Annotated in this window: 76 protein-coding genes, 2 tRNA genes and 2 pseudogenes (2 of these 80 only partly in view); 17 read left to right on the forward strand and 63 right to left on the reverse strand. The window is 38.2% G+C overall.

The annotated features are described in order from the left end of the window. The 19 genes and pseudogenes from BQ5338_RS10250 to BQ5338_RS10335 form a co-directional block, all read right to left on the reverse strand. Window positions 1–5: the 5' portion of a DUF6706 family protein gene (locus BQ5338_RS10250; protein ID WP_071146683.1), read on the reverse strand. The gene continues 298 nt to the left of window position 1, outside the view; the window shows 5 of its 303 coding nt (coding positions 1–5); the start codon lies at window positions 3–5; its stop codon lies off the left edge, out of view. Further along, window positions 2–1,084 carry a major capsid protein gene (locus BQ5338_RS10255; RefSeq protein WP_071146684.1) on the reverse strand — a complete coding sequence of 361 codons (1,083 nt, stop codon included), beginning with the start codon at window positions 1,082–1,084 and terminating at the stop codon, window positions 2–4. Before BQ5338_RS10255 ends, BQ5338_RS10250 begins: the two co-directional genes overlap by 4 nt. 13 nt (window positions 1,085–1,097) lie before the next feature. Continuing rightward, window positions 1,098–1,691, reverse strand: coding sequence for a head fiber protein (locus tag BQ5338_RS10260; protein WP_071146685.1), 594 nt, complete (start codon window positions 1,689–1,691; stop codon window positions 1,098–1,100). A gap of 3 nt (window positions 1,692–1,694) precedes the next feature. Beyond that, entirely contained in the window at window positions 1,695–2,336 is a 642-nt protein-coding gene (locus tag BQ5338_RS10265) for a hypothetical protein (RefSeq protein ID WP_071146686.1), read from the reverse strand. Window positions 2,337–2,505: 169 nt separating this feature from the next. Next, entirely contained in the window at window positions 2,506–3,495 is a 990-nt protein-coding gene (locus BQ5338_RS10270) for a DUF4062 domain-containing protein (protein ID WP_071146687.1), read from the reverse strand. A 21-nt stretch (window positions 3,496–3,516) separates the two neighbouring features. Beyond that, entirely contained in the window at window positions 3,517–3,882 is a 366-nt protein-coding gene (locus BQ5338_RS10275; protein WP_071146688.1) for a helix-turn-helix domain-containing protein, read from the reverse strand. Between the two features lie 10 nt (window positions 3,883–3,892). Then, window positions 3,893–4,186 (reverse strand): type II toxin-antitoxin system HigB family toxin, encoded by a 294-nt coding sequence (locus BQ5338_RS10280; RefSeq protein ID WP_071146689.1) that lies wholly within the window; start codon window positions 4,184–4,186, stop codon window positions 3,893–3,895. A 202-nt stretch (window positions 4,187–4,388) separates the two neighbouring features. Beyond that, window positions 4,389–4,691, reverse strand: coding sequence for a helix-turn-helix domain-containing protein (locus tag BQ5338_RS10285; protein ID WP_071146690.1), 303 nt, complete (start codon window positions 4,689–4,691; stop codon window positions 4,389–4,391). Next, window positions 4,663–5,004, reverse strand: coding sequence for a type II toxin-antitoxin system RelE/ParE family toxin (locus tag BQ5338_RS10290; RefSeq protein ID WP_071146691.1), 342 nt, complete (start codon window positions 5,002–5,004; stop codon window positions 4,663–4,665). Before BQ5338_RS10290 ends, BQ5338_RS10285 begins: the two co-directional genes overlap by 29 nt. Window positions 5,005–5,146: 142 nt before the next feature. Further along, window positions 5,147–5,314 (reverse strand): annotated as a pseudogene (locus BQ5338_RS16725) (phage portal protein); the annotation flags it as partial. After that, entirely contained in the window at window positions 5,310–5,987 is a 678-nt protein-coding gene (locus BQ5338_RS16925; protein ID WP_078063447.1) for a hypothetical protein, read from the reverse strand. The pseudogene BQ5338_RS16725 and the gene BQ5338_RS16925, both read right to left, overlap by 5 nt. Before the next feature lie 135 nt (window positions 5,988–6,122). After that, window positions 6,123–7,625: a phage portal protein gene (locus BQ5338_RS10300; protein ID WP_071146692.1), complete on the reverse strand. Its 1,503-nt coding sequence runs from the start codon at window positions 7,623–7,625 to the stop codon at window positions 6,123–6,125. Between the two features lie 11 nt (window positions 7,626–7,636). Further along, window positions 7,637–8,917, reverse strand: coding sequence for a PBSX family phage terminase large subunit (locus BQ5338_RS10305; protein ID WP_071146693.1), 1,281 nt, complete (start codon window positions 8,915–8,917; stop codon window positions 7,637–7,639). Next, the gene (locus BQ5338_RS10310) at window positions 8,914–9,462 is read right to left on the reverse strand and encodes a hypothetical protein (protein WP_071146694.1); all 549 of its coding nucleotides are present in this window, start codon (window positions 9,460–9,462) and stop codon (window positions 8,914–8,916) included. The genes BQ5338_RS10305 and BQ5338_RS10310 overlap by 4 nt, the downstream gene beginning before the upstream one ends. Before the next feature lies 1 nt (window position 9,463). Continuing rightward, on the reverse strand, window positions 9,464–10,204 hold the full coding sequence (locus tag BQ5338_RS10315) for a ParB N-terminal domain-containing protein (protein ID WP_071146695.1): 741 nt from the start codon (window positions 10,202–10,204) through the stop codon (window positions 9,464–9,466). Next, the gene (locus tag BQ5338_RS10320; protein ID WP_071146696.1) at window positions 10,191–10,859 is read right to left on the reverse strand and encodes a phosphoadenosine phosphosulfate reductase domain-containing protein; all 669 of its coding nucleotides are present in this window, start codon (window positions 10,857–10,859) and stop codon (window positions 10,191–10,193) included. The genes BQ5338_RS10315 and BQ5338_RS10320 overlap by 14 nt, the downstream gene beginning before the upstream one ends. 170 nt (window positions 10,860–11,029) lie before the next feature. After that, window positions 11,030–11,392 carry a hypothetical protein gene (locus tag BQ5338_RS10325; protein WP_071146697.1) on the reverse strand — a complete coding sequence of 121 codons (363 nt, stop codon included), beginning with the start codon at window positions 11,390–11,392 and terminating at the stop codon, window positions 11,030–11,032. A gap of 25 nt (window positions 11,393–11,417) precedes the next feature. After that, window positions 11,418–11,491 (reverse strand) — tRNA-Asn (locus BQ5338_RS10330). A gap of 175 nt (window positions 11,492–11,666) precedes the next feature. Then, window positions 11,667–11,906, reverse strand: a complete 240-nt coding sequence (locus BQ5338_RS10335) for a hypothetical protein (RefSeq protein ID WP_071146698.1) — start codon at window positions 11,904–11,906, stop codon at window positions 11,667–11,669. Between the two features lie 183 nt (window positions 11,907–12,089). Here BQ5338_RS10335 and BQ5338_RS10340 point away from each other — a divergent pair, with 183 nt between their 5' ends. Next, window positions 12,090–12,383 (forward strand): helix-turn-helix domain-containing protein, encoded by a 294-nt coding sequence (locus BQ5338_RS10340; protein ID WP_071146699.1) that lies wholly within the window; start codon window positions 12,090–12,092, stop codon window positions 12,381–12,383. Between the two features lie 21 nt (window positions 12,384–12,404). Next, complete coding sequence (locus BQ5338_RS10345) at window positions 12,405–13,004, forward strand: hypothetical protein (RefSeq protein WP_071146700.1); 600 nt, start codon at window positions 12,405–12,407, stop codon at window positions 13,002–13,004. A 56-nt stretch (window positions 13,005–13,060) separates the two neighbouring features. On the opposite strand, the gene BQ5338_RS10350 is transcribed toward BQ5338_RS10345, so the two are convergent. Continuing rightward, window positions 13,061–13,498: a hypothetical protein gene (locus BQ5338_RS10350; protein ID WP_071146701.1), complete on the reverse strand. Its 438-nt coding sequence runs from the start codon at window positions 13,496–13,498 to the stop codon at window positions 13,061–13,063. 294 nt (window positions 13,499–13,792) lie between these two features. Between BQ5338_RS10350 and BQ5338_RS10355 the strand changes: the two genes are divergently transcribed. Continuing rightward, window positions 13,793–14,500, forward strand: coding sequence for a hypothetical protein (locus BQ5338_RS10355; protein WP_071146702.1), 708 nt, complete (start codon window positions 13,793–13,795; stop codon window positions 14,498–14,500). Window positions 14,501–14,627: 127 nt separating this feature from the next. Here BQ5338_RS10355 and BQ5338_RS16950 read toward each other — a convergent pair whose 3' ends face one another. From BQ5338_RS16950 to BQ5338_RS16930, 3 genes and pseudogenes are all read right to left on the reverse strand, one after another. Further along, window positions 14,628–14,777: a hypothetical protein gene (locus BQ5338_RS16950; protein WP_162841097.1), complete on the reverse strand. Its 150-nt coding sequence runs from the start codon at window positions 14,775–14,777 to the stop codon at window positions 14,628–14,630. A gap of 30 nt (window positions 14,778–14,807) precedes the next feature. After that, window positions 14,808–14,960: pseudogene (locus tag BQ5338_RS17045) on the reverse strand (PcfJ domain-containing protein); the annotation flags it as partial. Beyond that, a complete protein-coding gene (locus BQ5338_RS16930) occupies window positions 14,959–15,144 on the reverse strand; it encodes a hypothetical protein (protein WP_162493556.1) in 186 nt (61 codons plus the stop codon). The gene BQ5338_RS16930 and the pseudogene BQ5338_RS17045, both read right to left, overlap by 2 nt. Before the next feature lie 60 nt (window positions 15,145–15,204). Between BQ5338_RS16930 and BQ5338_RS10360 the strand changes: the two genes are divergently transcribed. Then, entirely contained in the window at window positions 15,205–15,831 is a 627-nt protein-coding gene (locus BQ5338_RS10360) for a hypothetical protein (protein WP_071146703.1), read from the forward strand. Between the two features lie 142 nt (window positions 15,832–15,973). Here BQ5338_RS10360 and BQ5338_RS10365 read toward each other — a convergent pair whose 3' ends face one another. The 21 genes from BQ5338_RS10365 to BQ5338_RS10455 form a co-directional block, all read right to left on the reverse strand. Beyond that, entirely contained in the window at window positions 15,974–16,399 is a 426-nt protein-coding gene (locus BQ5338_RS10365; protein WP_071146704.1) for a hypothetical protein, read from the reverse strand. Window positions 16,400–16,770: 371 nt separating this feature from the next. Beyond that, window positions 16,771–17,565, reverse strand: coding sequence for a phosphoadenosine phosphosulfate reductase domain-containing protein (locus BQ5338_RS10370; RefSeq protein ID WP_071146705.1), 795 nt, complete (start codon window positions 17,563–17,565; stop codon window positions 16,771–16,773). A gap of 534 nt (window positions 17,566–18,099) precedes the next feature. Further along, window positions 18,100–18,456: a hypothetical protein gene (locus BQ5338_RS10375; RefSeq protein WP_071146706.1), complete on the reverse strand. Its 357-nt coding sequence runs from the start codon at window positions 18,454–18,456 to the stop codon at window positions 18,100–18,102. Next, entirely contained in the window at window positions 18,453–18,635 is a 183-nt protein-coding gene (locus tag BQ5338_RS10380) for a hypothetical protein (RefSeq protein ID WP_071146707.1), read from the reverse strand. Before BQ5338_RS10380 ends, BQ5338_RS10375 begins: the two co-directional genes overlap by 4 nt. Further along, entirely contained in the window at window positions 18,632–19,213 is a 582-nt protein-coding gene (locus BQ5338_RS10385) for a DUF6633 family protein (RefSeq protein ID WP_071146708.1), read from the reverse strand. Before BQ5338_RS10385 ends, BQ5338_RS10380 begins: the two co-directional genes overlap by 4 nt. Then, the gene (locus BQ5338_RS10390) at window positions 19,179–20,066 is read right to left on the reverse strand and encodes a hypothetical protein (protein ID WP_071146709.1); all 888 of its coding nucleotides are present in this window, start codon (window positions 20,064–20,066) and stop codon (window positions 19,179–19,181) included. Before BQ5338_RS10390 ends, BQ5338_RS10385 begins: the two co-directional genes overlap by 35 nt. Window positions 20,067–20,090: 24 nt before the next feature. Beyond that, the gene (locus BQ5338_RS10395; RefSeq protein WP_071146710.1) at window positions 20,091–21,260 is read right to left on the reverse strand and encodes a DEAD/DEAH box helicase; all 1,170 of its coding nucleotides are present in this window, start codon (window positions 21,258–21,260) and stop codon (window positions 20,091–20,093) included. Further along, complete coding sequence (locus BQ5338_RS10400; RefSeq protein ID WP_071146711.1) at window positions 21,253–21,462, reverse strand: putative quorum-sensing-regulated virulence factor; 210 nt, start codon at window positions 21,460–21,462, stop codon at window positions 21,253–21,255. Before BQ5338_RS10400 ends, BQ5338_RS10395 begins: the two co-directional genes overlap by 8 nt. Next, a complete protein-coding gene (locus tag BQ5338_RS10405) occupies window positions 21,459–21,926 on the reverse strand; it encodes a recombination protein NinG (RefSeq protein WP_071146712.1) in 468 nt (155 codons plus the stop codon). The genes BQ5338_RS10400 and BQ5338_RS10405 overlap by 4 nt, the downstream gene beginning before the upstream one ends. Window positions 21,927–22,176: 250 nt before the next feature. Further along, on the reverse strand, window positions 22,177–22,914 hold the full coding sequence (locus BQ5338_RS10410; RefSeq protein WP_071146713.1) for a hypothetical protein: 738 nt from the start codon (window positions 22,912–22,914) through the stop codon (window positions 22,177–22,179). Further along, window positions 22,911–23,342, reverse strand: a complete 432-nt coding sequence (locus BQ5338_RS10415; RefSeq protein WP_071146714.1) for a hypothetical protein — start codon at window positions 23,340–23,342, stop codon at window positions 22,911–22,913. The genes BQ5338_RS10410 and BQ5338_RS10415 overlap by 4 nt, the downstream gene beginning before the upstream one ends. A gap of 11 nt (window positions 23,343–23,353) precedes the next feature. Continuing rightward, the gene (locus BQ5338_RS10420; RefSeq protein ID WP_071146715.1) at window positions 23,354–23,791 is read right to left on the reverse strand and encodes a NinB/YbcN family protein; all 438 of its coding nucleotides are present in this window, start codon (window positions 23,789–23,791) and stop codon (window positions 23,354–23,356) included. Then, a complete protein-coding gene (locus tag BQ5338_RS10425) occupies window positions 23,788–24,609 on the reverse strand; it encodes an HNH endonuclease (RefSeq protein ID WP_071146716.1) in 822 nt (273 codons plus the stop codon). The genes BQ5338_RS10420 and BQ5338_RS10425 overlap by 4 nt, the downstream gene beginning before the upstream one ends. After that, window positions 24,606–25,436, reverse strand: coding sequence for a DUF1351 domain-containing protein (locus BQ5338_RS10430; protein ID WP_071146717.1), 831 nt, complete (start codon window positions 25,434–25,436; stop codon window positions 24,606–24,608). The genes BQ5338_RS10425 and BQ5338_RS10430 overlap by 4 nt, the downstream gene beginning before the upstream one ends. Further along, window positions 25,433–26,383, reverse strand: a complete 951-nt coding sequence (locus BQ5338_RS10435; RefSeq protein ID WP_071146889.1) for an ATP-binding protein — start codon at window positions 26,381–26,383, stop codon at window positions 25,433–25,435. The genes BQ5338_RS10430 and BQ5338_RS10435 overlap by 4 nt, the downstream gene beginning before the upstream one ends. 19 nt (window positions 26,384–26,402) lie before the next feature. Then, entirely contained in the window at window positions 26,403–26,699 is a 297-nt protein-coding gene (locus BQ5338_RS10440) for a hypothetical protein (RefSeq protein WP_235816402.1), read from the reverse strand. Beyond that, window positions 26,696–26,938 (reverse strand): hypothetical protein, encoded by a 243-nt coding sequence (locus tag BQ5338_RS10445; RefSeq protein ID WP_071146718.1) that lies wholly within the window; start codon window positions 26,936–26,938, stop codon window positions 26,696–26,698. Before BQ5338_RS10445 ends, BQ5338_RS10440 begins: the two co-directional genes overlap by 4 nt. Before the next feature lie 83 nt (window positions 26,939–27,021). Next, window positions 27,022–27,171, reverse strand: a complete 150-nt coding sequence (locus BQ5338_RS16865) for a hypothetical protein (RefSeq protein WP_159431324.1) — start codon at window positions 27,169–27,171, stop codon at window positions 27,022–27,024. Window positions 27,172–27,270: 99 nt separating this feature from the next. After that, complete coding sequence (locus tag BQ5338_RS10450) at window positions 27,271–27,495, reverse strand: hypothetical protein (protein ID WP_071146719.1); 225 nt, start codon at window positions 27,493–27,495, stop codon at window positions 27,271–27,273. Further along, on the reverse strand, window positions 27,479–27,667 hold the full coding sequence (locus BQ5338_RS16730) for a hypothetical protein (protein ID WP_139265224.1): 189 nt from the start codon (window positions 27,665–27,667) through the stop codon (window positions 27,479–27,481). Before BQ5338_RS16730 ends, BQ5338_RS10450 begins: the two co-directional genes overlap by 17 nt. Window positions 27,668–27,997: 330 nt before the next feature. Continuing rightward, window positions 27,998–28,318, reverse strand: coding sequence for an SH3 beta-barrel fold-containing protein (locus tag BQ5338_RS10455; protein WP_071146720.1), 321 nt, complete (start codon window positions 28,316–28,318; stop codon window positions 27,998–28,000). Between the two features lie 198 nt (window positions 28,319–28,516). Between BQ5338_RS10455 and BQ5338_RS10460 the strand changes: the two genes are divergently transcribed. Further along, window positions 28,517–28,921: a hypothetical protein gene (locus tag BQ5338_RS10460; protein WP_071146721.1), complete on the forward strand. Its 405-nt coding sequence runs from the start codon at window positions 28,517–28,519 to the stop codon at window positions 28,919–28,921. A gap of 6 nt (window positions 28,922–28,927) precedes the next feature. Here BQ5338_RS10460 and BQ5338_RS16870 read toward each other — a convergent pair whose 3' ends face one another. Next, window positions 28,928–29,068, reverse strand: coding sequence for a hypothetical protein (locus BQ5338_RS16870; RefSeq protein WP_159431325.1), 141 nt, complete (start codon window positions 29,066–29,068; stop codon window positions 28,928–28,930). 126 nt (window positions 29,069–29,194) lie between these two features. On the opposite strand from BQ5338_RS16870, the gene BQ5338_RS10465 reads away from it, so the two are divergent. The 8 genes from BQ5338_RS10465 (at window position 29,195) to BQ5338_RS16875 (ending at window position 33,697) form a co-directional block, all read left to right on the forward strand. Continuing rightward, complete coding sequence (locus BQ5338_RS10465; RefSeq protein WP_071146722.1) at window positions 29,195–29,905, forward strand: S24 family peptidase; 711 nt, start codon at window positions 29,195–29,197, stop codon at window positions 29,903–29,905. Window positions 29,906–29,929: 24 nt separating this feature from the next. Further along, complete coding sequence (locus BQ5338_RS10470) at window positions 29,930–30,499, forward strand: DUF4468 domain-containing protein (RefSeq protein WP_071146723.1); 570 nt, start codon at window positions 29,930–29,932, stop codon at window positions 30,497–30,499. Between the two features lie 175 nt (window positions 30,500–30,674). Continuing rightward, window positions 30,675–31,148, forward strand: coding sequence for a hypothetical protein (locus BQ5338_RS10475; RefSeq protein ID WP_139265225.1), 474 nt, complete (start codon window positions 30,675–30,677; stop codon window positions 31,146–31,148). Window positions 31,149–31,280: 132 nt separating this feature from the next. Beyond that, the gene (locus BQ5338_RS10480) at window positions 31,281–31,484 is read left to right on the forward strand and encodes a hypothetical protein (RefSeq protein WP_071146725.1); all 204 of its coding nucleotides are present in this window, start codon (window positions 31,281–31,283) and stop codon (window positions 31,482–31,484) included. Between the two features lie 57 nt (window positions 31,485–31,541). Next, window positions 31,542–31,988 (forward strand): DUF3761 domain-containing protein, encoded by a 447-nt coding sequence (locus BQ5338_RS16535; protein ID WP_078063449.1) that lies wholly within the window; start codon window positions 31,542–31,544, stop codon window positions 31,986–31,988. Window positions 31,989–32,006: 18 nt separating this feature from the next. Beyond that, window positions 32,007–32,477: a hypothetical protein gene (locus tag BQ5338_RS10485; protein ID WP_071146726.1), complete on the forward strand. Its 471-nt coding sequence runs from the start codon at window positions 32,007–32,009 to the stop codon at window positions 32,475–32,477. 4 nt (window positions 32,478–32,481) lie between these two features. Next, window positions 32,482–33,543: a serine/threonine-protein kinase gene (locus BQ5338_RS10490; protein ID WP_071146727.1), complete on the forward strand. Its 1,062-nt coding sequence runs from the start codon at window positions 32,482–32,484 to the stop codon at window positions 33,541–33,543. Then, window positions 33,536–33,697, forward strand: a complete 162-nt coding sequence (locus BQ5338_RS16875) for a hypothetical protein (RefSeq protein WP_159431326.1) — start codon at window positions 33,536–33,538, stop codon at window positions 33,695–33,697. Before BQ5338_RS10490 ends, BQ5338_RS16875 begins: the two co-directional genes overlap by 8 nt. Before the next feature lie 9 nt (window positions 33,698–33,706). On the opposite strand, the gene BQ5338_RS10495 is transcribed toward BQ5338_RS16875, so the two are convergent. Together BQ5338_RS10495 and BQ5338_RS10500 are read right to left on the reverse strand one after the other, a co-directional pair. Then, the gene (locus tag BQ5338_RS10495; protein ID WP_071146728.1) at window positions 33,707–34,987 is read right to left on the reverse strand and encodes a site-specific integrase; all 1,281 of its coding nucleotides are present in this window, start codon (window positions 34,985–34,987) and stop codon (window positions 33,707–33,709) included. A 185-nt stretch (window positions 34,988–35,172) separates the two neighbouring features. Then, window positions 35,173–35,248: transfer RNA gene (locus tag BQ5338_RS10500), tRNA-Gly, on the reverse strand. 116 nt (window positions 35,249–35,364) lie between these two features. Between BQ5338_RS10500 and cobU the strand changes: the two genes are divergently transcribed. Genes cobU through cobC form a run of 4 tightly spaced genes read left to right on the forward strand, consistent with a single transcriptional unit; the run spans window position 35,365 to window position 38,241 of the window. Then, window positions 35,365–35,877 (forward strand): bifunctional adenosylcobinamide kinase/adenosylcobinamide-phosphate guanylyltransferase, encoded by a 513-nt coding sequence (gene cobU / locus BQ5338_RS10505; protein ID WP_071146891.1) that lies wholly within the window; start codon window positions 35,365–35,367, stop codon window positions 35,875–35,877. 26 nt (window positions 35,878–35,903) lie between these two features. Beyond that, a complete protein-coding gene (gene cobT, locus BQ5338_RS10510; protein ID WP_071146729.1) occupies window positions 35,904–36,941 on the forward strand; it encodes a nicotinate-nucleotide--dimethylbenzimidazole phosphoribosyltransferase in 1,038 nt (345 codons plus the stop codon). A gap of 1 nt (window position 36,942) precedes the next feature. Then, window positions 36,943–37,707, forward strand: coding sequence for an adenosylcobinamide-GDP ribazoletransferase (gene cobS, locus BQ5338_RS10515; protein ID WP_071146730.1), 765 nt, complete (start codon window positions 36,943–36,945; stop codon window positions 37,705–37,707). A 6-nt stretch (window positions 37,708–37,713) separates the two neighbouring features. After that, window positions 37,714–38,241 carry an alpha-ribazole phosphatase gene (gene cobC, locus BQ5338_RS10520; protein WP_071146731.1) on the forward strand — a complete coding sequence of 176 codons (528 nt, stop codon included), beginning with the start codon at window positions 37,714–37,716 and terminating at the stop codon, window positions 38,239–38,241. Between the two features lie 9 nt (window positions 38,242–38,250). Here the strand turns inward: cobC and BQ5338_RS10525 are convergent, their stop codons facing one another. The 16 genes from BQ5338_RS10525 to BQ5338_RS10600 form a co-directional block, all read right to left on the reverse strand. Beyond that, window positions 38,251–38,658: a NifB/NifX family molybdenum-iron cluster-binding protein gene (locus tag BQ5338_RS10525; RefSeq protein WP_071146732.1), complete on the reverse strand. Its 408-nt coding sequence runs from the start codon at window positions 38,656–38,658 to the stop codon at window positions 38,251–38,253. After that, a complete protein-coding gene (locus tag BQ5338_RS10530; protein WP_235816403.1) occupies window positions 38,627–39,307 on the reverse strand; it encodes an ABC transporter ATP-binding protein in 681 nt (226 codons plus the stop codon). The genes BQ5338_RS10525 and BQ5338_RS10530 overlap by 32 nt, the downstream gene beginning before the upstream one ends. Before the next feature lie 3 nt (window positions 39,308–39,310). Further along, window positions 39,311–39,976, reverse strand: a complete 666-nt coding sequence (gene modB, locus BQ5338_RS10535) for a molybdate ABC transporter permease subunit (protein ID WP_071146733.1) — start codon at window positions 39,974–39,976, stop codon at window positions 39,311–39,313. 43 nt (window positions 39,977–40,019) lie between these two features. Further along, complete coding sequence (locus BQ5338_RS10540; protein ID WP_071146734.1) at window positions 40,020–41,144, reverse strand: homocitrate synthase/isopropylmalate synthase family protein; 1,125 nt, start codon at window positions 41,142–41,144, stop codon at window positions 40,020–40,022. Continuing rightward, window positions 41,141–41,449: a (2Fe-2S) ferredoxin domain-containing protein gene (locus tag BQ5338_RS10545; protein ID WP_071146735.1), complete on the reverse strand. Its 309-nt coding sequence runs from the start codon at window positions 41,447–41,449 to the stop codon at window positions 41,141–41,143. Before BQ5338_RS10545 ends, BQ5338_RS10540 begins: the two co-directional genes overlap by 4 nt. Window positions 41,450–41,504: 55 nt before the next feature. Next, window positions 41,505–42,788, reverse strand: a complete 1,284-nt coding sequence (gene nifB, locus BQ5338_RS10550; RefSeq protein WP_235816404.1) for a nitrogenase cofactor biosynthesis protein NifB — start codon at window positions 42,786–42,788, stop codon at window positions 41,505–41,507. A 26-nt stretch (window positions 42,789–42,814) separates the two neighbouring features. Next, window positions 42,815–44,230, reverse strand: coding sequence for a nitrogenase component 1 (locus BQ5338_RS10555; protein ID WP_071146736.1), 1,416 nt, complete (start codon window positions 44,228–44,230; stop codon window positions 42,815–42,817). 12 nt (window positions 44,231–44,242) lie between these two features. Continuing rightward, window positions 44,243–45,568 carry a nitrogenase iron-molybdenum cofactor biosynthesis protein NifE gene (gene nifE, locus BQ5338_RS10560; RefSeq protein ID WP_071146737.1) on the reverse strand — a complete coding sequence of 442 codons (1,326 nt, stop codon included), beginning with the start codon at window positions 45,566–45,568 and terminating at the stop codon, window positions 44,243–44,245. A gap of 152 nt (window positions 45,569–45,720) precedes the next feature. Then, window positions 45,721–47,100: a nitrogenase component 1 gene (locus BQ5338_RS10565; RefSeq protein ID WP_071146738.1), complete on the reverse strand. Its 1,380-nt coding sequence runs from the start codon at window positions 47,098–47,100 to the stop codon at window positions 45,721–45,723. Between the two features lie 29 nt (window positions 47,101–47,129). Further along, window positions 47,130–48,758, reverse strand: a complete 1,629-nt coding sequence (locus BQ5338_RS10570; protein WP_071146739.1) for a nitrogenase component I subunit alpha — start codon at window positions 48,756–48,758, stop codon at window positions 47,130–47,132. 15 nt (window positions 48,759–48,773) lie between these two features. Continuing rightward, the gene (locus tag BQ5338_RS16975) at window positions 48,774–49,139 is read right to left on the reverse strand and encodes a P-II family nitrogen regulator (protein WP_071146740.1); all 366 of its coding nucleotides are present in this window, start codon (window positions 49,137–49,139) and stop codon (window positions 48,774–48,776) included. Between the two features lie 11 nt (window positions 49,140–49,150). Continuing rightward, entirely contained in the window at window positions 49,151–49,480 is a 330-nt protein-coding gene (locus BQ5338_RS10580; RefSeq protein ID WP_071146741.1) for a P-II family nitrogen regulator, read from the reverse strand. A 23-nt stretch (window positions 49,481–49,503) separates the two neighbouring features. Continuing rightward, on the reverse strand, window positions 49,504–50,337 hold the full coding sequence (gene nifH / locus BQ5338_RS10585) for a nitrogenase iron protein (RefSeq protein ID WP_235816405.1): 834 nt from the start codon (window positions 50,335–50,337) through the stop codon (window positions 49,504–49,506). A gap of 256 nt (window positions 50,338–50,593) precedes the next feature. After that, on the reverse strand, window positions 50,594–51,337 hold the full coding sequence (gene modA / locus BQ5338_RS10590; protein ID WP_071146742.1) for a molybdate ABC transporter substrate-binding protein: 744 nt from the start codon (window positions 51,335–51,337) through the stop codon (window positions 50,594–50,596). 8 nt (window positions 51,338–51,345) lie between these two features. Next, window positions 51,346–52,674: an alginate export family protein gene (locus BQ5338_RS10595; RefSeq protein WP_071146743.1), complete on the reverse strand. Its 1,329-nt coding sequence runs from the start codon at window positions 52,672–52,674 to the stop codon at window positions 51,346–51,348. Window positions 52,675–52,809: 135 nt separating this feature from the next. Continuing rightward, on the reverse strand, window positions 52,810–52,967 hold the 3' end of the coding sequence (locus BQ5338_RS10600) for a winged helix-turn-helix domain-containing protein (RefSeq protein ID WP_071146744.1). It continues 199 nt past the right edge of the window; the window shows 158 of its 357 coding nt (coding positions 200–357); the start codon falls outside the window, past its right edge — the gene reads right to left on this strand; its stop codon occupies window positions 52,810–52,812.

Here is a 52,967-nt window from a genome sequence, read left to right on the forward strand (position 1 = left end):
ATCATGCGTTCAGAGCTGATAAATCGAAGTTCACAATCTGCGTAGGATTACTGATTTGAGGAATCCATTCAGCAGCATACTCAAGATAACGGCCGTTCTTATCTCTATACTGGGAGATAAGCATATTACCGTCCGCTCCTGTATAAGTCCGCCCTTGAATAGGGTCAGTTGCTTCATACGGAGTATGGAATCTCATATAGCCAATCTTATCCTGCGGTAAGAGAGTAATACGATCATCGGCATATACAGCCTTATTTACCCCGGTTTGGTCTTTTACGTAATCGTTTTTGATTTCGATAGCGGGAAGACCGATACCTGTGAATACCTCAGAAGCCATTTGCGAAGTGATAAGTCCACCAGCCATATAGAACTGATTAGAACCTAGTGTCATCTTAAACTTATCCCCGAATTCAGAAGAACCCACAATGTTCTTAATGAACGTTGAGCGTGTCATGATCATTTTAGAGAACGCTCCGTAATCAGCCGCCAAAGCATTAATTTGAGCTTGCAGATAAGTAATAAAAACATTCTTAGTAGCAGCCTCGGGAGTGATAAACTTAAGCGGAAGATCAATCTTCAACAAGTCTGTTCCATCAGGGTTGTTATCTTTGTTCTTCACTTCTGCGCTACCAGTCATCAGCAATGAGCCTACAACTAAATCCATTCTCTTATGAGCGGCCAACAATACTTGGCGATAATCATCATAGATAAAGCTCACAATCTCATTAAGAGCTGTGGTTTGGTCAGATGTCTTAGCAGCGTTGTATTTGTCAATCAGATCTTGTAATTCGGAAAGACGGTCAATAGACATTTGGTAAGCATCACCTAAATAGGCGATTTCGCCATAGCCTGAACCGATATTCCGACGCTCACGAATAGGTTTCTCTCCATAACGGGAATTGACAGAACCTGCCATAACACCGGTAACAGTACCGATATAATCCTTGAACACACGGGTAGTCGTTCTACGGAAGTCCAAATACTGCGTCCAATAGATCATATCTTTACGTGTTTGAGTAACACGGTTAATGACCGCCGATACTATATTGGGATCATTGAATAACGTATCAATAGTTAACATCATAATCTATCGGGGTTTATTCGTTAAATTGGAAATAAGGTAAGTTCGCTTTATCCTTATCGGAGAAAGGAATCACCAATTTATCAGGCTCAATCTCAAAAGCTCTCATTAATAGAGCAATCAGGTTTATGCCACTCTCAATCTTTTTCCGCTCGAATAAAGCGGAATTGGCTACATTCTTAGGAGTTGTACCACTAACGGCAGCAGCCTCAAAAAGAACTGCGTCTTTAGCGATATTAGCACCGAAAGCGGCTGCAATGGTCAACACATCATAACCAGCGTTAGACTTGTCTATCGCACTGACCTGCGCACCCTTTGATCCGTTCCCGATGAACATTCCTACATAGGCGAGAGAATTCTTTGCTATCTTGATAGTCAAAGCCTCTGCCCCGGTTGCGTAAGCTTCTATCACCTTTACATTTCTCACCGGGACACAAACCTTTGTTTTAAGATTTGCAGCTATGGGAGTGAACGAAGGTAGATAATCGCCTACATTCAAATTCGTCGTATCGAGCTTATAAGCTCCTCTACGGCGTACACCCGACTGCACATCATATCTTTCTTCAACAGATGGTTCGGGCGTTAAATTGTAAGTAAATCCTGCACTCATTTTTTACTTGTTACTTTGTTCTACAATCTCTTTAGTACCGGCATTGATGGCTTTCGCAATCTCGGTACTTTCTTTCTCAAATTTCTGCTCGGATGATTCCGGGCTTTTCACGCCTTCAAAGCCTACATTCGCGAAATCCTGTTTTAGCTCCTTGAAATAAGTATCCAAATCAGCATCCTCAGCAATAGAGATTTTTTTAGCAAATGATTCGGGAATACCATACTCTTTGGCTTTTGCAAGAACCTGCGTTTGGCGTGTAGCCTGTGATTCTTTCTGCTCAAAGCCTGCGAGTTTATCCGAAAGAGGCTTAACGGCTGCACTAACTGCATTGGCTATCATGGTAGCCATGTCATCTGTTTTAGTTGTCGGAGTAGGTTCTGGTTTCGGATCGGGATTCTCAACTGGCTTACCCTCTTTAAGGTTATGCTTCTTCTCGTAGTTTCTGACTGCGGAGTTAGAGGCATCCCCGGCACGGAAATCACCATAACTAGTTAGCACGTCCTGAAAACTAACTCCCTCCACAATGGTAGGTATTTGGCTTTCGTCCGTTACACCCTCAGCTCTCTTTTCAGCTATTCGGGTTAAGATAGCATCATCAATACCGCTAAATTTCGTTCTTAATGCTGCTAAAATCTTTTCTTTCATACCGTATGAATTTTAATTAAAAGTTTGTGGTATAAAAGTAACTAGGAAGTGTGTGGATGGGAAATTTTAAAAGGTGGGATATACGACAATGGGATTATTGTCGTAAATGGGCATAAAAAACGTGAAACCGAGTGGAATCACGCCTAAAGTTATCAAATAAATATCAACTTTATCTTTTTAGAGCTTTCAATTTCATCATTAATCTATTACCGTATGGAGTAAGAGTCCAATACGTCTCAGTATCCTTAGCAGTTTTTTTCCGCTCACTCATTTTGATAATGTTCAATGCTATCAACTGAACTTTTATGGTTTGAAAATCATCATTAAAAATAGAATAATTAGAAGGTTCAACCATACATATTCTACAAAGTTCAGGCCATAAAAATAAAGCTAGGTTTTTAGATAAATTATCTTCTGAGCATTCGTCAATCATCAGAGGAGCTAATACAGAAGTTATAATGTTCCATGTCGTGTTAACTGGATTTATTTTATCACCATCGTAATAATACTTCAATCTAATACTTATCTCATCATCTCCTTGTTGGAGTTTCTCTATGCCTTCAGGTTTACTTTCTTTATCTTTCGCTAATAGAGCTTTCAACTCGTCATTTTCTTTCCTCAATACCAAAATTTCTTTATTAGCTTCAGCAGAAGAAATTTCATCAGCCTTTACCCAACCTACACGAGGACTATTTTCGAACAGATAATCTAAGCTTTTATTGACTTTAAATGCTAGTTCATAAGGTTCTTTCCATGAGTCACATAATTTAGTCTGCACTATTTTTCTAAAACTTTCTAACTTTTCTTTTCCCGTATCAGTATTTTCAAGTTTGTCTCCAGGCAATTTAATCGGTTCTGCATGATAGAATGAAGCTATTGGTATGTTTTCGCTTATAGCATACTCAAATTCGAGTTGGGTATAACTCTTTCCTGATTTCGATTCTATTGATCCATAACGTCCGCCAATTATCAAAATATAGTAATCACACCTATCTATTAATTTCTTTATTACAGTAAACTGATCATCATTAGCAGCAGGGAAATACTCCATTCCCACCGGAAAACAGTTTTTGCCCAGTAGTGCTTCAATAACTTTTTGACGTTCTTCAATCAAATCTTGATATGTGGAGCTTATAAATACCTGATACTTCTTTTCCATAGTAATTGTCGATTTAGAGAGTTATATTCCCAGCACAATATTAGCGTCTATATTCAACTTTCGGCTAATTTCACGAGCTACTTTCAGGGTAGGTTCACATTTGCCAGAAATATAATCACTAAGACGTGAGGGACTAACACCAATCAATTTAGATAGAGATTTCTGGTTTAGATTCATTTCATACATACGAAGTTTAAGAACCTCCACCAATGAAGGTTCTCCCAAAGCAAAGTGTTCCTCTGAGTAATCAGCAACTAAGTTAGAAAAAAGCTCCAACTCGATACTATTCGGATCATTTAAAGGGGTATTGTCATCTACCAATGGAAGGAGTTCTTCAACTCTTTTAATAGCCCATTCATACTGAGCTTGATTTTCTATCTTTGTCATAAGTTCAATTTTAAATGGTTGAACAATCTATTTTATCATACTCTTTATGAGTACCAATAAAGCGAATATACACGAACTTAATTGTAAACTTGATAACAACTACCAAGCGATAGTTATTACCCTTTATATTGAAAACATAATGTTGATTACCTACGTTATCAACGCTATTAAACGTTTTCTTCACATCAGCAAAACAAGTCCACTTGTTTTGTTTGACTATTGTAGTCCACTCTTGCAAAGCCACCTTTACATCTGGATGGCTTTCTGCATAATCTCGTAGAGCTTGTTCTGTAAATATTCTCATTATTTACTCAATTTTCATTCGACAAAGATAAATATAAAATTCTATTTTTCAAAATTACATTCTAATATTTATAATTATATATGAAAAATAGCGGCAATTTGGAAAAATCACCACTATCTCATATTGTTTACAAAAGCATTATCATCAACCAATGACAAAAGCTCCTCTATTCTTGCCGATGTAATTCGTATTGTTACTTACTTTATACAGTCGGATTTAAATCAACCGTTAGCCCCAAAGCATTAACGATCCGATAGAAGGTCGCAACACTGGGAACGGTGGTGCCTTTTTCAATACGGGAAATATATGATTTATTAGCCCCGATACGCTTTGCCAGTTCCTCTTGAGTCAATCTTGCATTCTTCCTTGCATCAAGCAAAATTTGACTGGTGTAGAAGGCATAGGCTTCTTCATCAAACTTTGCACGTTCAGGTGTACCATGTTTACCAAATTCCTTTTCTAATTCAGCACTAATATCAGTCAGCATGTTGTTCTTTGTAGTCATAATACTCCTCCTTTATTTTTAAAGCTTTATCTATTTCCGAAGTAGGTGTTTTTTGCGTTTTCTTTTGAAAACCATTAAATAACACAACTACCTGCCCATCATCAAAGATGAAAAATATACGATATATGTTGCCATTATATTCGATTCGCAGCTCATATAACCCATCACGTATGAACTTTATAAACTTTATTGGTACTCGGTCGTATGTTTCCAACAAAGATAACACATACTTAACTTTCATCACCTCTTTTTCATTAAGGGAAGCAATAAAGTCATGGTAATATTGCCTGAATGCTATAATTCTGCGTTTCATATCACAAAGATAATGAGAGTTACACAATTATACAACTTATAAACGAATTATTTTATAAAAAAAATAGCGGCAACTCCGAAGAATCACCGCTATATGTTCTATTTGTCTCGTTACTGGATTATAACCCTCGTAATTTTTCTGACTAAGAAGCTATTTTCTGTTCTTTTTCTCCGATTCTATTATTCATTGCTGCTTGCTCCTCTTCGATCTCCTTTAACTCACTCTCTATGCGGTCTGCGTTACCGGCAAACATAATACCTTCCCTGCGTGACCAGATACCGCCTTTCACGGCTGTAGAGACTTTATCATTTTATTTTAATTCGTCCTATTCGCACTAAAGTATCATAATCACTACATATGTTTTTAGTACTATTCTGTATTTTATTAACCACATCATAAAAATGATCAGGACATTCGATTTCCCACTCTTCAGGCACTGTTTGGCGATTATTCTCCATGGAAAAAGTGTTGCCTGCTATTAAATCTTGAAAGACATCGATACTAACATAAAGATTCTTTCTCAATTTTTCAATATCTGGATTTACAAATTCAAATGTTGGATTATTTTTAAATCTAAAATAGAAATCATCTACTTGTTCTAAGTATTTTAAATCAAAACTAAACCCCGCAAAATTATTAGTTCTAAGGAAAGAAATAGACCCCTCAGGAGGCAAAACTTCTTTTACTATTTTATCATATAAATTCTTATCATGCAAAAGCGAATCCGCATCATATCTAAAATCTGTCTTTATCCACCTACAATAAGCAACTTTCAATAACACACATAAAATTGCTATGGATAACAATATCCAAATTTCAATAGGGTAGGTTAAAATAAACACTACAGATTCTTTGTAAGAACTTCCACCTATTATAGTATTTAATAATGCTCCTATTGAAGGGAGCACGAGTAAAATCAATCCTGAAATAACTCCCGCACCTACTGGATCACTCCATATTCTTTTTATAAATCCTTTCTTCATGCCAATTATTTAAAGTTTCCCTGCTAAATTCTTCACATCCTCCGCAGACTTCAGCTCACATCTACAGATTGTAGAACAAAAGTAAAAATAAACACATAATAATCACTTATATATAGAAATAAATTAAAAAATATTCTACTCCTCCTTATTTATATTTTGTTTCTGCGCCTCGATACTTTGCCATTCCTCTTGCTCTTCTTTGATTTGTGCAATTTCTTCCTCGATTTGATCTGTAATGCCTGCAAACATAACACCTCTCTTTTGCGACCACACGCCACCCTCAACGGCTTTCACGGCTGTAGAGACTTTATCATCAACATTATCCAATCGGTAAGGCACGATATCCACATCAATATCAATCGTTTGTGAAGCTTTGTCAAACTCATAAGGATTAATGGTACCCAAAGCAGATACAAGGAAGTTCACACGCCTTTGCATGAAGTCTCCTATTACCTCCGCATGGTTCTCAACTTGCAAGTGAGTGGATAAGAAGACATAGTCAAAAGCTACCCCAGATAACGCATTGCCAGATCCTTTCAATGATTCAAAACTGATCTGAGGAGTATTGGTCATGGAATAGGCTTTCTCAAACAAGGTTTTTAATTCGAGTTCTATTGTCGTTGGCACTTGATCCCAAGTCAGGTACGAAGCTCCTGCGCCCTCCCCCATCAGTTTTACAATACGATCTTTCTTCTTGCCTGTGAATCCTTCCACATCACCAACTAATTGCAGTATAGGGAAGAAATGGTAATCTATGCAATCGGCATAACTGGAAAGCAACTTCTCCAACCGTACCCGGAAAGTCTTAACCTTGTGGCAATATGTCTCAGGACGGTAAGCATAAAGAACAGGAAGTTTTGGAAATCCATGTTTGAACGACTTACCTTCGGGGGTGGACCACGTTTTGTTCAATTCCCACTGATAAACAGAATCCTTTGTTACCGTCATGAACACACTTATTTCTGTATCATCCAAATCTTTCTTTTTAAACTCACGGGAGATGGCGACTAAATCCCCGTAATCATCAAAGAACGGGTAAAGCTTATCACCCCTGAATGGAGACCACAGCACACTACGAAGCTTCTTTGTCGGTTTAGCCTTACCCCCGAAAGCAGTCTTCACCTTTGCCCAAAACTTAGTCCAGAAAGAATCATCATCAGTCACATACCAATATTCGGCTACCTCCTGCTCGGATAACCAAGAACGCACAACCCTCTTATTCTGGTACTTGATTTTGTTCTTTTGCAACACTGACTTCAAAGCGGCCAATAATCCTTTCTCATTATCATCGGAAGGTGCACAATCCATTGATGGCTCGGTACCAACGGTGAAAGCCGTTTGAATATTCACAATATCCTGTTCCAAGGGTATGGTAATACGGTTTACTTCTTCCGTTTCGTACTTTGCTTCCACCTCATACGTTTTACCCGCCTTCTCATCAAAGATCTTCTTTGCTTCCTCTTTGAGTACCTTGCGATCAGGATACTTCTTCTTATCCGTCATTATCTCATGAAGATCAGGGTTCCAGTCTTCCCACAATTTTCTACGGTCGGGAAGCTCTGTCTTTCTCCCTTTCTTGAGGTATTGAATCTTCTGATCAATATCCTCTAATGCTAATATTTCTTGTAAACTTATCATAGCCAAATATCTTAATGCGTGAATACTCCTGCTAAATCTTTCGGCTTCAAAATGCGTCCTAATAGGCATCCAAGTACATAGTACCTAATTGAATCGCACAGATGATTATCCTTGTCAACGGGAGTGTTGATATAGTTGCCGTCCTTATCTTTATCCCAAACGTAATTCCGAAGCTCTTTAATGAGATTATATGACCGTTCTGTGACAAACAGTTCCATGTCTTTGATTTTTTCAATACCTGCAATAATAGAACCTTTGCCATCAATGGAACTCTTATCTACTGGATAGATGTTTACGCCTCTGTTCTTTATCTCCTGAATTAAACGAGGATCGGCAGATTCGGAAAAGACTTTTAATCCCCACGGCCTTAATGTGTTAGCTAAGTCATTGGTAAGCATCCCCGCTTGATAACACAGTTCATCCACGTAAAGAGCGTTATCAATAATACCACATCTTACAGTTGCAGAAACGTCATTACTATATCCGAAGTCTTGCCCCAGAGCTATTTTCTTTGCCCATGCCGGGAACTCCTTCACTATGCCCCATTTTTTGAATACAGCTCCCTCGGCAACATCCGCCCAACGACCGATAACCGTATGGCCATACTTCTCTGAATTTTCTACCTTCATCCTTTGCACTTCATCAATAAACTGCGGAGAAAGGTTGTCTACATTATCCAGATAGGTCGTATGAATATGGAGCACATTTGGATGAGTGGAGATTTGAACATCCACACCATCAATGTTCACAAGCTTATGGGTGTTCTCAATGTAGCGCTTATAGATAAAGTGATTGGAATCCGTCGGGTTCATGATAATAATGATTCGGTTCTGAATTCCTTTCTGACGAATAGAGAGCATGATCTTTTCAAAGTCCTGCTCGCTTGTCCACTCTTCCGCTTCATCACAGACAAAGGTTGTTATCCCGTGAATAGATTTCAGCTTTGCCGTCTGGTTCCCAGATGAAGTTTTTATTCCCCGGAACATGATATGACTATTCGTCATCTTGTTGACCACATCCGTCTTAGTGGTGGAAAAATATTTGTCGGTACCGTCTAGTTGTATCTTCTCCATCATCTCGGGAATGATAGACATGTTAGCGGAAACCATCGTATAACGAGTATAAAGTATCTGATGAACAATCCTTTCGGTCGGAGTGAGTTCAAAGGTTAGCCTCTCTATGAAGGTGGCTGCATTGAAAGATTTCCCAGATCCTCGTCCCCCAGTGATAAGGATAATAAACTTCTCCTTATCGGTGTATAACGGATGGTAAATATCTTGAGGACAAATCATTTGCCTACCTCCTTCTTAATCCAAGAATCAATATTAACACCCTGATTGATCTCTGAGGGAATATCGCTCGCATCTTCATCTTGTTTGCGTTCTACCTTTCTCCACTCTTCATCATGGTGATAAAGCCAAGTAGACATTGCCTGCATATTATAAGGAAGTTCTTGTTCTGTCTCAGATGTTTGTATATCTTCATCATCTGTATATACACCATCAATGCGAAGCTTCCTCTTCGTGATTGTTTTGCTCTTTATTTTCTTTCCACCCAAAGCGGCTTTCAAGTATGCACCACGCACAATCGAGTTGATTTTACGACGGGCGTGCGCTAACACTTGCGATATACGCTCTGAACGCTCTTTATTTTGCTTCTTATTCCATCCCTCATAGTTTCCGTTTTTCATTTTGCAAAATACTCCGGGCGTTAAAGTCTGACCGAACTTGTCGGACAGTCCGTCTGCTATCTCCGCATCGGTCAATCCTTGAAAAGCGAGAGCGAATAACTCTTCGTAGAACTCGTTACTATTGTAGTCAAACTTTGGTCTTGCCATCTTAATCTACCCTTTCTATTTGTTCGTCAAACACTTCTCCCTTTATAAACTTATCTTCTGGGTTATAACCGAACCTTTCCATAAAAGCAGATTTCGCTTCGTAGGTATCGAAAGAAAGCATAAGGTAAGCATCCATATCGTTCGCTTTCTCTTGGGCTGCCTGCTTAACCTGTTCTTTGACTTCTTTCATGTGAGCTGTCTTCTCGGCTTTCTCCAACTGCTTAGCTTCTTTTTCAGCTTCTTTCTGTTCGGTGACGGGTGACATCATATCGGTAAGAGCATCAGCCAAAGAATTTTCTTCTTCTGTCTGGAGAAGATAATCACAACCTATTAGGTTTAAGTCTACATCTGTCAACCCTGCATCTTTGTAGTCTATATCAGGAATTAGCTCACGAAGTTTATTATCATCCCATTTTCCTTGGGCATTTGGATTATTTAGGAGAATACAAAGTTCCTTTTCCTGCTTTTCTTCAACGTCTATCACATCTACCCGAATGATATAGTCATTGTCGGGAAACTTGTTTAACTCATCCATAACCGTTAAACGTTGGTGCCCACTGACTACTGTCATACCTGTATGCTTGTTGACTACTAACCCGCCAACTAATCCGAATTTCTTTATTCCTCGTTTAAGCGTTTTCTTCTCATCATCAGAAAGAGTACGGGGATTGTAATCAGCGAAGTGAATGGCAGAACGTTTAAGCTCTACCGATTCTGATTTTATGTATTTACTTAGTTCCATTATAGTGTTCAAATAATATTCTTCTACTCATTGGAAAGGCCTTGTATATCTTCTCTAAATCTTGTGGATAATGTGACTCAAGCCATAGAAAACAATCAATATTAAAGCCTACCCCGCCACTAGCATTCTTAGAATACCTTACAGATTCGGGTAGTCCCTTTTGCCTCATGTAAGCAAGGATATCCCTTTGTGTGAAATCAGCCAAAGGATAGCACATCCCGTTCTTTTCGTATGGGAACTCCATCTTATTCAACATTAAACGTCTGTTCATTGAATCAGCTTTCTTCATACCCAAAAAGACATAATCAATCCCATATTTCAATTTCATGGACTTAACCACATCAGCGAGTTTCAAAAGCTTCACTTTCGGATTAGGTACACAGTACATACCAGTTCTTAGTATATAGGTCAAGTTCCAATGTGGTACCTGTACAATTTCTACTTTAGGATATTTAGCCTTAGCCCACTTCACCCAGCGTTCGATATGATCCAGTCCGGGGAGAAAATACATGAAGACACATACTATTCTGTCAAATTTGGGATAGATCATATCCAACAACACAAGACTATCCTTGCCAAAAGACAAAAACAGCAAAGCCGAACTCGTTTTTTCACGAATTCGGTCAATGCTGCAATATGCATCCTCGATTAGCATAGACACTAACCTCCAGATAAACCTAAACCCTTACGAACTTCACCGTATTTCTGTCTACGGTTCATAAACTGACCGTTACCACCTGTGAAGCTTCTACGACCTACAACGCCTTTATTGGCTGTTGCACTTGTACCAACTTTAATTCTGACTCAGCTAAATAATTTTATAGATTAAACATTCCTTTCGATTACCTTACCCAAGTCGTAAACGACCTGAGCGGCAACATATTCTTCACCTTGGTCTTGATAGGTTATCAGTTCATGGTTTTCATCTTCAAACAACTCTATCTTTGCCCCTGTTACCTCTACGATAGCATAAGGTCTCGTGCCTTTGTACTCACCAGTGAGAAACTTGATAGCATCATACTTTCGGGGTTGTAAGACACCATCAACCTCTTTCACATAGCCTTCTTCATCAAGCTCACAATACTTTTTCTGTGAGTTTGGCCGTATCTCTCTAAACTCTTGCTTCTTCTTACCAGCTAAGATCTCATCAAAGAACTTCTGTTTTATTGAAAGCGTTAGGATATTCATAATCGTGTAAATTAAATTAATGCTGCGGACAATATAGGACTCGAACCTACAACCTTTGCGTTAACAGCGCATTGCTCTTGACCATTGAGCTAATTATCCAAGTGTTGCGGGAGACGCGTTCGAATCGTCTGCTCTACCAAGTCAAAGTAGCAAGTTACCATATACTCTATCCCGCTGATAATACCTCAAAGGTACTAACACGCACTAAGTTAGAGAAATTTTCTAAATTGCTACGTACGACAATAAAGCCATTGTCGTACATTTATCATCAACATTAATAGCCTGAACTCTTTAACATGCCTTTAGCTAGAAAATTGATGTAGTTCATAACATCACCATTCATAAAGTCTATCTTTCTAAATGTATTCTCTACTTGCTTTCTAATGTTTGCAGGCATTGAATAGATAAAGTCGATTAGCATTTGAATCGTTAAGCCGAAATTGCCTTCATTCTCTAATAGGTTTGTTTCTGAACTAATATTCTTCTCTTCTAATAATATTTCTAAATACTTCATAATCGTATGTCTCTAATTAGTTATACATTTACAGGTCTTTCTTCTATACAAATGTAGTATATATATAATACACAACAATACTACAACAGTTAAATAATGTTAGTTAATTATATTACATAGTGTTGTAATATTGTAGTATATCTATTTTACTCCTATATTTGCATTACACTAAAAATCAGTGATATGCTAAAATTAGAAGATGCAATGAAAGAGAAAGGCGTAGGTGTTACCGAGTTAGCCGAACGCCTTGGAGTAAATAGACAAACAGTCTATTACTACATAAAGCAAGGAGATAAAAACCCACTGTCCCAGTTACAGAAAATTGCCTATGCTTTGGGTATATCTGTCCTTGATCTAATTGTAGAGGAAAAAGAGGAAGGTGTTATCATTTGCCCCAACTGTGGAAAGCGTTTTAAGATGGAAGACTCCCACATCCCTCAACGTGAAAACATACGTGGAAAAGAATACTATCAATAATAATTTTATCAAAATAACAAAATGGAAACAGCAACAAAAAATTCATCCCTAATGCGTGATGACACAAAAGGTTACGATGGTCAAATAGAGGCTATCATGGACTACATAATTTCATGGACATTAAGAAGATCACAACAAGAATTTTCCAAGAAAGCCCCTCTTTTATATGAATATTCACGTAATATACTTGGTAAGTTACTAGGTATCACAATGGATGATTCAGTATCTATTTCCAATGTAAATGTAAAAAAGCAACATCTAAGAATTGATTTATGGGTAAATGTAACTCTATCTGTTAAAGGAATAGACGAGAGACATGCTATCTTGATTGAGAACAAGGCATATAGTTACCCTCATTTGTCAAGAGATGAGGATGGAGAATACAGATCTCAATTAGAAGTATATAAAAAGAAATTTGATACAGAATGTGAAGAGGTCAAAATATCGAAAAGACATTATATATTAATCACTTGTCATGAAGATGAAAAGCATCTAACTTTGCTGAAAAATGAGTGCGAAAACTACAACTTTGAAGTATTATCTTTAACTGATATACAAAGCAATGGCGTTAATGACACTGAGAGTGATTTATTTAATGAGTTTTGGCTTAGATATTGGTAATAATAAAGCCGGAGCTTCAAACTCCGGCTTTTCTTTTCGTGCTATGGAAAGCACATTCATAAAACTAACCCTTTAACTTTCAATCGACTAACAATTTCGGTGTAAAGGTATTCTATATCCCTACTAAAATCAGCATAGTTTTGATACAAGAACACGACATCAGCGCAATTGTCGGATATCGTGCTTTTAGAATGGACACCTAGGACTTTGGACATCTCTTCCCGCAATCCACAGGCGGTTTTTCCACCGGCTAATGTACTGGGTGAAAACAAGTACAAAATGATAAAGATAAATTTCTTCCTTTGTGTTACACTGTCAACATCCGGCGGACAGTTCATTTCGTTTAGCGCTTCAATAAATACCTTGTAGATTTCGCCAATAATGCTTCTATCTGTCAATATTGGAGTAGCTAAGGCGTTTTCTTCTTCTGAGAGTTCTGACTTTTCGATTCTGATCTTTTTAAGTCGAATAATTCTATCAAATTTGAGTTCCATAACACGATTAATTTTAAAATAAATAGTATTTTTGTATTGTAATCGTGTAAGGGAGGATTCAGTGGTGGTGCGCTTGGTTCTCCTTTTTTTTATTTTATCGGCCTATGCCTTTCTTAGATAGTCCTGTTCTTCTCATCAATGCCCCTACTCCGCACCATTGCAGAATAGATAGCACCCAAAAGAAAAAGGAGCTTGATAAAAGCCCCTTTCAAAACAGTTAATACAATTTATTTCCTAACTTTATCATTTGGACATATCATTATTTTTATATTTCTTTGCAAGAAAATCTATAATATGAAACTAATCGTAAACATTGTTATTATTCTAATAACTATCTTAGCTTTAATCATTATTGTGGTTATTGGTTTGGATGTACAAAACCTTAAATGGGGCTCTTCGGCAAATGCTCAAGACATAAATAGCATTTTAATTAATTTATCATATAGCTATATAGCTGGTGCCATTTTTTACTTTTTGGTTACAACCATACCTTTTTATTTGAGAAGAAAGAAAATAAATATTGTCATTAAAGACAGGCTAAATATTATTTCAGCAAGTACACAAACAATCATATTTGCTTATGATCCATCATCAATCAATTTTACGCTTGAACAAATAGAAAAGATAGATTTGGACAGAGTTAATGAAGAAGAGCTATTGAATCTTTTTAAAAGATCAACAGTTTTTAATATTTCAAATGTTGCAAGACAAGTTCTTCCACAAGCAAATAGTACAATTTTTTTCACTGTAAAACAGCTTTTACAAAAAATTGACAAAACCATTGAAGAAACACTTAGCTACTATTTTAATTATCTTTCTGAAGAACAAATTATTCTTTTAAATAAGGTAAAGAACTCAGAGTTCAAGAACATGATTTCTTCATCTACTGATGATATTCTTAATAGGTCTATATTTAGTCAGCCTCAAGTAATTAATTCTTTAGCAGAATATTTTATAGTCTTTTGGAAAGACGTAAAAAAACTAAATAGCATATCAAAATAACCAATTTCTTCTTCATTTGTTGGCATATTGCAAACTATAAGCGCAATGCATATGCTTCCTAATGAATCGCAATGCTTTGGTTTTCATATCAGTCTGCGTCCAAATTTACAATATCAATACTATTAAGCTACTTTAAGACCCTCAAAATATCTTCTTGAAAATCCAAGACTTTCGGATTACGAATTGCCCTTTTCATATTTTTCAACGAATACTCCTGCAATTTAATCAGAGTTAGTATATCATGTACCAACTCAAGTGTCACTTCTTTCTTCTTCATCTCTTCTGTTTTTATCCTACTTCAATTAAATCAAGATGCTATTTTTTGACGAATCAATCCAATATTTCTCCGTACAAGCCTTACTATTCGGTCGTGATATTCCGTACTCTTATTGCATACGCCACGAGACTGGACCACATCCAAGGTTTTGAGATTAACCTCGACTGTCTCGATGCGCTTGTCACCAACACGTGTATTCCGGTACAAACATCCAGATGCAGACATATAGAATCGCTCCGAAGAAAAGTAGGGTGTATAACCATGCTGGAGCATAGGTTTTAGTTAGCGTTCCTGCTGTTACTATACCCAAAAGAAAAAGGAGCTTAATAAAAGCCCCTTTCAATACCGTAGAAAAAAAACATTTCATTTGATTCAACTTTAATTAATACTTATTATTTTTGCCAATATTTATAATCAACATGTTATTATGGAAAACGAAGGGAATGAAAATAAAGGAGATAAATTGCTTTATTCATTACATGAGCAATTTGCTGAGAACCAGAATCATCATCAAGGGATTTTTATTCAATTATTAGTTTCTCTATTAGTTTTATTTGGAGGATTCGGATATGTATTTGTTCATACAAAAGAAGATATAGAATATTCTCAAACATACATAAATGACTTTTTTTTCTCTAACTCAATACTTCTTTCCGTTTCACTAGTTGTTATATTAGTGCTTTTATTACTTAATCTAATCGTACTCCATTTGGGCTATTCTTTTAGAAGAGATCAATATTTAAATATGAAAATAAGGATGCATATTTTAAAAGAGGAATATAGTAATATTTTTGACGAGCTTTATAACCCATTAAATAAAAAGTATTGGTCTTATTTACCGAATTTTTACGCTATTTTCTTTTGGGCTATTACCATTTCACAAATTGTGATTTTTGCAGCAATATGTGGAAAAGGAGGACTTGTAAACTTTAATAAATATTCGTTCTATCTTATCGAATTATCATTATGTATTTTGGCAATAGTTTCATCATTTATATACTATAGAAAATCATATAATAAATACAAAAAATTAGAACGAAACAAAAATAATTGACTCTTTAATGATATATATATATCATTTTCACACTTGTTTCTCCAACCCAAATTCCGTATCATTAAAACACTAATAGACAGCATCATTACTCTTTGCTATTACTACGAATACCACCCTCACAAAGAGTAGTACAGTTTTTGCACTAGGGTATAAACTGTTCTCCTAATTCATCAATATTACAAAGTATCCTTTCGTAGATTTTATACATCAATTCCGGCTCCTGCTTTTCGGGAGAATAGACAAACACACGTTTACCTGCTCCAGCCATCCAACCGGCTTCAGTATTGGCACTACGTCCACATGGCAATACCATGACGCAAATATCAGCCCATTGCATAGCATTGAAATCAGAGTTAAAGCCGTCAATAGCAACAGGATGGTTTAATGCTTCCCTGTATTGTTCGGTAGTCCAGTTCTGCCAATTAGGATCGACTGTCGACCATTGGAATCCTGTTCGTCCGGGAGGGTTCCTAAAGTCATATACTTCGTGTCCTAAACTCCTGAGAACTTTTATCACTTCTTGCTGGCATTGGTTGCGCCAGCTACTTGCTACATAAATTTTTGCCATAATATTTATTTATCCTTATAACATTTATTGATATATTTGCGGTGGTTAGCGTTTGCTATTACCTTAAAATAGCTGTAGATAAGCTAACTGGGATCATTTATATGATTCAATTTATTAGGTTTTATAATTTTTTTTTTTGCAACTAAAAATTTTAAAAAAAACAGAAAAGGAAACATTTAAATTTGAGTTTAGCACGAATAATAGTAGTAGCTTCTCAGTTAAGGAAAGTTTCATGACAAGGTTCATACTTGTCATTTTAGAATTTGGTACTGTCATTTCTATTTTGAAATGGATTATCATTCCTTTATTTTTATAATGGATTGAATGTAAAAGAGGGTAATGTTTAATTAGCCTCTTTTCTTATTAGCAGATTATCTTATATCGTTGATCTTTATTTCCCCATTCATTACGTGTTTTACCTGCCTATCTAAAAGTTCTTGAAATTCGATTTGACAGATAAGCGAGCAATCGGGGATAATTTCATGCACTAGATCACCTCTATTAGGGGCAAGTTCATCAAGGAAGATTCGCCCATTATCATCTTTTAAGCAAGTAGCATTCACTTCACGTTCAATTATGGCTATTTCATTGAATACACCAGGGAAGTCTTTTCTGATCTTATTCCAGTAGCCCATTCCTCCTTTTACGCAACCAATGCAATTGTTATTATTATACCCCATTTTGTACATTACGGGAATTTCTATCCCGGCTTTCCATAACATACCTAAAGCATCGGACTTGGTTATTCCCTTTTCAATAAGGGGAAAGAGTGGCTTTGTGTGTGGATGCTGCTGTTTAAATCTTATTGCACGATTAATTTCTTTAGGACTAAAATCAAATCCCCACACTTGTCCATCCCATTCTTTTAGTTCATCTTCTAAAGCGTAACGGACTTTCTTCTTTAACTCAAGCGTACATGTCGCTCCATTGGGACTATTTATGAACTTCTTTTTCCGAAGAACTTCCGAAACGTTATTATATTTATCGTTCCGAATAGTGCGTATCTTTTGCCCATACCAATGTTCACAATCTGACAAGAAACGTGTGTTATCAGGGTGTGATGAGCCTGTTTCTATATAGTATATCTGTACATTTTCATATAGACTTAATGCTATTTTACAAGCTACTGCGGATGTTGCTCCACAAGAAAACCATGCTATTATCATTGTTGTACTATTTTTATTTATAATTTTGCACTTAAATATGCTTAGTTGTATCTTTTAGCCTTGTTTCGTGCGCTCTTGGCTTCACACCTCCAACTTACTTCCAGTTAGTTCTGGGAGGGATTTCAATCTTTAATAGTTTAGGAAAGGAGATTTCAAAGATGAACAAAACAATTACTAGGGCGGTAGGGGCTATTGCGGCGGGACCGAAGGAAAGTCGTGTGACACAAGCTAAGAGTAACCATTATACAATGAAGGCCACTGGGGGTTCGATTCCCTGCCCCGCCACTAGAGAGGTGTTATAAGCACCTCTCTTTTTAGTTAATTATTAACATGATTACGTTAAATAGTTAACAACAACACGCTTCCTATTAAACCATGTTATAAATGAAGCCACAGAGCGGCTAAAATTTGCTATTATCCTAGATTGCAGTATCTTTGTACTGTGTTTTTCATAGTATTAGATTTAAGGTTAACAAAGGTTGGAGTCAGGCGTGACTCCTTTTTTATTTTATGTCTATTGAGTTAGCAAGTAAATCATTCACAAATCTTATCGCTATTGTTTATTGGTTCCCACTCGTTAGTTACTTTTGTCCACTCTCGGAATGATTTATCAAACTCTTCCAAGTCACTGAACATGTCCATCTTCGTCTTATTTGTTGTGATCATCATTGCAAACTCTTTAAAATATCGGTCTGCACTACGTACGAAGTCATTATGCCTCATTTTTAACTCACCAAGCAATAAGCCTTTCTTCAGCATTACCTCCGCTGCTTCATCTACTAAATCGTTTGCTTCACAGTTCAAAAGGTGAGCTGCTGATAATAGCATGTTCATTCTGTCCATACTACCATCCTCAATGGCGGCTTCTATTAGTTGTTTCTTTGGTTTCATTTGTTCCTAATTTGTATAAATCCTCTTTTTTCGGTTTCTCTTAGTAGCGGAATATCTTCCTCCCGTATTTCTGCAGGAGTTTCTCCATTGACAGTTGTGTCGGGTGTCAGATTGAATCTCTCTCTTATGCGCTGGATAGATTCAGCATCTTTTGTTACCCAATAGATGGTTAGTTTCATGGCGGTAAGAGTTGTTTTTGGGCTTCTTTGTCTCCTTTTTCGGCTCGTGCCTTGAGACTAAGGTACTCAGCGTAAGAAATTCGATTATGCCCTCTTTCTTCTATCTCTTTTTCGCATTGCAAGCGGTATTGCTCACGCTTTTGCCGTTCAATATCTACTCTTCTCTCTGTTATATAATCAAGCATAGCTCTGGTTATTTTTATCGGATCTATAACCCCGTAAAATCTTCCGTATTGACCCATTTTAAACCTAGATATGAACAGACTAATTTCTGCTACATTGACGTAGTAATACTCGGATAAAAAAAGAGAAGAGAGTTCGTTTAGCTGTTCTGGACTGAGCTTTGTTGATACCTCGGTGAAATCATTTAGTGTCCCTAGTTGAATTTTCAGCCATTCAATAGGCGTTTCATCGCCATAAGTGGATGCCAATAACCCAAGTGAAGGAATTGTGGTATTCAGTGCCAAATCTGCATGAGTTGCATTGTATCTAAGTAATTTGGATTGCATATCTGGATTATAATCCATGATGAATTGTGCAGGATCAGGGTATTTTGTTAATAATGCCCTCTGCTTCAAGCTCCGCTCTCTTTTTTGCGGCAGCTTCTCTGACGGTTGTAGAGATTGCAGTGATTGAATCAAATTTTCGCTGCTGACTATCTCGTTGATTTTTGCTAAGCCTTGTTCCATTGTAATTTCCTTCTAAAATTTTCACGTAATTAGTAGGTCTGAATATCCAATCAAAATCGCATCTCCAGTTATTGTCATTGTGACCTAAGAGAAATTGAGATTGAAGGGTATTTTTAAACACTGCCATTATAGATTGCTTTCCATGTTCGGCAGCTCTCATTTTAACGGCCTTCTTGCGCTTATCAATCATTGACGAGATACTAGGCAGTTTTCCGTTAAACATTTGATTAAAGCAGTCCATAAGAGCTACATAATCGACTTTCTCTGCATTCGTCAAAGAAAGCTCGTCTTTCTTTGGTAATCCGTTAGGATTACTTTCTTTATCTTCCTTTTCCTCTTCCTCTTCCTGCGTAGTGTTCACTATGTGTTCACCATGTGTACACGTGGTGTTTAGTGTGTGACTTACAATATCCTGTGGAATGATGAATTTCATATACCGTTTGTCAAGGATCTGATGACTATGAAAAGTGCGAATTATATAATAGCTTTCTCCTTCATGGATAATAGGTATTATCATTCGGGCTTTTTCTAAGGCGTCAAGCCACTTGCTAAGTTCTGAAACTCTTAAATTCTCATCATAAGGAAAAATCTTGGACTTTAAAAGAATTGGAGTTGCTCTGAATACCCCTTGGTCATCTGCAAAGTTCCAAAGTCCGATAAAAAATAACCTGCACGGCATTGGCAAAGAACCAATCTTTTCATCTTCCCAAAATTCGGGCTTAATTGTTCTTATTCTTGCCATCTTATTTATGGTTTATAGTCTATACTAGAAATATACATTCGTTAGTTGCTTTCCTTTCGATTCAACTTGCCAAAGTCCTTTCTTTGGCTCTACGAGTTTTAGTTCCTCAACTTTGCCAAACCTCTTCACGTTACCGCATAAGTCAACGATCCAACCACATGCCTTGTCTTTGTGCGGCCTGATAGCACGTCCCACTATCTGATAATAAAGAGCAAGTGACATAGTAGGCCTTGCCATCACGATAGTATCAAGTTCAGGATAATCAAAACCCGTAGTGAGAACCCCGACATTTGCCACTACAGGGATTTCGCCGGATTTGAAATGCTTTAATATCATTTCACGTGTTGCTTTAGGGGTTTCTCCTGAGACAATGGCACATCCGGGAATAGAATACGTTAGCCGTTCAGCCTCTTTTATAAAGCGGGTAAATACGAGTATGCCTTTGCGCTTCCCTCCTTCTATTGGATTCATAAGGCGTTGAACGATGCTAACCAGAAAGCTATAAAAGTCTATTCTTTCATATTCTCTCACAACCGACTTATCGGTATAATCCGCACCAGTTGTATTAACCCGTAGATTACCGTTATCCCATCCAGTCGGCCGTAGGTCATAGTAGTTCAATTTAGAAAGAAAGCCCTGATCAAGTAGTGTTGATATTTGAACCTGATAGATAACATCTGAAAAGATTCTCGGCCTTGTTCTAGTTATAAACTTTAGCATTGCTCCAAACTCCTGATTGGATGATAGCCTGTAAGGGGTTGCTGTTAATCCTAACACCTTACATTTCACCGTTTCGAAGAATGTCTTATACATTCCCTCTTTAGGGTTTACCAAATGAGCTTCATCTACAATGATATTTTTAAAGTGAGTAAATAGTTCAGGATGAGACCTTACACTGCCTATTGTGGCAAAAGTTATCCTGTTTATCTCTTTAGAATTGAATGAAGCTGAATAAATGGAACAATCCAATATGTCATAAGAGCATAGCTTTTTGTAGTTCTGCTCAAGTATCTCTTTTGATGGTTGAAAGACTAAAGTATGGCCATCTAACTTACTTGCTATGTCGGCAATCACCAAACTCTTTCCACTCCCTGTAGGAAGCACCATAATAGCGTTCTTATCTATTTTTTTGTCCATAAAAAAGGCCACAGCCTTATCGGATGCAGCCTGCTGATAATCACGAAGCTTATACATGACTATTTCTTTTTATTTCTTCTTGAATAACGTCAAGGTTATCTTCGATATACTCTTTAACTTCTCTATTGATAGAGCCAAAACGAGGGTTCGGTAATGTCCATTCATCATAAAGCCACATTAGGTATGATGCAGGCACATTTGCCATTTTTTTGCCTTTATATTTTCCAAAAGGCATGAGACTTTCATCAGTTAGTTTCATATCTCTTTCTCCTTTTTTAATTTCTTGTTGAGTGCCTTATAATACTTGATTAGTTGCTCATACTCGAAGTCTGAGTATTTACGAGTAATTCCTTGCTTTGCTTCCAGTAGAATGACTTTTTGCTCACCATATTTAGCAATCAATCCCTTGCGGTAATTTTGGATATTACCTTCCATGAAACGATTGCACTTTCGACACTGAGCATTGCAGTTCATTTCATCAAACCGTGTACTCATGTGCTGCCTGTTAATGTAGTGGCCGTTATCAGCTTGTTCAAATGGCTTTATATGGCCGCAACTGATACAGCGAAAACACCCATTCGGCATTGCATCACGAAGCCGGATGAAAAGGCTAAATTCTTTATCTAACTTAGCTTTCAGATCCGGCTTCTTTTTTACTGTTACCCCCATCCTATCGAACAAAGGCAAGGGTTTTTCTTTTTTCTTCTTTCGCTTATATATCATAAGATTGAATTAAAATTCGTGGAATAAGCAGGGTTCGAACCTGCACAAGTATCGTCTATTTTCGCCATTTCATTTTCTCAAGCCTTGGTTATCCGCTCTCATCGAACCTACTTTCAACTACTAATAGCCCGGTCTTGGTGACATCCTGCCATATGCGCATCTTTAGCATTCCGTTCACTGAGCTTTCATACCGTACACTCCATTATTCCATTTATGCCTACGCCAATAATTAATGGCGTAGGACTTATTATTACTGTTCAATGATTACGACATCGGGTGCAATAACCTTGATTGCCTCCAATTGATCGTCAATGACACTATTCTTGTATTCTTCGATTGCTTCGTTAGCACCAGCAGAAACAAGAGATAGAGAAACGTCCCGCCCGTCTACATCAGCGTAGATCTCAACCTCTATTTCTTCATTTGCAAAGCCCTTGAATAAAGGAATGAATAGTTTGAAAGATTTCGGCAAATTGGAATCAACCACTTGAGAATAGTTATCTACCTTACTGCCATTTTCTTCTTTGCTTCGTTCTATGTCTTGATTAACTTTTGCTTTGAAGTTTTTGAGGATGGATACAAGCTGCATATTTTGGGATTTGTCAGTAAAGAATGCCCGGTGCATCTTGATGAATAGCGAAAGCTTGTTTGGTTCCCAAGTATTATCGGTATTGATGCCGAACTCCTTCATCTCTTTTGAAAGCTCAAGTCTACCTGATATACTTGCTTGATAGTAATTGGTTTCATCAATTGTCAAGGTAACAATCATATTATCCCTGCTTACCTTGATATTAGCTGATTTCTGATTGATAAGCCCAATACGCTTTTCCAACCATTTCAAGGGCGATTCGATTGTGCCTCGAATATCTATCTTTTCCGGCTCTTTAGGTTCTAATTGGCAAGCCGCTTCGCCTTCTCTTAATACTACTTCAATCGGTGTACCGTTATAATCCTTCGGTATCACTACATTTAATTTGTTTTCACTCATGATTCTGTTCCTGTTTTATGGTTAATATTAAAAATTGTTTTTTGCATTTCCTGTGGCATGATCGGACGTGAATAAACGAGTTCGCCAAGCTTATTATAGTACCCTACCATTTTCTCTTCATGATAAAGGATTTTGGCGCATTCCTGATTTTCCACATATTCAGAACCTTTCTTGATATTTTCAAGAAGAGTCTGTTTTGTTACATTCAGAGGTTTAAGCTGCTCCTTATACTCATCTATTACCTCTTTCTTTTCTATCTCAATGTCATTGATTGAAATAGAGGTTTCAGCGAGAGATTCTTTTTTCTGTGCTAACTCGTCAGGAGTGAATCGGTGAGTATAACCGATTTCCTCAATTGCATCGGCATTGTCCTGTAAAAATTGCCATCTGTCCTTTTCTTGGACTTCTTGACCTAAAAATTTGTCCATAAATTAAATCTTTAAATAAATTCTTTATTGTATTCAATCACTTGCTTGACATGAAGCAAAAATTCCCTTTCATCTGCTGACGGCAGATAAATGCTTGCTACTGCAGAACTCCAATTTCTAAATCTCGTTATTGATAAAGCCATCTCTTCTGTGTCAAGGTCTTTAGAACTTCTAAGGTATGTTATTTCCTTACCCTGCTTGTTCACCCCTGTGCGCTCGTAGATGACTTTATTACACTTCCGTTTGTAAAAATCAACTTTTACCTCATCTATAGAGCAGCCATATTCACATGCGAACCATCCGATTATAAGATGCAAATATGAATTCTGCTTCAATGTCCTGCTGAGCCGCTTCTTTGTCTGCTCAACGACATCTTGGTTTTTTATAGCCCGCTCTGTATCTTCTCTTAGCTTTTGAGCTTCATATTCGTTGACTGTGTTATAGATCATTCCAAACCAAAGATTTTTCTATCAGTTATTAATTCTCTATTATCTTCCAAAAACCGAATGAACTCTTCACAGTGTGTGGTAAGAATCGGTATATCCCTTTCGGGAACAAAAGTGTAGCTCTCGGTATAAGTCTCTTTAAAGTCTGTAATGTTGTATTCAAAGAGCCTTACATCACTGCCGTTCTGCATCAAAGCATAGGGATATACAAGATGCTGAAAATGGTTTTTGAACTTAAAAGCAGAATATCGGCCTGTAGTCTTGATATCGTGTACAGAGGTTGGCATTAGTTCATCAATCAAACCGTAGACAAGCACATCACCAAAGCAAGTCGGTAGAACGGCTTCTACCCTTTGTTGAGTAAGTGCCCCTTTGAAATAATCGGCAAACTCTCGGCATAGAGCGATAGGGAAAAAGAAAGTTCTGTTCTTTAACGTTGCATTTAGACCAAGCAGTTTACCTTTTATTTCTTTTGATTTGTACTGAGGCATTGAATCAATATCAGGGGCATTAACATCATCCTGATAGAAATCAACTTCACTACTATAAACCCTTTCGACTATAACGGTATCACTCTTCCGATTCTCAATCATACAATCAATAACCTCGTTAAAGGCTGTCCCTCTGTCTGCCGCTTCACTATCAAAAGGCTTTCGATTAATCCTGTCTATTAATTCCTTGAACTGTTGTTCGTGAAACTCTTCCGGGTCATGTGGCGGATTCTCACTGAATCCCCAATATTTGTTCCATATTGCATCACTGTTCAGATAATCGTTGAAAGCATCCAAAAGTGTCGCATAAAATCTATAAGACGGTTTCATAACTCTATCTTTTCAAACTTAATGCCCCTGCTGTTCATGAATTCTGAAAGAGCGATGATATCCTCACGTGTGCCGGAAACTTTGAAGGCTCTGACATATACATCAGTCTGAGAAGCGGGAATCACCGTTTCTTTCTTAGGTTCAGACGCTGTTTGAGTTTGTGCAACTGGGGTAACAGCCTTTTCTGATTCTGCTTTTACTTTCTCTCTATTGGCTTTCAGGGTATTGGCATACTGTATTGTTGAGTTGATATTAAGTGTGTCGAGATACAGGGACTTTAACAAGTCTACATCTTCGCCAATAGCTTCGAGGGTTACGATATCATCCTTTATCTTGGCTATCTTTGAATCAATATCCAAATTGATATCCTTTTCCTTAGCCGTTTTATTCAGCCATTTTTCATCGAAGATCTTACTGAAAGGCACAAGGGTAAAACCTTTCCCATCATAAAGCTCTTGAATGGTGTTCTTCTTATCATCCTTATATTTTTGCTCGCTCTGTTTAACCACAACGTCAATCTTTGAAGAACATTCAGCTATGAGCTTAACGGTATCACTTACTATCTCTTTAAATTCAGAGAAAGGCTTCATAAACTCTTTCTCAAATTCAAGCCTTTTAGTATTTAAAGCCTTTGAAGCTTTATTCAACATAGCCTTGTCTTTCTTTGCAAGGTCTATGTTTGATTCATTGTAGTTTGAAATATCATAGTTTGGAAGCGAAGCTTCAACCAACGCCTTTATTTGTTTGGCGTTGGTAGTCAAGCTTCCCAGTGTCTTTTCTGACACGACCAATTCAAGGTCTTTCTCTTGAATATTTAGCTCTTTCATAATAAGCTGGGTTGAAGTTCTTTTTGAATGTACTTATTAGTCTCTTTATCCATAATCAGATTGAGAGAATTTACTTTTGCAGAGAATAAAGCTCTAGTCATATCCAGAGAGCTGCCAACATGATCGAAAGCCTTGACACGTGATGCAAAATCATTAGCAGATTTGGCATCGGTGATTAACTCAATCTGCTCTTTTATCTCTGCCATGACTTTAACATATTGTTCTGTCTCAGCCTTTTTTGCCGCTAACATGCCTAAATATGGGTTAATCACATAATCCTGAATAGCGGTATTCTTATGAGTAAGATTGCCATTTACATCAATAATCGTAGGTATTTCCATTACTGAGGGCAAATTGCAAGTGTTTTTTCCGTCGTTTCTAGTTGTTGGGTCAAACGTGATAGTTCTTTTAGTCCTGCCGTTTTCTGTTTTGGCTTCTATATATCCAAGTAGATCAAGCTCTGTCACAATTGAATTATATGATTTTTCTCTCAAGGATGGGATAAATACCGTATCATCGCCCTCTTTTCTCGTATCTCTGTGAGCGACAAACACAACATGCTTGTTAAGATCAGACAGGTTTCTCATGAAATTCGAGAACTCTTGATTTATGCCGTTCCAGTCTTTTATTACGGGAACCCTATTGCCGCACCTGTGGGTGATAATATAGTCCATCATCTTACCAATGGTATCTACAACAATAGTTTGATATCCTGATAAATTTTCTTTGAGAACATCTAATACGTCCTGCCATTTGGATATCTGTACAGTATCTACACCCACAAGATTTGCTCCATTGATACGCTTAACTCCATTATCGAAGTCGAATAACAAAGGCTTTGGGGTACTCAACGCATAAGTACTTTTACCCATACCAGCCTGACCGTAAACCATCATCTTTATATTTGATGGTAATACTAACTCGTTTGAATTTCTTATTAGTGACATGATTATTTTTATTAAAGGGTTATTTGTTAACGTATTCATCCATTTTCAAGGCGTTTAAAGCTGCTTGAATTTCTAATTTCGAGTAACATACAGGTGAATTTATAGCCTTTCCCATACGCTTTTTGTGCACTAAGCCATCGGATACCAACTTTTCTAAAAGACATGGCTTTTGACCAATGGATTTAAACCACCGATAAACTTCTCTTTGTTTTATACGATCCGCTTTCGGCTCTACCATTTTCTGATTTGCTGCTGCGCCCAACTCTGCCATATCCATGCAGATATTTTTGAGCTCATAAATTTCTAGTACAATCATTTCAGTTTGATTATTGATATATACCCGGGATGCTCAACCCTTGATACTCTATATTTAATATCAAGCTTGTTCTTAAGTTCTTTTTTAAGTCTTGCGTCCCTGTTTCGCCTTGCGGCTTCACTCTTTATTCCCGAATACCTACTGTCATCGTATGGCACTTTCAAAAGATCCCCTACCCTCATTTGATTGAATATCCCTACCGTGGTGTATTCATCTGTAATTTCAATTACTTTCTCCATATATCTGTTTTTTTAATTGTCGTCGAATAAAAAAAGGTGCACTACTTTCACAAGCAACACACCCGAACACATAAAAACACTAGTTAAACCTTGCTACACATTGAAACAGGCAGTACATCAACCGCATTACTGTTCCTGTATTTCACAGTCACCTCTTTTGTTGAAGAGTTGTAAGATACCACCGTGCCCACCTTATTAGATGTCCACGTCTTTACTTTATCACCTTTATTCATAATTATAAGTATTAAAAACCAGTCCCGTGAAGTTTCGCTTCGTCATGCCTGACTAAGCACCATTTTACACGGATGAAGGCTACTGTGTGACTGGCTTTGTTAACAAAATCTGCTTAATCCCTGTACTCTGCACAGAGCGTCATAGTCCATTCCGTCATCATAATCTTCATATTCATATTGTTCTTTGAGAATAGATTCAATATCCGCATTGATAAGAGCTAATATCTCAGACTTAGAATCGGCATTGTAGACTCTCTTAACCTCTTCTTCTGCCATAGAAGACACTCTCTCAAGCTCTTTGTATAAATCATCTAAATGTGTCATCTTTATCCTCTATTTCAAGTTCGTTCAACATGCGTTCGCTATTCTTTGATATATATAGCGAAGCGATTAGAAATACGATTGTTGGGAAAACCATTATTGCCCAATTAGAAGAAGTTATAAGCATTATTACAAAGCTTACAACCCAGATCATTACAATATGCTTTGCTTTCATAATTGTATGTATTAAAATTAGTGCCCTGTGCCTAATCGAATAGTAAAGCTCATATTTCAAACTTACACAGGGTTATTTAGACTGTTAGCGTATCCTTCGCCTATACGGAAATGCTTACTGATAAAGACTTTTCAGACTAACAGCATGTTTCTTATCTTCGATAGCCTCACTAGTAATCACCGCATCCCTGCTATACCAGTTATCTATTAGTTTGCTTTGTCGCTTTTAAACGGTTTATGAATTACACCGAAAAAAGTTTTTCATGAAATCAAAGGGCTTAGTTTTAAGTGGGCGGGTAAAATATTCACTACGTTTGCCCGCTCTATTACTTTAGGCTATTGTGAGGATGTTTTCAATTTTGAAGCATCTGAAAGCCTGTTTTTCAATATCGAAGTAGGCTACTGTCTTATCATTGCTTTTGCCATTGCCATTTACGAGTAAATCGGTGATACTTTTTAAGAGAGTACCTTGTGCAGACCTTATAGAACCGTCTGTTTTCTGATATTGAAAGCTTGCAACGCCTTTATGCATTTTCGTTATCAATTTCACGATTAACCAAGCTTTTTTAAGAGCAATTGACCAGCTCATTTGCGCAAGACTGAAAATCCTATGAGCCAAACTCATGACATCGTGTCTAAAATTCTTTTTCATCTTTTTGTTTTTATGTGTTAAACTTGTTTTTATGATTAGCAACTATTATCTTTGTTGCGCATCATCATATCGTTATCGTGATGCAAATATACTAACTAAAATAGTTATATAAAATATTATAGTAACTTTATTAGTTAGTATAACATTATTTAACCGTTAGCTTGTTTGAGAAGAGTTATACCTTATTATATAGCAGCTATGGATTTAAAATTTCACAATAAGCAGAGAACTGAAGCAATGATTGCTGTATTGGAGTATTTTCACTTTACTAGCAAAATAGATGATACGAAAGGCATAGAACTGTCGGGCGCTTATTGGGATTCTATAAAAAACGAAATCAAGGAGAGATGTGCTGCCAACTCATCCAGAGGGGACAACATAGATCCCAACAATAGGAATGGTAGGTTAGAGATTTTATTTATATGGCAAGTCGATTCTCTTATTGCGGAATACAAGAATAAGCTTAAAATAATCAAAGATGGAGAATATGATAGGGAGTTAGACAATAAAAGCAAACATGCTGCCATTAAAGCAAATAGAATATTAAAATGGGCTATTGGAATATCTGCATTAGCAGCAACAGGATTGCCGCAATACTTATAAAAATGGCTATACAGGACATTCGTAGAGCTTTTTGCACATTGTAGTAGCGAGCTGAATTTTATAATCAGAGAGAAGAGAATTTATAGCCTTTCTATCGTTCTCAGGATCGGTTAACTCCAGCCCACCGTCTTTCATTTCTTGTATCATAGCAATAAAATAAAGCGACCAACTCCAAAGTTGCGGTTTGAAGTAAAGTCCGTTAAATAAATAATCTAGTCGGTATCATCCGCAACATGATACGATGCAAATATACTAACTATTAAAGTTATTATAATGGAAAATGATAAAATAATATTAAGTGAACTTGCAAAACGCTTTTTTAAAGCAATGGAACTAGCAGAAGTAACCGCCTATAAATTAGAGCAAGATATAGGAATAAAGCAGCAGACACTAACCAAAATTAAAAATAACTTGCAGCAACCGAGTAGAAAAGCACTTGATAAATTTCTCGCTTTTTATACTAGCATAAATCCAGCATGGCTTCTTTCTGGTGTCGGAGAACCTGTACTGATAGATCAAGAAAGAAAAGAAAAGGAAATAGATATATCTCCATCCGATATAAGAGAAGGCGTGTACTCAGGAGCACTTGTTTACAACCTTGATGGAACTTGTGGAACAGCAGAAAGAGATATGATCTTCACTAATGACAATGTCATAGGCTCCATCAGTCTTCCTGAAATAAACCCATCTTCCAAAATAGTTAGAGCTAACGGAGATAGTATGGAACCAGTCATTTTTGACGGAGACAAAGTAGTACTTCACCAAATATATAACTTCGATGAAATATTCTACGGTCAAATATACCTCATCCTTTTAGAGGAGTACAGAATGATCAAATACATTCGGAAGTACGAACCAGACGAAGATAATTATATCATTTTAAGAAGCCGAAACAAGGAATATGATGATATCAAGCTACACAGAAGCAAAATAAAAAAGCTTTTTGTAGTGGAGAATATTTTATCAGTGAAAACACAATTATAAGAGACAAGTAAACATTAAAAAATAATGAGGAGGATTTTATTAATAACGCTATTAGTCTTTTGCACTGCAAATATTTGTGCTCAAGACACTATTGATTTCAGACTTCAATATGATGGAAGTTATCTGAATCATGACGACAAAAAGAATTATGTAGTAATTCCCTTTGAAGGAAAGACAAAAGAGGATCTGTATTCAAAAGTTCTAGTTGCAATAAATAAAGCATATAATTCACCTAAAGATGTTATAAGCAAGGTTGATGGAGAAATTCTCTCAGTCAATGGCGTTATTCAGGACTGCGTACTTTTGAGAGGAATAATGGGCAGTAAATCTTTCTACTCAATACAATACGTTTTGCAGTTCCAATTTAAGGATGCTAAAGTAAAAGTCGATGCGCCTGTAATAGTACGTTTTTTCTCTGATGATAAGCCAAATAATATATTTCTTCCAAGATGGTTAAAAGCGGAAAAAGTATTTAAAAACGGCAAACAAAATTATCTAAAACAAGAAATAATTAACGGATTCAATAAACCATTGAATAATTCGATAAAGAACATTTTGTCAAATATGGATGACAAACAAGAAGACGATTGGTAATTATTGGAAGATGAAGAAATGATGGAAATCGAAGGAAGTCGGATACTTCACTTATACAAAGTTGTAGGGAAGTTGGCAAGAACGCAAATGTAAGCGTACGCACTTTCACTTAACTCAAACAAAAAATTTACAAGCAAACAAAAATACGCTTAACAGACTAAATATCTATAGAATAATGAAAAGAATTTTATTTTTAATGGTAGTTGCATTGGCGATTACTGGATGTAATGGAGGTGACGAGCTTAAAATCGAAACTAGTATGTGGTATTACGCCAAAACGCAATATAGCGGAAACAATAAACTAACAGCCACATTCTGTTTTTTCAAAGATGGTGACTACGATCCAACCACATTTGAATACAAACCTTATTCTTCACCATCTAATGTATGGGAAGATGCCAATATAAAAACGACATCAGGGGAGATTGTGAAATCTTTCTTTATTGATATTGTACTGAAATCAGACAGCGGAACAGGCACTTATAATTGTTCGCCAGGTAACTACTATGTAGTAGTAATGATCAATAGCAATGACGAAGGGATAATATGGAAGGCAGAGCATATCTCTGTAACGAAAAACAAAATCACCATGATCGACCCAACATTTAAGGATACCTACACATCTGGATATCTAAATTGGAATGAATGACATTGGCTGATATTTCTTGCAAGAACAAATATATATCAAGTTGCTCGTTCAAGCAATTCCACGAACAAGCCAAAAGGTATCCCCTTTTAGGAATGAAAAGAATTGAAATAGTTAACCAAAAAACTTTTTATCATGAAGTACTATGTTAATAAAAACGCTCAATCCAAAGGCGAGCATGAAGTACACACTAGTAGTTGTAGTTATTTGCCTGATGCAGATAACCGGATTTACTTAGGAGATTTTTCAAATTGTAAAGATGCAGTCCGTGAAGCAAAGAATCACTATGACAATGTTGATGGATGCTATTATTGTTGCAACGATTGCCATACTAAGTAACCAACGAAGCCAACCGCCAGAACAATTATAGCGATTGGCTTCTTTTAAATCAGTACAATGAAAAAGATTCTATTCATATTACTTCAACTCGCTTTCGTCCTAAGCTTAAATGCTCAAGACAATATCAGGTACGCAACGTCCAATCTGAACATGCGTTCCCAAGCAAATACTTCAGCAGAAATAATCTTGATTATTCCTCAAGGTACCTCCGTCACCATTGATGAAGATTGTGACTGCAAATGGATTCCAATCCAGTACAACGGACAAATCGGGTATGTATCGACCAAATACCTCACAAAGCATAAGGTTAGCTACTCTAGCAACATAGAGAGGACTTCTGTAAAGCATTACACGAATTCCAAAGGGAACAGAGTACAATCCCCCACTCGATATGAATCTGCACCAGCAGGAGCGACAGCTTTATGCCGAGACGGGACATACAGCTTTAGCCAAAGCCGAAGAGGTACATGCTCGCATCATGGCGGGGTCGCTAAATGGTTATAATAATTAAACTAAATAAATATGAGTAATAATACATCAATCGGAATAAGAGTAAAACCGGGTGCCGTAATCTATTCTGTTATACGAGAAAGGAATAGCGAAAAAGAAGTTATATTGATAGATAAAGTCAATGTTCCTATTGCGTTGCAGATACCTGAACAATTAAAATTTATAAGAAGTACATTCTTAGATATTATTCATGAAAACGCCGTTAATCTTGCTTGTATCAGAATAACGGAACCAACAGCACGCACAATTTCAATAGAGCGAATTAACATGGAAGCTGTCATTCAGGAATTAATAGCAAGTTCAACCATAGAAAAATACTACGTTGGGCAGATTTCAAACATAACCGCTAAGCTTGGAATGGCAAGAGAAAACTTCAAAACAATACTCGCTAACAAAACGTGTGATTTATTTGAAGATTGGGAGAAATATAATAAAGAAGAAAGAGAATCTTTACTAGCTTCTCTGAGTGCATTTAATATCTAGAATTATGAAAAATTGTAAAGTTAGATTGGATTTTGATGAAATAGAAGAAATAGGACAGGAAGGCAAAAACTCTAAAGTGTTTCTAGCTCACGATAATCAATTAGATGGAAACATAGTTATTAAAGAGATTCAAAAAAAAGATGGAGTACCATACGAGGAGTATTTCAAAGAGGCAAGATTACTCTATGCTAATAATCATAATAATATTGTCAAAGTTAATTACGCTTGCGAAGATGATGACAATATATATATTGCCATGCCATATTATAAAAATGGTTCTCTAAAAAAGAAAATTTCAGAAAGCAATTACTTAACAATCCGTGAAGTAATAAGATACTCAATACATTTTCTATCAGGGCTAAATCATATACATTCAAAAGGTCTCATACATTTTGATATAAAACCTGATAACATATTGATTTCAGATTCGAATGAGGCCATGTTGTCAGATTTTGGACTATCTTTGTATACAGATACTTATGGATTTTGTTCAGCAGAAGCATTCTATACCCCACATGTAACCCCCGAACAATTACGTGGCTTACATCAAACTATAAAAAATGATATATATCAAGCTGGATTGACAATGTATAGGATGGTTAATGGCAATAATTTTTTGTATGCACAAATTCCAACAACAGGAACTCCACCTGCATTTGACAATGACTTATTTAAAGAGAATATAATAAGAGGAAAATTTCCAGACAGAAAATTATACCTTCCACATGTGCCTAAAAAGCTAAAGAAAATAATAAAAAGATGTATTGAACCTAATCCCAACGACAGATACGATAACACTTTACAAATAATAAATGATTTATCTTCTATTGATGAGAATTTAGATATCCGCTATTTTAAAAATGCGGCTAATGAATATTGGGAATATCCTAAAGGTTACTACATATATAAAATCGAGTTATTACCGAAAGCGGACAAGTTTGATATTAAAGTTTGCAAAAGAAAAGATGGTAGAACAACCAATTGCAATACTCAGTGTTCTAACAATATAGATAGTACACAAGTTATATCAAAATTAGAAGCTATATTTGCATTATCATATGAGTAATAAAGTAGCTAATAAGGCATCTACAAGAGAACAAAAACTTTATCAGAAAGATAAAAGTAGAGTTACTGAATACTATACCCAACAGTTCAAAGAGAACGTAAAGGTTACAGATATTCAGCTAAATATTCATGGATATACAAAGCTAAAGAAATAATAAGCCAGGTTAATCTCCAAAGACTAAGTCAAGGACTTTACGATTTGCCTCATTTATGGCCGTAAAGTCCTTTTTAATATAAATATCGGTGACTTTCATAGATTCGTCCACATGATTAAGTGCAGCATGGACGGTATACTTGTCTATCTTCACATCATTAATGGCTATAGTAGCCCAAGAATGGCGTGCAGCGTAAAATTCCAAGTCTTCTATCTCTAACTCCTTCCCTATCTCTTTCAGTCCTTTATTGATGGCCTGATTAAAGGTGTTGGTATCACGGTACATCTGGTAGAAATTGAAAACTCTCTTCCCTGTCCTATCTCTGTATTTTTCCACCAGAGCAGAAATAGCGGGTGTTATGTCTACGTGTATTTCCGCTTCGTCAGCTCTCCTGCTTTTTGTCTTTTCTCTGTTATAGATGATAGTTCCATTAGAAAGGTTAGAACACGTATACAAGTCTGCTGAATTCATCCCTATGAGCCCGAAAGAGAGTAAGAACATATCTTTAGCCAAGTTATACCGGCAATTCTGCTCGGACTTTGTTCTTGCATTCTTCCTCATCTTATAAGGCAGATCATATATCTTCTTTATGGCCTCGGCTTCAATAGCACGTTTTCTGGTTGCCTCGTCTCGTGGGATTTTATATTTGGAGAAAGGAGACCAAGGGATTAATATCTTTCCTCCATCTTCGTCATTGTAAACCCTCTTAGCTTCGTTATAGAGATGTCTGATACATCCCATATACAAAGTTAAGGCTCTGTTTGAAGTAATCCTCTCATCGTTCTTTATAGCCTCAATATTTCTCTTGGATTTCTCAAGGTTGATGAAGTCGGCATAATTCGACAGGAATTTAGCTGTTATTTCGGAAATATTCAGTCTATCTCTTTTGGCGAACTTCGTTAATGAGTTTATGGCCGATTTATAATTTCTTGCTGTTCCGGTCGATTTGATACTTTCTATGTAGGTATTGGAGAAGGATATGAAGTCTATCTCTCTCTGTTTCTCGTCGGATATTCCCGTAATGTAATCTACGATATCTTCCACGGTCATTGAATTCGCACGGGTTCCTAATTTATTGCACGCATCCCGATAAGAAGAGATTATCGCCTCGGCTTCCTCTATTATATCCCGACTTTTAATTTTAAGACTCTTTGTAAGATCACACTGAGATACGTAAATAGACGTAGGTACTCTTTTTATTTTTCTATTATGGGTAATTCGTATCTTGACGTTCCATGTGCCGTCACTACGTTTCTGATGTTTTTGTACTTCTGTTTTAAAAGTTGGCATAATTTTGAGTCTTTATTTAGTGTTGATCTTCGAGCAACAATAGAGCAACATTTGCATGCAAAAGTAGAATTTTCCATCAAAATTAGCAAAAAGAAAAGCCATAAATCACTTCTGACCTATGGCTTTGTACCCTTCTGCAAGTCCCTAAATATGGGCTTTTTGCTTCTATAAAAGACTTTCAGAACTGGAGCGGCAAATGAGGCTCGAACTCACGACCCTCAGCTTGGGAAGCTGATGCTCTACCAACTGAGCTACTGCCGCACATGCTATCTTTAAGCGGTTGCAAAGGTAATTACTTATTTGAAATAATACTAGTTTTAGGGCAAAAAAAGAAGCTAAAAAGTACTATCTTTGTTCGCAAGAAAGATAAAATGCACATGAAGCAAATCATCCTAATTACCGGAGGTGCACGCTCCGGAAAGAGCAAATATGCTGAACTATTGGCACTTACGCTGTCTCCTACTCCTGTTTATCTGGCTACTTCCCGTATTTGGGACGAGGAATTTCGTCAAAGAGTAATGCGTCATCAGGCAGATCGAGGACCGGAGTGGACGAATATAGAAGAAAACAAAGAGCTAAGTCGCCATTCACTTGCAAACCGGGTAATATTGATAGATTGCGTAACACTGTGGTGCACAAACTTTTTCTTTGATCTCGAAGCTGATACTGATAAGGCTTTGGAGGCTGTCAAACAAGAGTTTGATCGCTTCGTGATACAGGATGCTACTTTTATCTTTGTAACCAACGAAATTGGTATGGGTGCTACTTCAGAAAACTTAATTCAACGTAAATTCACTGATTTACAGGGGTGGGTGAATCAGTACATTGCTGCCAAAGCGGACAAAGTAGTGCTTATGACTTCGGGCATTCCGCTCACCATTAAAGGATAATATCGATACTATATATAAAATAAGGCATGAAAACTTTTCAAATTACAAAGCCGGATGAAGCTATCCAACAGGCACTTATCGACAAAATTAACAATCTTACTAAGCCCAAAGGATCACTAGGCAGACTCGAAGAGTTAGCTCTGCAAATAGGCCTCATCCAACAAACGCTTAGCCCAGAACTAAAACACCCTCAAAACATTCTTTTTGCAGCAGACCATGGAATAGTGGATGAAGGTGTTAGCTTCTCTCCCAAAGAGATTACATGGCAACAGATTAGTAACTTTCTACATGGAGGGGCCGGAATCAACTTTCTTTGTCGACAACATGGGTTTGTTCTCAAGATTGTGGATGCAGGCGTTGATTATGATTTTCCTCTAGGCAAGGGTATTATAGATATGAAAGTACGTAAGGGTACTCGCAATTATCTACATGAGGCAGCGATGACTATTGAAGAAATGGATTTATGCATTGATCGAGGTGCTGAGATAGTAAGGCAAAGCTATGCAGAAGGTTGTAATGTGATCAGTTTCGGCGAAATGGGAATAGCCAACACTTCTTCTTCATCAATGTGGATGACTTGCTTCACCGGTATTCCTTTAGAAAAATGTGTGGGTGCAGGTAGCGGTTTAAATACTGCAGGTGTACAACATAAATACAGGATATTACAACAGGCTTTAGATAATTACTGCGGAGATCATTCTGACGAAGATATTATTCGTTACTTTGGCGGACTGGAGATGGTTATGGCCATTGGCGGCATGTTGCAGGCGGCGGAACTAAAAATGACCATTTTAGTAGATGGCTTTATCATGACCAACTGCATATTAGCCGCCTCAAAGCTTTACCCTGAAGTATTGGATTATGCCGTATTTGGACATCAAGGAGATGAAACAGGACATAAATTGGTGCTCAATGCAATAGGCGTTAAACCTCTATTAGACTTAGGGTTACGACTAGGAGAAGGTACCGGGGCTATCTGTGCCTATCCCATCATTGATTCGGCCGTACGCATGATGAATGAAATGGATAATTTTGCTCATGCAGCAATAACCAAATATTTCTAAAATGACGAACCGTTTATTAGCTGCATTTGTTTTCTTTACACGATTGCCTTTTTGGCGAATTCGTGAGGTGCCTGCTGAGTGCTTTAAACATGTGGTTAATTACTGGCCATTGGCAGGATGGCTCACGGGGGGAATAATGTCCATAACGCTATGGGTCACCGCACAAATATTACCATTATCAGTTGCGGTATTACTGGCTATTCTTGCAAGACTCCTTTTGACGGGCTGTCTTCACGAAGATGGTTTAGCCGATTTTATTGATGGTTTTGGCGGAGGAACGACTCGTGAACGAACACTTGCCATCATGAAAGATTCTCAGATAGGCAGTTATGGAGTTATTGGACTTATTATCTATTTTAGCCTGATGTGGTCGTTACTAAGCGCATTACCACTTACTCTGGCTTGTATAGTTATATTAGCGGGTGATCCGTGGTCTAAGTTTTGCGCTGCTCAACAAATAAACTTCTTACCCTATGCTCGCAAGGAAGAAGAGAGCAAAGCGAAAGTTGTATATAATAGAATGTCTCCGGGAGCTTTCATTCTTGCTCTGATTTCGGGCATTCTTCCGGCAGTTGTATTTTTACCTTCTGCTGCATTTGGATTGGCAGGAGTAATGCCTTTGGCTACCAGCGCAATCCTTATTTTGCTAATGAAGAAACGACTGCAAGGATATACGGGAGATTGTTGCGGAGCAGTTTTCTTGCTAAGCGAACTTACTTTTTATATTGGAATAAACATAGTATATCAAAATTATTATATAAACTAAAGAAAGATGGAAATATACCTTATTCGACATACTTCGGTAGATGTGCCTCCCCAAACTTGTTATGGACAAACGGACGTGCCGCTTAAAGATAGTTTTCAGGAAGAAGCAAAGAAAGTTGCTCAAAATTTAGAAAGAGTAACTTTTGATAAAGTCTTCACTAGCCCGCTAAGTCGATGTGTACATTTGGCTAATTATTGTGGATACGCTCATGCCGAGAAAGATGCTCGCATCATGGAGATGGACTTTGGAGAATGGGAAATGAAGCATTACGATGAAATACGTGATCCTCGTTTGCAAGAATGGTACAAAGACTTTATGAAAGTAAGTGTTCCTGGTGGAGAGTCATTTAAAGATCAGTTCCGTAGGGTATCCGAGTTTTTTAATGAGTTGCGTACTCAGTCCTTTAATCGTGTAGGAATATTTGCTCACGGTGGAGTGCTCATTTGCGCACAAGTATATGCAGGGACAGTTGCTTTAGAGAATGCTTTTAGCTCGATCACTCCTTATGGAGGAATAATCAAGATTCAAATTTAGCACTAAGGACTATTTTTCGCATTTATCATCCGACGAGCAGCTATCGCACGAACCGTTGCAGATGGCGCTATTCTCAAGCGCCTCTGTACTAGTAAATAGTGTTAGCTTCCGATCACTATAAAGTGCAAGGTTATACTCTAAATCATTTCCATCGCTTTTGTACACATCAATGCCGTTTTCAACAAATAAGTTTAATGCAAGTAACTGAATCTGAGAGGTAAGAACAGCATTTATGCCCATTTCTCTCATTTGCTTGGTAATTTTGCTTCCAGGAGGAATGATGGTTCGCCATGGCACAAATGTGCGAACCTCCTCAGCGTCCGAAGCTAGAGGATCAAAAATACAAACGTCCGGAGTCCTATTAAACCCTTCAGCTATCCGGTTATTATCGTAAACAGGAACAATTACTTTCATCATTTTCTATTATTAATCCGTTTTTAATCCTAATAATCTCTGTGGCCATACGGTGAGCTTCAGACATGTCATGCGTCACCATGATACTCGTAGCAGCCAAATATTCATGTGCTCTTAATATCTCACATTGAAGCCTTTCTCGCATCTCATGATCAATGGAAGAGAGAGGTTCATCGAGCAAGAGAATTTTAGGTGATGAAGCCAGTGCGCGCGCTAGTGCTACCCGTTGTTTCTGCCCTCCGGACAGTTTCGCAGGTTTTTGCTTGGCCAATTTGTGCATACCAAAAATACCGAGTAGCTCATTAACCTTTGTTTTATCTTTTTCCTTTTGAGCGAAGCGAATATTTTCTTCCACACTCATGTTTGGAAAAAGCGCAAAGTCCTGAAACATATAAGCAATGCTACGCTGTTGTGGCTTAAAGTTCACCTTTTGCTGAGAATTAAACCAAACCTCCTCTCCCACTTTAATAATGCCTTCAGTCGGAGTTACCAAACCTGACAACATACGTAGTAAAGTGGTTTTACCCGATCCTGAATGTCCTACCAAACAAATAAAATCACCCCCTGAGATCTCTTTTTCGATGTGCAACATCTTTTCTCCTTCGGAGGTAATCATCTTTCGTTTCACGTCAATATAAATAGAAGGCGTCATATACTATACTGTTTTCTTGTTAATACTATAAATAATGGTGAGTACAACAAACGAGACTAAGAACAATACCAAAGCATATTGATTAGCTGCTTTATAATTCAGCGCCTGCACCTCATCATACAGAGCAATAGAGGCTACTCTGGTAGCTCCGGGCATATTACCTCCCACCATAAGCACGATGCCAAACTCGCCTACACAATGGGCAGAAGTCATAGCTACGGCAATGATGACACTACCACGGATGTTAGGAAGCAATACTCTGAAAAAGGTAGTTAATGATGACTTACCCATGGTATAGGAAGCTTCTTTTAGACTTGAAGGTAGCGCCGCAAGTCCATTTTGCAACGGCTGAACCATAAAAGGCAACGAGCAGATGATACTGGCAATGAGTACCCCACTAAAACTAAAAGCCAAACGGACATCGAACCATTGCTCCATCATCTGTCCAAACCAATTCTGTGGGCTATAGGCTACTAGAATATAAAAGCCCAGCACAGTAGGCGGAAGCACCATGGGCATTGAAATCAATGCTTCTACTACGGATTTAAGACGAAATCTGGAATAAGCTAGAAAATAAGCAATTGGAAGACCTAGAATAAACAAGATCAGTGTCGTCCAAAAGGCTAATTTACCTGTTGTTATAAGCGTTTGCACGAAGTCATTATTCATACTCTGTTGGCGTTATAAAGTTAAAAGATAGCGATAGATAAAACTAGAAATGCTTCTTGTAAAGACTTAGCAACTCTGATTCGGATAATGAGCGTTTCAATTTAACAGCTTCTTGTTTTACATCACTAAGTAGGTTACTACTCTCTTCAGCGCTAAGCTCATAACCTTTAGAAGAGAAGAAACCACAAATAGCCGCTCGTCCACTATGTTTGCCGAAAACAAATGGTGCTTCACTCCTACCAACGTTCGCTGCATCAATAATCTGATAAGTAGTGCGATCAGTTAACAAGCATTGCGTATGTACACCCGATTCGTGACTGATAGCAAATTTCCCTGTAATAGGTTTCATATCTGATAATACCCGTCCGGAGGCTCGTTCAACTAACGTGGAGAGTTCGGTTAAATATTCTGTATGGATACCGCTTTGTCTATTTCCACTCAGAGAAAGTGCCATTACAAGTTCTTCGAGTACAGCATTACCCGACCGCTCTCCCAATCCATTTACTGTTACACTGGCCGCCTCGGCTCCCGAACAAAGTGCAGTGAAAGTATTTGCCGTAGCCATTCCCAAATCGTTATGCCCGTGAAACTCAAAAGGTACATGAGGATATTCTCTCTTGAGCCTCGTAAATAACTTTGACACGGTAAATGGATTCATAATACCTACTGTGTCGGCTATGCGAACTCGAGAAGCACCACAACAAACAGCCTGTCCTATAAAGTCTACCAAGAAGGGAAAACCTGCCCGCGAAGCATCTTGCGCACCGACAGTGATATAGCGAAAACGGCCAGAAGCATATCTCAATACTTCCCCAAGTTTCTTCATTACCCATAGTTCATTTTTACCTAACGCATTTAAATGGATAGACGAAACCGGAAAAGAAATGTGCACACCCTGCGCACCGGTAGCGGCAGCTTCGTCCACATCGCTGCAAACGGCTCTACACCATGCTAGGCAGTCGAAGGAAAAGCCAGCATGCACCAAAGTAGTGATATCCTCTTTATCCTGAGGAGAAATGGCTGGCATTCCGATTTCTAGTTCCGGAACGCCTGCCTTATCAAGTAAAGCTGCAATTTCCATCTTCTCCTCTAAAGAGAATACCACCCCTGCCGCTTGTTCGCCGTCGCGAAGAGTAGTATCAATAATATGTACTTTCTTCTCTGTCATTCGGATATGAGATATTTCTCACAAGGCTCTCCCTCTTCAAGTGCATCGAGTATCTCGTCGATAGCATCCTCCGTTTCTACGCAGCCATACCAATAATTATGGGGATGCACTACTATTATGGGCCCTTGCGAACATAAATTTAAACATCCAGTGGTAGATACAGCCACATCCAGACCACGGTCATTACACTCATCCATCATGTATTGTAGAAGCGAAGGCGCTCCTTTCTTTGTGCAAGCTCCCTGTGCATCGCCATTCAGGCGGAAAGAGTTACAAACTAAAATGTGATAGCTCGGTTTTTTCATTTCGTCAGAATTTTATGTTTAGTATTAGAAACATTTATATCTATTTATTATGCTCTCATGCACAACCTTGCGCATTGCCTTTACACTCGCTACCACAACGAAAAGCATCTGCTTTCTTTATGCTGCGAATAGGCCTATTATTATAGATGCCATCCAGCCCCTCATCAATCATTCCAGTCATCTGCACTACTTTGATGCCACACTCTTTTAGTATAGATGCGGGGTTATCTCCTACTCCGGAAACCAATAACGCTCTACAGTCAATAAGTAGACGTGCAACATCAATCCATCTCTGATCTCCACTTCCTTTGTCAGGCATAGAGCGTTCTTCAACAAATTGAAAGCCATTGGGCGTTTCACGGAAAATATACACGCTTTTTGCCTCACCCAAATGCATGTTTACCAGATGTCCTTCGTATGTTGCCACGGCTACATAAGGACGTTTTGCTTCATCATCGGCCGGACTGGAAGATATTTGTTGCAAAATGGTATACGCTTCTTTCAAGTCTTGCCCTAACAGTCCTGCCGCATCCGCTCTACAACGAGCACAGTGTGTCATCAATGGCAAATGGTGTTTAGCCTCAGCACGCACACGAAATATCATCTTTTGATCGGGTTTAGGCATCTCTTCAAAATTCGAACCTCCGGTTGGTATCAAAGGCATGCAGTTAATTAGGTCAGCACCCAAATCTTTTACGACCTTTGCCGTTTCATCAATATGATGATCATTGATGCCAGGTATAATAATAAAATTAATCTTCACGGTAATTCCTTTGGCTTTTAGCAAAGGGATACAAGCTAATTGACGCTCCAAGAGTAAACGTGCTGCATCTTCACCCCGATACATCTTCTTGTTAAAGCGTACCCAACGATATATTTGAGAAGTAATGGCAGGATCTACACCATTAATGGTTATAGTCACGTGCGTTACGTCTAATGCAGCAATTTCGTCAATGTATGGCTCCAAATTGAGCCCATTGGTAGAAAGACAGAAAATCCGATTTGGAAATTCCGCTTTCACCGCACGGAGGGTTTTCATCACCTCTTCCGGATTGGCAAAGGGGTCTCCCGGACCAGCAATGCCAATAACTGATATATTATCGATGTGTTTGTCTAATTCCTGGAGGTAACGCACTGCTTGATAAGGTTCGAGCACAGAGGAAGTCACTCCCGGCCGACTTTCGTTTACGCAGTCATATTTACGATTGCAATAGTTGCATTGTATGTTGCATCTGGGCGCTACCGGCATGTGTACACGAGCATGTGTGTGCCTAGCCTCTTCGTCAAAACAAGGGTGTTTTGGCAATATATTTTCTTCTGTTATTACTTTAGCCATCATCTTTTCGTTTTTTAAATGATTATCACTTACATGTATTTGTAGCCAATAGGTGAATGCTCTTGTTTGTATTCGAGGAGAGCATTTACAATTTGGTCGAAAAACTTTTGTGCACCTGCATAGAAAAGATGTTCTATACGAGGACCTCCTACTCTGTCGTGTATAGGAAAACCAGCCCGAATTAAAGGAATGCCCAGTTCGCGAGCAATGTAATACCCTTTGCTGTTTCCTATGATGATGTCTGGTTTAAGTGTCTCAGCCAACTCGCGTACCGTTTCAAAGTCAGTGCCGTTCATCACTATCGTATCTGTAGCAGCCTCTCCAATATTTTTTTTCAGTTGCTCTTTCATTAATCCACTTTCGCCACCCGAAGCAACCAGAACGGGAATGATACCTATCTCACACAAAAAAGAAACAATGCCCAACACCATGTCTTCGTCACCAAACACAATAGCTCGTTTACCGAACACATATTTGTGTCCATCAATATACGAATCTACTAACCGCCCGCGTTGTAAACTATATTTTTCAGTGAGTTTCTTGCCTGTAATCTTTTCTAAGGTTTCCACAAGACGGTCCGTTCCATCAATACCAATTGGCATGGGCAAGCGATTGTTGGGTACATCACAATTACTTTCGAGCCATTCTCCGGCAGTTGTTATGGCGTTTGTGTTGCGGATACGTCCGGATAATGCTCCTTTGTTCAAGACCGTCCCAAACTCTATGCTACCCCGTGCACTACCCGTCAGGCGGATATGATCGACAGGTGTTCCTCCTTCGGGAACCAAATGATAATCTTTCCAAAAAGGATTATCAAGCGAAGCCGAATAGTCTGGCAATAATACATATTCAATACCTGCATCGCTAAGCATCTCTTTTAGATTACGTAAATCAGCCGGAGAGACAAAGCCCGGAAACAAATTGATATGAGTTCCGGTATGTTCGCTTTTGTTGGCTAGTGCCACTACTGCTGAACAAACAGCTTCGTGAAAGCCATCCATGTGTGTGCCTTGATAACTGGGTGTAGAGGCATGTATAAACACCGGAAGTTCTTCTTTATCAGCATTTGCTTGTTTATATTCGGCAATGAGCCCCGGCACATCCTCACCAATTGTTTCGGCCAGACAGGTAGTAGCAATCCCTATCACTTTAGGGTTATATTGCTTAATTACGTTATTGATACCCTCCACAAAGTTTCGGTTACCCCCATAGATCGTTGTCGTTTCGCTAAAGTTAGACGAAGCAATATCTACAGGTTCTTTGTAGTGGCTAATCATGTAGCGACGAATGTATGTAGCACATCCTTGTGAGCCATGAATAATGGGTACACAGCCTTCAATTCCTTTAAATACCACCGAAGCCCCCAACGGTGCACAGAGTTTGCAAGCATTACGCGAAGAGGTATATGTCGGCGTTGTTTTTTTGTTTTCTGTTGTCGATTGCATAGTTTCGTTGTTTTATTTAACAAATTTCCAAACCGGACTCATAATAGTGCCATACACTTCTTTTGCAAAATTGAGCATACCTTCATATCCTGCCAATGCCTCCTTTCGCTCATGGTTATGATCACAAAAGCCAAGACCTATTTTATATGCTATCGGACGCTCTTTCACACCCCCAATAAAGAGATCTGCTTTTTTCTCTTTGACAAAGCCAGAAAGCTCTACCGGATTAGAGTCATCTACAATGATGGTATCATCATCGCAAAGTTGCTGAATGAGTTCATAGTCCTCTTTATCTCCCGTTTGCGAACCAACAATTACCGTCTTTATTCCGATAAGTCGCAAGGCTTTAATTAAAGAAATTGCTTTAAAAGCACCTCCTACGTAAATAGCAGCTTTCTTGCCTGTGAGCGCTTTCTTGTAAGGAGCCAATTCAGGGAGCAAACGAGCTAGTTCTTCTTTCACTATCTGTCGAGCATTATTGAGCAACTCTTCACTCTTGAAGAAGTTGGCAACCTCATATAGCGCATCACTCATATCTTCAATTCCGAAATAAGAAACACGCATAAAAGGCACATCGTATTTCTCTTTCATCATCTTAGCCAGATGCATCATTGAGCCCGAACATTGTACTACATTAAGCGATGCGTTGCGTGCATTACAAATATCGTCTACCCTGCCATCACCAGTAATAGTGGCATTCACATAGATACCCATTCGTTTGTAATACTCCAGTAAAATCCATAATTCACCAGCTAAGTTGAAATCGCCCAAAATATTGATAGAAAACTTCGGAGTAGGCCTATTCTGTGTCCCTACCAACTTAAATAACGATTCACACGCTATACGATAACCATCTTTCTTTGAACCTTGAAACCCCGGCGCCTGAACAGGAATGACCGGAATACCCTTCTTAGCAGACATCTCTCTGCAAACAGCTTCCACATCGTCGCCAATAACACCTACAATACAAGTACTATAGACAAAAGCAGCTTTGGGATGATGCAATTCGATCAACTCATCGAGCGAAGCACTAAGTTTCACCGCTCCACCAAAAATAACATCTTTCTCACGCAGATCAGTAGAAAAGCTGAGTCGGTGAAGTTCCGGCCCCGAAGATAGTGAACCACGGATATCCCATGTATATGCCGCACAACCGATAGGCCCGTGAATAAGATGTAATGCATCTGCAATGGGATAAAGCACCACCCTAGAACCACAGAATACACAAGCCCTCTGGCTTACTGAACCTGCCAGGCTGGCCTTACCGCATGCAATAGCCTCTCCTGAAGCCCCTGCTCTACCTACCTGGTTTTTTCTTTCTTCTAATATGATGCTCATAACTTAACCTATTTTTACCTATAAATAATCTCTATACTATTCACGAAAGATCCTGTTGTTGCATAGTACTACAGGAGGTGTTTTTCATAGAGATTAGTATTCTTTAGAAGCAACGCCGCAAAGAGTGATGCAGCGTTGCGAGAGCTTTGCAATTAAAGCTGAAACTCGAACTTCTCTTCTGCACAAGTACGATCCATGTGATCGAAAATTGCATTCAGAATTTGAATAGCCAGATTAGTGGCTCCTACGTAACCTGTTTTAGGAAAGAAGTTATGTCCTGCTCTATCGGCAATAGGAAATCCGTAACGTATAAACGGAAGGTCCTCATCGCGAGCAATATATTTGCCATAAGTGTTCCCTATTAACAAGTCAACCGGTTCTTGCTTAATCCATTGGTGCATTCTGAACATATCTGCCAGGTCACCGCCTTTGAATTTTGCTTCAGGAATATCTTTCAGAATGGTTTTCAAGCGCTCTTCGAATGGTTTACCAGGTGTTCCTGAAACCACATAAACAGGACGCATATCCATGCTTACAAGAAATTCGCAAAGTGGAATCAGAGTGTCAGGGTCTCCAAATAAAGCTACACGCTTACCATAGAAATATTTCTGATTATCGGCAATGAGATCGATCAAACGGCCACGTTCTTCAGTAATACTATCTGGCACAGGCACATTAGCATGACGGCTGAGTGCAGTGATGAAGCGGTCTGTTGCTTTCAAACCAATAGGAATATCCGTCATTTCAAACTTCACCTTACACTTATTCTCTAGAGCTACACATGCCGTATTGGTACTATATTCACCAAGGCCAATTGTAAACTTGCTATCGCCTGTTGTTTTAAGCTGCTCTGTAGTGCATCCTCCTTTTGGATACATTTCGTATTTACCTGTAAGTGGAGTATCGAGCACACCAGTCATATCAGGAAACATCAGCGTACGAGCTTCCATAACAGAGGCCAAGCGCTTAATCTCGCCCATATCCGAAGGTTCCATCCAACCCGCAACAAGGTTTACAACATTCCGTTTTTTTGGTGTAGCTGTTGAAAAGAACTTCACCATGGCAGCAACCTGATTGGCATATCCCGTGATGTGGCTACCCACGTAAGAAGGTGTATTACAATAAATCACTTTCTTTCCTGCTGGAATTTTACCATCTTCATCTGCCTTCGATACGATCTGTGTTAAGTCATCACCGATGGTTTCTGAAAGACAAGTAGTATGCACAGCTATCACCTCTGGATCATAAACCGAGAAAATAGTATCGATAGATTGCAGTAAGTTAGCCGAACCTCCAAAAACAGAAGAACCTTCGGAAAACGAACTGGTAGAAGCTACTATTGGCTCTTTGAAATGACGAGTTAAAGCGCTTCTATGATAAGCACAACATCCTTGTGAACCATGGCTATGAGGCAGGCATCCATGGATACCAAAAGCCGCATACATAGCGCCAATAGGTTGGCAAGTCTTTGCCGGATTAATGGTCAAAGCCTTTCTTTCAATCTCTTTAGGAGTAGTATGTCTTAGTAACATTTGTTCTAAAATTTAAAGGGTTATCAAAATCAAACTGCAGCATATACTGCTTCTACGTATTCCTCACTCTCCCAAGGAGCCTTCATCTCTTTCCAGATGCTGCAACAAGCTATTTGCTCAATGTCTTTATAGAAGTTTACTGCTCCTTCGAATGATGCATAAGGTCCACCTGAATCATAATTGTGAAGCTGTTTCAATGGTATTCCCATTTTCTGAACACAATATTTCTCTTTCACTCCTGCACAGAATACATCCGGATGATATTTTTCAATGAGTTTCTCCATTTCATAATGGCTAAGATCATCTATAACAAGCGACCCTTTTTTCATCTCTGCCATCATACCATCATATTGATTAAACTCTAACCCCTCAGCTTCTAACTCTTTCAGTTCTTCTTCTGTTTTACGAGGATTGTAGCGTTCAGGATCTCTTTTTACAGAAATCTGTTCGATGTTACGACTGTCAGCATCAATATGTATGCTTGGTATTACACGGCGCCCCTCATAGTCGTCACGGTGTCCGAACTCATAACCAGCACAGAGTGTTGTTATTCCCAGTTCGTCAAACAATTCCTGATAATGGTGAGCACGAGAACCACCTACAAAGAGCATGGCAGTTTTGCCGTTTGTTTTCAGTCTAGCCTTTTCACGAGCAGCAATAACCGGTACCATTTCTTCTGCTATAACAGCCTCTATTCTAGCAATAAGTTCAGCGTCCCCAAAATATTTGCCAACTTTTCTAAGAGATTTAGCGCAAGCATCAGCACCAATAAAGTTCGCTTTCATCCATGGAATACCGAAAGAAGTCTCCAACATCTCAGCTACATAGTTAATTGAACGATGGCACATCACCAAACTAAGATCAGCCGTATGCGCTGTTTCAAATTGTTCTATAGTAGAGTTACCCGACATCGTAGCCACGATTTGAATACCACACTTCTCAAACAAAGTATCAATTGCAAAAGCATCACCACCGATATTATACTCGCCAAGTACATTAATACGGAATTTGTGAGTAGCAGTTACCGTGTCGTCATTCCCTATAAGATGGCGGAATAATTGGTTATTGGCAATATGGTGTCCGGCAGATTGCGAAACGCCTCTATAGCCTTCACAAGAGAAACCAAATATATTGATGCCATTTCCTATTTCTTCTTTCATTTGAAGCGCTACCCGATGAACATCATCTCCGATCAGACCAACCGGACAAGTAGAGAATACAGCGATGGCTTTGGGGTGAAAAAGTTCGTATGCTTCGCGGATAGCTTGCTTCAACTTCTCTTCACCACCAAAAACAATATTAGAATCCTGCATATCAGTTGAGAACGAATAGGTTATGAAATTTTCTTCGCTCTCTCCGGGACGAGTCTGGTTGCGACGCGTCAACCAAGAATAATATCCACAACCGATAGGACCATGAGTGATATTGATGATATCTCGCGTAGGACCCAAAACCACGCCTTTACATCCTGCATATGTACATCCTCTTTGAGTGATAATACCTGGGATTGTGCGTACGTTAGCCTGAATTTCAGGAATATTATTCGGATCAGCAACCACAATGCTCTTGCTCCTCTTCTTACCTACTTTCTTGGGATAGATTTCGATAAGTTCTTCCCTGGCAGTGCTTAAGTCTACATTTAAAACTTTATTTTCCATTGTTCATTTCTCCTTTCAGTCAAGCGTTATATCTCCCTTTTCTCCTGTACGAATATGAACAGAATCAGAAGAATCAATCACAAATATTTTACCATCTCCACTTTCGCCTGTTTGATTCATCTTAATAATCGTTTCCACAGCGAGGTCTTTTTTATCATCTGTCACCATAAGGGTAATCATACGTTTCGACTTCAGACGGGGTACAGAAGAAATCAGTTCTACATGCTCAGGAGCATACTTGGCAGCCTTCTCCAAATCACCATGTCCTTTTCCTCTTCCCATTACCGGCATAGCGGTGAAAGAAGGAAGTCCGGCATCTTGAAGCGCCATCTTGGTTTCCTGCATTTTGGCAATGCGGATAATTGCAAGTATCAGTTTCATAAATGTTCGTTTTAAAAGATTTCTTTCTTTCCGCTAGAGATAGTATATGTTTCAGTAACAGGAGTTACGAATATCTTACCATCACCAAATTGTCCCTTATCTCCCGAACGGGCTGATTCCATGATTATTTCGATCACAAAGTCTTTGTCTTTCTCGGGAATAACAATCATCAACAAATCTTTCGGCAATTCGTCGTATGTAACGTTACCTACTTTCAAACCGCGTTGCTTACCACGTCCAAAAACAGCTAATTTAGTTACTGCGGGAAATCCGGCGTTCAATAACGCATTCATCACGATAGGTGATTTCTCGGGGCGTACAATGGCTCTTAATAAATACATAATGTGTTCCTCCTATTTCTTAATTAGTTCATGATTCCGAAGCTTACCAACATCTCTTCCAATTCCGGCATCGTTAACGGTGTAGGAATGACAAACATTTTGTTTTCGTCAATTTTCTTGGCTAAAGCACGATATTCGTTAGCCTGTGGATGCTCAGGAGCATGATCAATCACCGTTTTGCGGTTAATCTCTGCATGTTGAACCATGTTTTCGCGAGGAACAAAATGAATCATCTGCGTACCTAATTTTCTAGCAAATTCTTCAATCATATTTGCTTCGTTGTCTACTTTACGAGAATTACAAATAATACCTCCCAAACGGACAGTACCTACTTTTCCAAATTTAGATATGGACTTGCAAATGTTGTTTGCTGCATACATTGCCATCATCTCTCCAGAGCAAACAATGTAAACTTCCTGTGCCTTACCATCACGAATTGGCATTGCAAAACCACCACAAACAACGTCGCCCAATACATCATAAAACACATAGTCCAATTGCTTGTCGTCATCGTAAGCTCCCAATTGCTCGAGTAAGTTTATAGAAGTAATAATACCACGACCAGCGCATCCTACACCTGGTTCCGGACCACCTGATTCTACACAGCTAGTGTTGTTGAATCCCAATTTCATTACGTCATCCAGATCTACATCTTCACCTTCATCACGCAATGTGTCAAGAACAGTTTTCTGAGCCAAACCATGTAGCAGTAAACGAGTGGAATCTGCTTTAGGATCACAACCCACTACCATTACTTTTTTACCCATTTCGGCTAAACCAGCCACTGTGTTTTGAGTAGTTGTACTTTTACCAATACCCCCTTTGCCGTAAATAGCAATTTTCCTAATCTGTTTCATAATGTCATAATCTTAATTTTGTACCTTAAACAATGGCATTCATATTACCATTCGATATATATAAAGAAAAAAGTATGCCACAAAGCATACTTTTCTCTTTATAATAAAACAATAAAGGGACTAAATCCCCTGTTTTCAGCTCATTAAGAAATTAGAACGACCTACTATAAAGCTTTTTGTAATATAGGAGGAACACAAAAACAACTTCATTTAGGTAACAAAAATGTAGTATACTTACAATTATGTAGTTTAAAATTTACTTGGAGTAACCATACTTTTCCCACAAGCTGTCGCAACTGTTACCAAGTATGTATTTCATAAATTTTTCGGCAGCAAGGTTTCGCACAGGCTTCTTTATCAACACACACGCTTGCTCAATCGGAGAATACAGATTCTGGGGTATCACATAACATTTGCCCTTGCCAGCCATCTCAGGAGCCATAGCCAGAGAAAGAGCAATGAAGCCCACTTCTACATTTCCCGTGAAAGCATATTGAGCAGTTGCCGAGATATTATCTCCATATACGATCTTTGTATTAAAGCTATCAAATAGTCCTTGCTTTTTAAGCAACTCCACAGCCCTGTCGCCATAAGGCGCTGTTTCAGGTTTAGCAATACCAATGCGCTTTACTGCACTTTCTTTAAGTACTCCTATTCCTTTATTTACATCAATAGTAGAACTCCATAAAGCAAGTTTCCCATAAGCATAAGTCGAGACCTTGCCATAAGTAACTCCTTTCCCTTGCAATTTTAAAGGAAAATTTTTATCGGCAGCCATAAAAAAGTCATATGCAGCACCATTTAATATCTGCTGAACCAAGCTTCCAGAACTTCCAAACGTAACCTCTATTTTCACTGATGGATTTTCTTTCTCATATTTAGCTTTTATCTCAGTGAAAACACTTCTTAAATTGGCTGCTGCTGCAACCGTTACAACTTTTTGCGCGCAGATCGTTACGCTTATCAGCATAAAGGCGATCAATAAAAAAAAAATTCTCATACTCTATATTATAATTTGATTTTGAAAGCTTCTGGTTTAATAGTCAACGAAACATATGCCCAGTTTGGGGTACGAGATTTCGCATCAGCCGATTTCAGCTTCAGGTAACGACTATTATCCGACAAGAAATAGGTACTCCATCCACCTTCTACTGCAACGGAGCTATTCATTTTATAAGATAATTTTAAATCAAGGTCAGAGCCAAGCGATTTGCCATGCTTTTCATTACTATATTCCAATTCTTTAGCTGTCTTGAATACATGACACTGAACGTCATAAGATAATTTCGGAGTTAGTTTCCCTGAAATCCCAGCATAAGTGTCCATCAGTCCGGCAGTGGGTAAGGAAGCCGTCCAATAATCCATACTACCATTAAAACTATGTGGACCTCCATATAACCAATTGAATGTCTTGCTCTTTGTCGCATCTTTGCCATCATCTCCAGAGTATAAGTCAACACCCAGAGTCGCTTTAATTGCTGGATGAAAAGAATAGTTGGCTTTCAGAGCAAACAATGAAGCATTCAGATCTTTGGTTGCTGTAGTCTTTCCAAATTGGAAATAAGCCGTAGCGAGAAAATCAAACGGACATCCTTTTTCCAGAAATTTAAGATTACCTCCTGTGGTATACCGATGATACATGTCTACCTTTGAGCTATACGTTGTAGTACCATCAGCGTTCGTTGTCTTATCCTGAATACCTTCATCTAACAAGGTAGCCGATAGAAGTAATCCCTCTGAAAGCTTTTTAGACATCCATAGCAATCCCATGTATCTGTAAGTAGCAAGTCCCGAATAAACAGTTTCCTTTGATATCGCCTTATCATTATTATAAGCAAAAGCCAAATGCCCGGCGAAACTATCATCCAGTTGATATTTGAATAACACAGCATCGTGTGCCTTTCCCGTATTACTCCAATTAGAAGCAGAGAATAAACGATTATCATCATATGCAAGTGTTTGCCTACCAATAGTGACAGTACCTCCGGGTATTAAAACAACTTCAGCCCATGCCTCATAAACTGATAATGCTCCTGACGAAGCTGCAGCTTCTGAAGTAATGGAACTTTCGCCAAAAGTACGCGCATCCTGAAGAGTCAGATGAGTTTTTACATAAGCATTTTTAAATTCAAACCCCAACCTAGTGCGCTGCAACATAAAGCCACCCGGACTTACAGCATCTGTTATAGGAGTGCTATAGCCACTACGATACTCTGCTCTGGGTCTTAACTCTGCATTAATGCTCAATTCCTGAGCTTCGGCAACCGTTGTTGCAATAAACAATAACGATACAGCAATAATAACTTTGTCCGTTTTACTTTTTCTAAACCATTTCATGTTTACTCTTTTTAATTAATATCTATTATTCAACTTCTACTCCGTTATCTGTGTTTTGGATAACGTTTTTGCTTAAAAAAGCCAGTTTCACTATCTGGCTAGCATAACTCATATACATTATTATAGAATAGTTTGCTAAAACAAGCAGGAATCTAAATCTTGATTTAAGAGATTCATTTCTTCAGAGAATTGCTGCGCTTTTTTCTCATAGAGACGAATTAATTCTTCACCATAAGCCCCCACCAAGCACCCTCCCCCATCCTTTCCTCCTTTTTTGCGAATCAATATGGGTA

Origin of the sequence: Bacteroides ihuae (assembly GCF_900104585.1) — a bacterium.
GTDB lineage: Bacteria > Bacteroidota > Bacteroidia > Bacteroidales > Bacteroidaceae > Bacteroides > Bacteroides ihuae.

Bases quoted from the DNA above. Each gene is read 5' to 3' on its own strand.
- BQ5338_RS10255 (WP_071146684.1), bottom strand. From the start codon at position 1,084: ATGATGTTAACTATTGATACGTTATTCAATGATCCCAATATAGTATCG.
- BQ5338_RS10260 (WP_071146685.1), bottom strand. From the start codon at position 1,691: ATGAGTGCAGGATTTACTTACAATTTAACGCCCGAACCATCTGTTGAA.
- BQ5338_RS10265 (WP_071146686.1), bottom strand. From the start codon at position 2,336: ATGAAAGAAAAGATTTTAGCAGCATTAAGAACGAAATTTAGCGGTATT.
- BQ5338_RS10270 (WP_071146687.1), bottom strand. From the start codon at position 3,495: ATGGAAAAGAAGTATCAGGTATTTATAAGCTCCACATATCAAGATTTG.
- BQ5338_RS10275 (WP_071146688.1), bottom strand. From the start codon at position 3,882: ATGACAAAGATAGAAAATCAAGCTCAGTATGAATGGGCTATTAAAAGA.
- BQ5338_RS10280 (WP_071146689.1), bottom strand. From the start codon at position 4,186: ATGAGAATATTTACAGAACAAGCTCTACGAGATTATGCAGAAAGCCAT.
- BQ5338_RS10285 (WP_071146690.1), bottom strand. From the start codon at position 4,691: ATGACTACAAAGAACAACATGCTGACTGATATTAGTGCTGAATTAGAA.
- BQ5338_RS10290 (WP_071146691.1), bottom strand. From the start codon at position 5,004: ATGAAACGCAGAATTATAGCATTCAGGCAATATTACCATGACTTTATT.
- BQ5338_RS16925 (WP_078063447.1), bottom strand. From the start codon at position 5,987: ATGAAGAAAGGATTTATAAAAAGAATATGGAGTGATCCAGTAGGTGCG.
- BQ5338_RS10300 (WP_071146692.1), bottom strand. From the start codon at position 7,625: ATGATAAGTTTACAAGAAATATTAGCATTAGAGGATATTGATCAGAAG.
- BQ5338_RS10305 (WP_071146693.1), bottom strand. From the start codon at position 8,917: ATGATTTGTCCTCAAGATATTTACCATCCGTTATACACCGATAAGGAG.
- BQ5338_RS10310 (WP_071146694.1), bottom strand. From the start codon at position 9,462: ATGGCAAGACCAAAGTTTGACTACAATAGTAACGAGTTCTACGAAGAG.
- BQ5338_RS10315 (WP_071146695.1), bottom strand. From the start codon at position 10,204: ATGGAACTAAGTAAATACATAAAATCAGAATCGGTAGAGCTTAAACGT.
- BQ5338_RS10320 (WP_071146696.1), bottom strand. From the start codon at position 10,859: ATGCTAATCGAGGATGCATATTGCAGCATTGACCGAATTCGTGAAAAA.
- BQ5338_RS10325 (WP_071146697.1), bottom strand. From the start codon at position 11,392: ATGAATATCCTAACGCTTTCAATAAAACAGAAGTTCTTTGATGAGATC.
- BQ5338_RS10335 (WP_071146698.1), bottom strand. From the start codon at position 11,906: ATGAAGTATTTAGAAATATTATTAGAAGAGAAGAATATTAGTTCAGAA.
- BQ5338_RS10340 (WP_071146699.1), top strand. From the start codon at position 12,090: ATGCTAAAATTAGAAGATGCAATGAAAGAGAAAGGCGTAGGTGTTACC.
- BQ5338_RS10345 (WP_071146700.1), top strand. From the start codon at position 12,405: ATGGAAACAGCAACAAAAAATTCATCCCTAATGCGTGATGACACAAAA.
- BQ5338_RS10350 (WP_071146701.1), bottom strand. From the start codon at position 13,498: ATGGAACTCAAATTTGATAGAATTATTCGACTTAAAAAGATCAGAATC.
- BQ5338_RS10355 (WP_071146702.1), top strand. From the start codon at position 13,793: ATGAAACTAATCGTAAACATTGTTATTATTCTAATAACTATCTTAGCT.
- BQ5338_RS16950 (WP_162841097.1), bottom strand. From the start codon at position 14,777: ATGAAGAAGAAAGAAGTGACACTTGAGTTGGTACATGATATACTAACT.
- BQ5338_RS16930 (WP_162493556.1), bottom strand. From the start codon at position 15,144: ATGAAATGTTTTTTTTCTACGGTATTGAAAGGGGCTTTTATTAAGCTC.
- BQ5338_RS10360 (WP_071146703.1), top strand. From the start codon at position 15,205: ATGGAAAACGAAGGGAATGAAAATAAAGGAGATAAATTGCTTTATTCA.
- BQ5338_RS10365 (WP_071146704.1), bottom strand. From the start codon at position 16,399: ATGGCAAAAATTTATGTAGCAAGTAGCTGGCGCAACCAATGCCAGCAA.
- BQ5338_RS10370 (WP_071146705.1), bottom strand. From the start codon at position 17,565: ATGATAATAGCATGGTTTTCTTGTGGAGCAACATCCGCAGTAGCTTGT.
- BQ5338_RS10375 (WP_071146706.1), bottom strand. From the start codon at position 18,456: ATGAAACCAAAGAAACAACTAATAGAAGCCGCCATTGAGGATGGTAGT.
- BQ5338_RS10380 (WP_071146707.1), bottom strand. From the start codon at position 18,635: ATGAAACTAACCATCTATTGGGTAACAAAAGATGCTGAATCTATCCAG.
- BQ5338_RS10390 (WP_071146709.1), bottom strand. From the start codon at position 20,066: ATGGCAAGAATAAGAACAATTAAGCCCGAATTTTGGGAAGATGAAAAG.
- BQ5338_RS10395 (WP_071146710.1), bottom strand. From the start codon at position 21,260: ATGTATAAGCTTCGTGATTATCAGCAGGCTGCATCCGATAAGGCTGTG.
- BQ5338_RS10400 (WP_071146711.1), bottom strand. From the start codon at position 21,462: ATGAAACTAACTGATGAAAGTCTCATGCCTTTTGGAAAATATAAAGGC.
- BQ5338_RS10405 (WP_071146712.1), bottom strand. From the start codon at position 21,926: ATGATATATAAGCGAAAGAAGAAAAAAGAAAAACCCTTGCCTTTGTTC.
- BQ5338_RS10410 (WP_071146713.1), bottom strand. From the start codon at position 22,914: ATGAGTGAAAACAAATTAAATGTAGTGATACCGAAGGATTATAACGGT.
- BQ5338_RS10415 (WP_071146714.1), bottom strand. From the start codon at position 23,342: ATGGACAAATTTTTAGGTCAAGAAGTCCAAGAAAAGGACAGATGGCAA.
- BQ5338_RS10420 (WP_071146715.1), bottom strand. From the start codon at position 23,791: ATGATCTATAACACAGTCAACGAATATGAAGCTCAAAAGCTAAGAGAA.
- BQ5338_RS10425 (WP_071146716.1), bottom strand. From the start codon at position 24,609: ATGAAACCGTCTTATAGATTTTATGCGACACTTTTGGATGCTTTCAAC.
- BQ5338_RS10430 (WP_071146717.1), bottom strand. From the start codon at position 25,436: ATGAAAGAGCTAAATATTCAAGAGAAAGACCTTGAATTGGTCGTGTCA.
- BQ5338_RS10435 (WP_071146889.1), bottom strand. From the start codon at position 26,383: ATGTCACTAATAAGAAATTCAAACGAGTTAGTATTACCATCAAATATA.
- BQ5338_RS10440 (WP_235816402.1), bottom strand. From the start codon at position 26,699: ATGATTGTACTAGAAATTTATGAGCTCAAAAATATCTGCATGGATATG.
- BQ5338_RS10445 (WP_071146718.1), bottom strand. From the start codon at position 26,938: ATGGAGAAAGTAATTGAAATTACAGATGAATACACCACGGTAGGGATA.
- BQ5338_RS16865 (WP_159431324.1), bottom strand. From the start codon at position 27,171: ATGAATAAAGGTGATAAAGTAAAGACGTGGACATCTAATAAGGTGGGC.
- BQ5338_RS10450 (WP_071146719.1), bottom strand. From the start codon at position 27,495: ATGACACATTTAGATGATTTATACAAAGAGCTTGAGAGAGTGTCTTCT.
- BQ5338_RS16730 (WP_139265224.1), bottom strand. From the start codon at position 27,667: ATGAAAGCAAAGCATATTGTAATGATCTGGGTTGTAAGCTTTGTAATA.
- BQ5338_RS10455 (WP_071146720.1), bottom strand. From the start codon at position 28,318: ATGAAAAAGAATTTTAGACACGATGTCATGAGTTTGGCTCATAGGATT.
- BQ5338_RS10460 (WP_071146721.1), top strand. From the start codon at position 28,517: ATGGATTTAAAATTTCACAATAAGCAGAGAACTGAAGCAATGATTGCT.
- BQ5338_RS16870 (WP_159431325.1), bottom strand. From the start codon at position 29,068: ATGATACAAGAAATGAAAGACGGTGGGCTGGAGTTAACCGATCCTGAG.
- BQ5338_RS10465 (WP_071146722.1), top strand. From the start codon at position 29,195: ATGGAAAATGATAAAATAATATTAAGTGAACTTGCAAAACGCTTTTTT.
- BQ5338_RS10470 (WP_071146723.1), top strand. From the start codon at position 29,930: ATGAGGAGGATTTTATTAATAACGCTATTAGTCTTTTGCACTGCAAAT.
- BQ5338_RS10475 (WP_139265225.1), top strand. From the start codon at position 30,675: ATGAAAAGAATTTTATTTTTAATGGTAGTTGCATTGGCGATTACTGGA.
- BQ5338_RS10480 (WP_071146725.1), top strand. From the start codon at position 31,281: ATGAAGTACTATGTTAATAAAAACGCTCAATCCAAAGGCGAGCATGAA.
- BQ5338_RS16535 (WP_078063449.1), top strand. From the start codon at position 31,542: ATGAAAAAGATTCTATTCATATTACTTCAACTCGCTTTCGTCCTAAGC.
- BQ5338_RS10485 (WP_071146726.1), top strand. From the start codon at position 32,007: ATGAGTAATAATACATCAATCGGAATAAGAGTAAAACCGGGTGCCGTA.
- BQ5338_RS10490 (WP_071146727.1), top strand. From the start codon at position 32,482: ATGAAAAATTGTAAAGTTAGATTGGATTTTGATGAAATAGAAGAAATA.
- BQ5338_RS16875 (WP_159431326.1), top strand. From the start codon at position 33,536: ATGAGTAATAAAGTAGCTAATAAGGCATCTACAAGAGAACAAAAACTT.
- BQ5338_RS10495 (WP_071146728.1), bottom strand. From the start codon at position 34,987: ATGCCAACTTTTAAAACAGAAGTACAAAAACATCAGAAACGTAGTGAC.
- cobU (WP_071146891.1), top strand. From the start codon at position 35,365: ATGAAGCAAATCATCCTAATTACCGGAGGTGCACGCTCCGGAAAGAGC.
- cobT (WP_071146729.1), top strand. From the start codon at position 35,904: ATGAAAACTTTTCAAATTACAAAGCCGGATGAAGCTATCCAACAGGCA.
- cobS (WP_071146730.1), top strand. From the start codon at position 36,943: ATGACGAACCGTTTATTAGCTGCATTTGTTTTCTTTACACGATTGCCT.
- cobC (WP_071146731.1), top strand. From the start codon at position 37,714: ATGGAAATATACCTTATTCGACATACTTCGGTAGATGTGCCTCCCCAA.
- BQ5338_RS10525 (WP_071146732.1), bottom strand. From the start codon at position 38,658: ATGATGAAAGTAATTGTTCCTGTTTACGATAATAACCGGATAGCTGAA.
- BQ5338_RS10530 (WP_235816403.1), bottom strand. From the start codon at position 39,307: ATGACGCCTTCTATTTATATTGACGTGAAACGAAAGATGATTACCTCC.
- modB (WP_071146733.1), bottom strand. From the start codon at position 39,976: ATGAATAATGACTTCGTGCAAACGCTTATAACAACAGGTAAATTAGCC.
- BQ5338_RS10540 (WP_071146734.1), bottom strand. From the start codon at position 41,144: ATGACAGAGAAGAAAGTACATATTATTGATACTACTCTTCGCGACGGC.
- BQ5338_RS10545 (WP_071146735.1), bottom strand. From the start codon at position 41,449: ATGAAAAAACCGAGCTATCACATTTTAGTTTGTAACTCTTTCCGCCTG.
- nifB (WP_235816404.1), bottom strand. From the start codon at position 42,788: ATGATGGCTAAAGTAATAACAGAAGAAAATATATTGCCAAAACACCCT.
- BQ5338_RS10555 (WP_071146736.1), bottom strand. From the start codon at position 44,230: ATGCAATCGACAACAGAAAACAAAAAAACAACGCCGACATATACCTCT.
- nifE (WP_071146737.1), bottom strand. From the start codon at position 45,568: ATGAGCATCATATTAGAAGAAAGAAAAAACCAGGTAGGTAGAGCAGGG.
- BQ5338_RS10565 (WP_071146738.1), bottom strand. From the start codon at position 47,100: ATGTTACTAAGACATACTACTCCTAAAGAGATTGAAAGAAAGGCTTTG.
- BQ5338_RS10570 (WP_071146739.1), bottom strand. From the start codon at position 48,758: ATGGAAAATAAAGTTTTAAATGTAGACTTAAGCACTGCCAGGGAAGAA.
- BQ5338_RS16975 (WP_071146740.1), bottom strand. From the start codon at position 49,139: ATGAAACTGATACTTGCAATTATCCGCATTGCCAAAATGCAGGAAACC.
- BQ5338_RS10580 (WP_071146741.1), bottom strand. From the start codon at position 49,480: ATGTATTTATTAAGAGCCATTGTACGCCCCGAGAAATCACCTATCGTG.
- nifH (WP_235816405.1), bottom strand. From the start codon at position 50,337: ATGAAACAGATTAGGAAAATTGCTATTTACGGCAAAGGGGGTATTGGT.
- modA (WP_071146742.1), bottom strand. From the start codon at position 51,337: ATGAGAATTTTTTTTTTATTGATCGCCTTTATGCTGATAAGCGTAACG.
- BQ5338_RS10595 (WP_071146743.1), bottom strand. From the start codon at position 52,674: ATGAAATGGTTTAGAAAAAGTAAAACGGACAAAGTTATTATTGCTGTA.